We start from the raw sequence: 56355 nt of genomic DNA on the forward strand, positions 1-56355 counted from the left end.
GCCCCGCTCCCGCCCGGTCGTTCGACACCGTGCTGCACGCCGCGGCGTCCCCCGCCGACGCGACCACGGTCGTGACCGCGCCGACCCCGGTGCCGCGGTGTGGTGGCGGGGGCGATGCGTGCCTCCCGACCGAGCTGCTGGAACAGCCCGTGCCCGGAGCCGCCGCACCGGAGCCGCGCCGTGCACTCGGCGCGACCGCCGGGGCGGGGCTCGGTGCCGTCGCCGGCATCGCGACGATCGGTCTGGCCGCCTGGTGGTTCACCGCGCCGTCGACCGTGCACGGCGTCGGCGTAGTGCTCGGACTGCTCGCGCTGGTGGTCTCGATCGTGGCGCTGCGCGACCGGACAGCCACGTGGCAGCGGCCGGTCGCGCTGCTCGGCGCCGTGCTCGGTGGTGTCGGCACCGTCGTGCTGCTGTGGGCGGTCGCCGCGGCGCTGCTGCCGCTCGCGGGGGTGACACTGTCGGACGTCACCGGAACCGGCGTGACCCCGACGCTCGCCCCGTAGCGCCGCGACCGCTCAGACGCCGGCGTCTCGGTGCGACGCCCCGGGGACGTCGAGACGCCCCCGAAAGCCGCGGCGTATCGATGACTCTGCGGCGTCGATGGAACACGCCGGCGTCTCGCAGCACGCACCGGGGGCGACACACCGGCGTCTGAGCGCTGGCGGACGCAGGTCGCAACCGCTCAGACGGCGCGGACGACCCCGCGCGACAGGATCGCGTTCGTCAGGGCGTCGATCGGCTCCCGCTGCACCGTCGGGTTCGCGATGAGGACGTAGTCGACCGCGGGCAGGTCGGGCAGCCCGAGCCGCTGCGACACCTTCACCAGGTCCGCCGGGATGAGCGAGTGCGGGAACACCGCGACGCCGATGCCCGCGCGCACCGCGGCCAGCACCCCGTTCACGTCGCGGGTGTTGCAGGTGATCCGCCAGGTGCGGCCGGCGGCCTCGAGCGCGTCGATCGCCATCTGCCGGCTGATGCTCGGCGCCTGGTACGCGATGAGCGGCACGGGTTCGCCGGGTTCCAGGGCGATGCCGTCCTGCGCCATCCACACCATCTGGTCGGTGGCGACCCGGGTGCCCTCGGCCGACTCCCCCGCCGTCTGCTTGATGAACACCAGGTCGAGCTGACCGGCGTGCACCCGCCGGAGCAGCGGCGACGACTGGTTCACCGTGAGCTCGAGGTTCACCTGCGGGTGCAGCCGCCGGAAGTCCCGCAGGATCCGGGGCAGCTGGGTGATGGCGAGGTCGTCCGCAGCGCCGAACCGGAGCCGTCCGCGGGTGGCCGCGCCGGAGAAGTAGGCGTCGGCGGTGGCGTGTGCGGCGAGGATCGTCCGCGCGAACCCCGCCATCGCGTCCCCGTTGTCGGTGAGCGCGACGCCACGGGTGTCCCGGGCGACCAGGGTGCGTGCCACCGCGGTCTCCAGACGCCGGACGTGCTGCGACACCGTCGGCTGGCTGATGCCGAGCCGGGTGCCGGCCTGCGTGAAGCTGCCGGTCTCCGCCACGGCAAGGAACGTCTGCAACAGGACCGGATCGAGCACAGGGCACCTCGTTCGTTCGCGCGGGCGTTCGAGCTGTCGTTCGAGCAGCCATCCATGCGGGCATTCGCGCGGTCATTCGACATCGCAATGGACTGATAGCCACCATAGGGGTATCGAATGGCTCGGCACCACGTAGTTTCGTTGGGGTACCAGATCCACACCGACGTCCGGAGAACCCCGCACCGTGAGCGCGTCACCGACGACCCTCCCCCCGCCCACCGAACCGCTCCCGATCCAGACCACGCGACCGCCGTGGCGCCACACGCTCGTCGCCCTGTCCGTGCCGAACTTCCGGCTGTTCACGGCGACGAACCTGGTCGCGATGACCGCCGGCTGGATGCAGCGCATCGCCCAGGACTGGCTCGTGCTGCAGCTGACCGGCTCGGTCGCGCAGGTCGGCATCACGGTCGCCTGCCAGTTCGCGCCGATGCTGCTGTTCGGGCTGCTCGGCGGCGTGCTGGTCGACCGGTTCTCGAAGCGCGCGCTCATGATGATCACGCAGGGCGTCTTCGCCGTGCTGTCCGCTCTGCTCGCCGTGCTGACGCTCGCCGGCGTCGTCGAGGCGTGGCACATCTGGGTGATCGCGTTCCTGGTGGGCATGGTCACCGTGATCGACAACCCGGCCCGGCAGGTGTTCGTCACCGAGATCGTCGGGCACAAGCACCTGCGGAACGCCATCAGCGTGAACTCGTCGGTGTTCCAGCTCGGCGGCATGATCGGTCCGGCACTGTCGGGGGCCCTGCTCGTCGCGGTCGGTGCCGGCTGGTCGTTCGGCGTGAACGCGATCGCCTGCGTGGCCGTCGTCGTGACGCTCGGGTTCCTGAAGGTCTCCGAACTGCACCGCACACCCCCGGCGCCGCGGGGCAAGGGGCAGCTCGTGGAGGGCCTCCGCTACGCCGTCAACAAGCCGACGATCATCGTGCCGGTGATCCTCGTGGCGTTCTTCTCGGTGTTCGCGTTGACGATGCCGGTGCTGCTGTCCGCCTTCGCGTCACAGGTGTACGACGTCGGCGCCGGTGGCTACGGGGTGTTCAACTCCGCCGTCGCGATCGGCGCCCTGGTCGGCGCGCTGCTGTCCACCCGGCGGGCCGTCGTGCGGCTCCGCACCATCGTCGGCGGGGTGTTCTGGACGGGCGTGCTGCTCGTGGTGTCGGGGTCGATCCCCGCGATCGCGCCGTTCACCGTCGCGCTCGTGGCCGTGGGGATGTCGCAGCTGCTGTTCCAGACCGCGTCGAACTCGCTCGTGCAGCTGTCGTCGAACGTGGCGATCCGCGGCCGGGTGATGTCGCTCTACGTCCTGGTGCTGCTCGGTGGACAGGCGATCGGCGGCCCGCTGATGGGCCAGGTCGTCGACCGCTTCGGTGCGCACGTGGGGATGATGGTCGCCGGTGGCGTGCCGGCTGCGGCCGCCGCGGTGATCGCGCTCGTGCTCGCCCGCCGAGGGGGCCTGCACCTGGCGGTGCGGATGCGACACCACCTGCCGGTGCCGGCGATCGTCGCGCACTGACGCGGGACTTCGCGGTGACCACCCGCCGGCCTGGAGGCCCGTGGCGGCCCCGCCCCGCGCCTCCCGTCCGCCCCTTGGTCGCGCCAGGCCGTACGCAAAACACCGGTGTTCACGCTCGACGCCGCGGAATCCCGCGGTGTGTTGCGCGAACACCGGTGTCCCGCGAGGGGCAGTGCCTCAGTAGGCGACGCCGAAGCGCGTCTGGTGGTGCGCCGGGGTGACGATCTCGTCGACGAACGCGATCGCGTAGTCGGCGCCGGAGATGTCCGAGTTGCCCTCGGCGTCGGCGAGCAGGACCTCGTCCGAGGCGCGGTAGGTGCCGCGGCGCTCGCCCGGGTTGTAGCTGCCGAAGGCCGCGGCGGGGCTCACGTAGAACCAGTCGACCTGGGTGTCCGAGGCGCGGAGGGCGTCGAGGATCTGCGCGTGGCTCTTCGCCTCGCCCTTGAAGGCGTCCGGGAAGCCGTCGGTGTCGAAGAGGCGGGGGCCGTCCTCGGACACGCGCATCGAGCCGGCACCGCCGACGATGCCGAGCCGCGCGCCAGCCGCGGCGGCGGCGTCGACGAAGTGCTGGAACTTGTCCTTCAGCTCGCTGCCGTCGGCCTGCGCGGCGTGGAGCGAGACGACGACGACGTCGGCACCCTTGGTGACCTCGGACACGAAGTCGGCGTCGAACGCGTCGCCCTGCGCCAGGGTGAGGCCCTCGGCCGGCTCGAGCTTGCTCGTGTCGCGGGCGACCGCGGTGACGGTGAGGCCGCGGGAGAGGGCCTCGTGGGTGATGGCGGAGCCGGCGTAGCCGGTGCCTCCGAAGACGACGATGTTGGTCATGGTGTTCCCTTCGTGGACGTGCTGGGCGTCGGTGACGTTGACAGTCACCGTACAAGAGTTACTCTCTTTGAGTAAGTAGGCACCTGGCGGTGCGTTTCGGAGGACACCATGTCAGCACTCGAGTACAGCCCCTACGCGGCGGACTGCCCCAGTCGGCAGCTGCTCGACCGCATCGGCGACCGCTGGAGCGTGCTGACGATCGGCGTCCTCGCCGACGGTCCCGCACGGTACTCGGCGGTGGCGGCCCGGGTGCAGGGGGTCTCGCAGAAGATGCTCACCCAGACCCTGCGGGCACTCGAACGCGACGGCATGGTCACGCGCACGGTGTTCCCCGAGATCCCGCCGCACGTGGAGTACGAGCTGACCGATCTCGGACGGTCCCTGCGCACGGTCCTCGTGCCGCTGGAGGACTGGGCGACCTCGCACATGCCCGACGTCGCGGTGGCGCGCGAGGGGTACGACGCGCGCTGAGCTCCGGCGCGCGCTGCGCTCCGGCGCGCTCGGAATCCCCGACGGTGACGAGTGGTTGCCTGGGGACATGCGATCGATCGTCTACACGAAGCCCGGTGCCAGCAACGTCCTCGAACTCGTCGAGCGGGAGATCCCGGAACCCGGCGCGGGCGAGGTCCGCGTCCGCGTCGTCGTCTCCGGCGTCAACCCGACCGACTGGAAGGCCCGCGCCGGCGGCACCTACGGCGACGGCCTGCCCTTCCCCGAGATCACGCCGAACCAGGACGGCGCCGGTGTGGTCGACGCCGTGGGCCCCGGTGTCGAGGGACTGGCCGTCGGTGACCGCGTCTGGCTGTTCATGGCGGCGGCGTCACGGCCGACCGGCACCGCGCAGGAGTACACCGTCGTCCCCGAGTCCCGCGTCGTCACGCTGCCCGACGGCATCTCGTTCGACGTCGGCGCCGCGCTCGGGGTCCCCGCGATGACGGCGCACCGAGCCCTCACCACCCACGAGGACGGCCCCGCCCGACTCGGCCCCGATGCCCTGGACGGCTTCACCGTGCTCGTCGCCGGCGGTGCCGGCGCCGTGGGGCACGCCGCGATCCAGCTCGCCCGCTGGGCCGGAGCGACCGTCATCACGACGATCAGCTCGGACGCGAAGGCAGCGCTGGCGACGGCGGCCGGCGCGCACCACATCGTCAACTACCGCGAGGAGGACGCCGCCGAGCGCATCCGGTCGATCGCGCCCGACGGCGTCGACATCGTCGTCGAGGTCTCGATCCCGCAGAACGCCACACTCGTCGCCGACGTGCTGGCGAACCACGGCGTCGTGTCGATCTACGCGAACAACGGCGGGGACGAGGCGAGCCTGCCGATCCGGCCGAACATGACCGTGAACGCCCGCTACCAGTTCCTGCTGCTCTACACGATCGGTGACGAGGCGCTGTCCGCTGCGGCCGAGGACGTCACCGAGGCGCTGCACGACGGCGTACTGCCGGTCGGCGAGGACGCCGGACTGCCGCTCACCCGGTTCGCGCTCGAGGAGACCGCCCGGGCGCACGACGCGGTCGAGCAGGACACGGTCGGCAAGGTGCTCATCGACGTGACCGAGGCGCCGTAGCCGCGACACCGGATCCCACTCCGGGTCCGGCTCCGGCTCGGCGGACGACGAACGGCTCCCACGCATGCGTGGGAGCCGTTCGTGGTGGACGGTGCGGGAGGGGTCAGCGACCCAGACGCGCAGCGATGGCAGCGGTGACCCGGATCCGGGCTGCTGCGCGCTCGCGCTCGATGTTGGCGGCGATGACGTCGAGGTCTTCGTAGTCGGCGTCGGTGGTGGTGTCGTTCCAGTTCGGTGAGGAGATCCGGGCACGCCCGAACGACGGCGGAGCAGGGTTCACGGTCGTCATGGGGGCATCGTACGTCGAGCGTCCGACAGAGCGTGTGAGCATCACGGGCCTTTCCTTGGATTGCGGTCGCGCTCGGGGAACGAGTAGGTCAGCGAGAACGCGACGGCCATGAACGACGCCATCATCGCGATGTTCTTGGCGTCGAGTTCGGTGAAGGCGTCGGGGACCGGGGAGTCGACGGTGAGCATGCCGAACGAGTACTGGTCGGACCGGATCACCACCGACACGTACGAGGAGTACCGCGGTTCGAAGCCCGGCACGTCCTGGTCGACGTCGACGTCGGCGGAGCGGTCGCCGACGATCCGGGGTGATCCCCCGACCAACACCCACTCGAGGTTGCGGTCGCCGTAGGGCGTGCCCGCGCGGAAGACACCGGCGGTGTCGCCGGCGCCGGCGTGACCGATCGGCTCGAGCGCCCGCAGATCGGTGGACAGCTGGTAGACGTTGGCGCGGACGTCGGGCACCTTCGGCAGCAGGTAGAACGCCAAGGCCACGGCCACACGGTCGGCGACGACGGAGAGCTCGCCGTGGCGCTCGGACCGGCGCAGTTCGGTGAACCGGACGAGCCGGGTGGCGATCTGACCGAACGCGTACCGGACGGCCGTCGACTGCTCGAGCTCCGCCGCGGTGGCGTTGTCCTCGGCCACCGAGCGCGCGGCGTCGCTGCGCCGGGTCCGGACCACCTGCACCGTCACCGCGGCGACGAGCACGACGAGCCCGAACGCGACGAGCGAGAGTCGGACCGCCGGGGCGACGAACAGGTTGGGCAGCTGGAACGCGGCGGTGGGCGCAGCAGCCACCACGATCGGCCACACGACCGTGCCGACCCGTCCTGAACGCTGATGCCCCATGACGACGACGCTAGGTCACGCCACCGACTCGGACGGAGTTGTCCACAGGTCGGTTCTCCACAGGATCCGACGGCCTCCACCAGCCCGTCGCACGCAGCTGGTAAGCAGGACCCATGACCGACGTCAGCACGCCCGTTCCCGGATCCAGAGCCCTCGTCCTCGGTGGCGGAGGTGTCGCCGGCATCGCCTGGGAAGTCGGCGTCCTCGTCGCCCTGCAGGAAGCCGGCGTCGACCTCGACGCCGCCGACCTGGTCGTCGGCACGAGCGCCGGCAGCGTCGTCGGCGCCTTCGTCCGGAACGGTGCCGTCCAGCAGGCCCACGACCAGCAGCACAGCCCGGCCCCCACGACCTACGAAGAGCCGGCACCGATCGACGTCGAAGCCGTGCAGCAGCACATCGGCGCAGCACTGCAGGGCGCGACCGACGAAGAGGACGCCCGCGCTCGACTCGGCCAGGCCGCCCAGCAGGTCGTCGGCGGGCAGACCGACGACGAGCGCATCGTGACCTTCGGCGAGACGCTCCCGTCCACCGAGTGGCCGGAGAAGCCCCTCGCCGTCACCGCGGTCGACGCCACCGACGGCACCTTCCGCCTGCTGACCGCAGCGGACGGCGTCCCGCTCCCCCGCGCGGTCGCCGCCAGCTGCTCGGTGCCCTTCGTGTGGACCCCCGTCAGCATCGACGGCCGCCCCTACGTCGACGGCGGTGTCCGCTCCGGCACCAACGCCGACGCCGCCGCCGGGTACGAGCGGGTCCTCGTCATCGCCTGCGGACCCGAAGGGCCGTCTCCGTGCGGACCCTGGCTCGACGTCGCGGTCGAGGCCCTGCGCGCCGGTGGCTCGTCGGTCGAGGTCGTCGTGGCCGACAGCGCGTCCCAGCAGGCCTTCGGCACGAACTCGCTCTCGCTCGCCACCCAGGCGCCGTCGGCCGAGGCCGGCCACGCCCAGGGCACCGCGGTCGCCGAGCAGATCGCCGCCTTCTGGGCCGAGGACCTGGCGAGCGTGCACGCATGAGCGCCCCGTTCTCCGACCTCGACCAGTACATCGCGCTCCCCCGCGTCGACGGCATCGACGTCAGTCCGGACGGCACTCGCGTCGCCCTGACGGTCAGTGCACTCGATCCGGACGGCACCGGTTCCCGCCGGTCCATCTGGCAGGTGCCCACGTCGTCGACCGACGACAGCGGGTCCGCTGCGCGCCCGGTCCGCCTCACCCGTTCCGCCAAGGGCGAGGGCGGCATCGCCTTCACCCGCACCGGCGACCTGCTCTTCGTCTCCGCCCGGCCAGACGCGGACGCTAGCGACCTCGAGGCGGCACAGCTCTGGGTGCTGCCCGCCGCGGGTGGCGAGGCCCGCCCGCTCACCCGTCTCGCCGGGGGTGTCGGTGGCGTCCTGGCCACCGCGTCGTCGTCGGACGTCGTCGCGCTGACCGCCGACCTGCTGCCGGGGGCCGGTTCCGACCCGTCGACGGTGCTCGAGGCCGACGCCGGGCTCCGGAAGACCCGCAAGGACAAGCACGTCCGCGCGATCCTGCACGAGACCTACCCGGTGCGGTACTGGGACCACGACCTGGGTCCGGCCCAGACCCATGTCCTGACGCTCGACACGGCCGGCGGCGCGGACGAAGTCGCTCAGCCCGTGGACCGCACGCCGTCCCCCGGCCGCTCCCTCGACCACGTCAGCGGAGCGCTCACCCCCGACGGATCGGTCCTGCTGGCAGCCGTGGGCGTCCGGGAGGCCCGTGGACACCGCTCGACGCTCGTCACCATCGACCTGTCCAGCGGCCACCGCACGGTGCTGTTCGACGACGCCGCCGTCGACCACGAGATGCCGGCGCTCAGCCACGACGGTCGGACGATCGCCTGGGTCCGCACCGTCCGCTCCACCCCGGCCGGTGCGAACCAGCAGGAGGTCTGGACGGCCGGCATCGACGGCTCCGACGCCCGCCGCATCGCGGCCGACTGGGACCGTTGGCCGAGCGAGCTCGTGTTCGAGCACGGCGACGGGGCGCTCCTGGCGGTGGCCGACCAGGACGGCCGCGCGCCGGTCTTCCGCATCCCGCTCGACGGCGGCGCCGTCGAGCAGCTGACGCACGACGACTGGGCGTACTCGAGCCTGCGCGTGGCGGAGGCGACGGGCGTGGTCGTGGCGCTCCGGGCCTCCTGGGCGGCGCCGCTGCACCCCGTGCGGATCGCGACGGACGGTACGGTGACCGCGCTGGCGACGCCGGCGCCCCTGCCGGACGTGCCCGCCCACCTGGAAGAGGTCGAGACGACCGCTGCCGACGGTGCCCGTGTGCGCGGCTGGCTGGTCGTGCCCGAAGGCGACGGGCCGCACCCGCTCGTCCTGTGGATCCACGGTGGGCCGCTCAACTCCTGGAACCAGTGGTCGTGGCGGTGGAACCCGATGCTGCTCGCGGCACGCGGGTACGCCGTGCTGCTGCCGGACCCCGCGCTGTCGACCGGTTACGGGCTCGACTTCGTGAACCGCGGCTGGAACGCCTGGGGGCAGGCGCCGTACACCGACCTGATGGCGATCACCGACGTGGTCGAGGCCCGAGCCGACATCGACGCCTCCCGCACCGCGGCGATGGGCGGGTCGTTCGGCGGGTACATGGCGAACTGGGTCGCCGGGCACACCGACCGGTTCCGGGCGATCGTCACCCACGCCAGCCTGTGGGCGCTCGACCAGTTCAACGGCACGACGGACTCGTCGCAGTACTGGTCGTCGATCTTCGACGCCGACGGGATCGCGGCGAACGACCCGCACCGGTTCGTGGGCGACATCACGTCACCGATGCTCGTCATCCACGGCGACAAGGACTACCGGGTGCCGATCGGCGAGGGGCTGCGGCTGTGGTCCGAGCTCGCGGAGCACCACGCGGCGCCGGACGGCTCGATGCCGCACCGGTTCCTGTACTTCCCGGACGAGAACCACTGGGTGCTCTCCCCGCAGCACGCCGTGGTCTGGTACGAGACGGTGTTCGCGTTCCTCGGGCAGCACGTGCTCGACCAGGAGTGGGAGCGACCCGAGCTGCTCGGCTGAGCGACACGTCCGGACGGAAGGAGCAGCCGCCGACGATCCCTGCCCGCCCCGCGGCCACGGCTCAGAGGGCTTCGAGCACGTCGAGCGCCCGCTCGACCCCGTGCTCTCCCTGCATCCGCCGCCCCACGTCGGCGGCACGGTCGCGGCGGGTCAGGGCATCGCGCATCGCGGGTTCGAGCGTGCCCACCGACACGCGACGCAGCGGAACCGGAGCGGCGGCCACGCCCTGTCGGTGCAGCTGCGCGGCCCAGAACGGCTGGTCCGCGGTGACGGGCACGACGACCGCGGGCACGCCGGCGCGGGCAACGGCGTGCGCGGTACCGGCCCCGCCGTGGTGCAGGGCGAGCGTCGCGCCCGGCAGCACCGCGTCGAACGGCGTCGACCCCACCGCCAGCACGTCGGGGCCACGGAGCGCAGCCGGCAGCGCGAGGCCGCCCGCCCCGGTGACGAGCAGCACCCGGAGGCCGTGGGAACGGGCAGCCGTGACGATCGCAGACCCTCGAGCCGCTGCGTCCCGCGCCGTCCCCGTCGCCATGGACCCGAACGAGGCGACGATGAAGCGACCGGCCCGCAGGAAGTCGCCGACCTCGGGGTCGAGTGACGCCGACGGTGTCGCCTCGTACCAGGCCCCCGTCTGGTGCACCCGCTCGGGCCAGTCGTCGGGCCGCGGGAGCAACGCGGGACTCACAGCCATGAGCGTCGCACGCGACGGCGACCGCCGCGCGGGACGACGGCCGCCCGGCAACTCGGCGGCGGCGCGCACCACGTCGGCGTCGAAGAGACGGGCGACGGCGCGGGGGACGGCGTAGGTGGACCGGTTGCGCGGGCCGAGGTCTCGGGTCGCCGTCGGGCCTCCGGCGGCGGGGAAGCGCTCGCTCGGGGTCGCCACGGGTGCGAACTCCACCAGCACGCGGGGGACGCCGAGCGCGTCCGCCACCATCGGAGCGCTCAGGATCAGCGGGTGGTGAACCACCACGCCGGGGCCGAAGTCGACGCTCTCCCGCACCGCGGCCGCGAGCATCCGGCGCATCGCAGGACGCACCTCGGTGCGCAGGTGGTGCGCGAGCACTCGAGGGGTGCGCCGGACAGGGAACAGCACCCGGTGCGCGTCCAGGCCGAGGCGCACGGTGTCGACACCGTCAGGCGCGACCGCGTCGTCCGGCAGCGCCAGCCGCACCTGGTGTCCGCGGGACAGGGCACGTCGTGCCAGTGCGGCGAAGGGCTCGACGTCGCCGCGGGTGCCGGCGGTGAGCAGCATCATGCGCATCCGACCAGTGTGGCGGGGAAGCCGGCGCCCGGCGTCACCGTCGGCCGGGTACGCTCGGGCCCGTGACTGACGGACTCGAGCGGATCCCGCGAACCGCGCTGTCCGGGATCGGACCGGCCGTGCGCCGGCTCCTGCTCATCTCGCGACCGGTGCTGTGGATCAACACCATCGGCTCCGGGCTCGTTGCCGTGTGGCTCACCGGCGCGCTGTTCGACGTGCGGGCGTTGCCGCTCATCCTGTGGCTCACCCTGCCGTTCAACCTGCTCATCTACGGCGTCAACGACATCTACGACCAGGACACCGACGCGGCCAACCCCCGCAAGGGGTCGATCGAGGGTGCCAGGATCCGACAGTCCGAGGTGCGGCTGATCGCCTGGGCCGTCGCGGTCGTGAACGTCCCGTTCCTCGTCTACTTCTCCATCGCACTGCCGCCGCTCGCGAACGCGGTGATCCTGCTCTACGCGGGTGTCTTCGTCTTCTACTCCGCACCGCCGCTGCGGTTCAAGGCGCGGCCGTTCCTCGACTCGCTGAGCAACGCCGCGTACGCGCTGCCGCTGGTCATCGTCCCCGCGGCGCTCTCGGTCACCCCGGTGTGGCCGGCTGCCCTCGGCCTGATGGCGTGGAGCGTGGCCAAGCACGCCTTCGACGCGGTGCAGGACATCGAGGAGGACCGCCGTGCGGGCATCACCACCACCGCGGTCCGGCTCGGCGCGCGCGGGACGGCATGGTGGAGCGGGTCCTGGTGGATCGCCTCGACGGCACTCTTCGCCGTGGTGAGCGTGCCCGTGGCCGCAGTCAACCTGCTCATCGCCGGCATCCTGGTGGTGTCCTTGCTTCGTGATCCGACGCCGGAGACCGGTCACCGCCTGTACCGTCTGTCGGTCGCCTTCCCGTACATCGCGGGGTCGTTCGTCGGGGTGCTCCTCATGGTGTCGATCGTGTTGGGAGGCCGCTCGTGAGCCGCATCGTCGTGGTCGGGGGCGGGATCGGCGGCCTGACCGCCGCCGCGCTGCTCGCACGTGCTGGCCATCGGGTCACCCTGCTCGAATCCTCCGCAGAGCTCGGCGGCAAGAGCCGGCGCATCCACCTGGGTGCGGACCGGATCGACACCGGCCCGTCGTTGATGACGTTCCCCGCCGTGTGGGACGAGTTGCTGCGGCGACTCGGCGACGGCGCGGACGCGGGCGCACCCGAGCGCACTCGCGATGCCGGTCACCTCGACCTGGTGCGGATGCCCGAGGTCGGTCGCTACTACCACGACGGCGAGGAGACCTCGCTGCCGGTGGCGCCCGACCACCCGTGGTACCCCGCCTGGCGCCGGTTCTCGGACCTGCACGCACCCCTCGCCGACGACGTGACCGAGCTGCTGCTCGCCGACCCCCTCGACCGCGCGGCCCTCCCGGCGCTCCGTCGGCTCCTGGCCGTCTACGGTTCGCGACTCACGACGCGCGCCTACCTGGACGGCTTGCCGTGGCTGCCGGACGGGCTGCGCGAGATCATCGCGATCCACACCCTCAACGCGGGCGTCTCGCCGGCACGCACCCCGGCCCTCTACGCGAGCATGCCGGCGATCATGGCGGAGACCGGTGCCTGGGTGCCGCGCGGCGGGATCTACGAGATCGTGCTCGCGCTGGCCCGGCTGGCCGAGGCCGCCGGAGCCGAGGTGCGCACCGGCGAGGCCGTCACCCGCATCGAGCGCGGGTGGGTCACCACCGAGGTCGGGCGGTACCCGGCCGACCTCGTCGTCAGCGCCGTGGACGCCGACCGGCTCACCACACTGACGGGCCCGTCGCGGATCCCACCGCTCCCCCGTCTGCGTCCGCGCACCCTCTCCTGCTCGGCCGTCGCGGTGTACGGCGTCCTCCGCCAGGAGTTGCCGGCGGACCTCGCGGCGCACAGCGTGGTGCTCCCGACGAAGCCGGCGGCACTGCACCGCAGCCTGGAGGCCGGCGACGAGCCGGCGGACACCATGGTGTTCGTCAACCAGTACCGCGCGGGCGAGGTGTACCCGAACGGGCGCAGCACCGCAGGGATCCTGCTCACCGCGCCCGCCGACGGCGGTCACTACACGGCGGAGCACCCCTTCGTGCGGCGCGAGGTCGACCGTGTCTCCCGCGCGATGGGACTCGACGGGCCCCTCACCGACCTGCTCGACGAGCAGGTCGTGCTCGATCCGCAGTACTACGGCGAGGGCGGCGAACCACACGGGGCGCTCTACGGAGCGGCACGCCCGCCGTGGCTGAGCGGGCCGTTCCACCGTCCCTCGTACAACGACCCCTGGCGGCCCTGGCTGTGGCGGGTCGGTGCGTCGGTCCACCCCGGCGGCGGCGTCCCGGCGGTGGTGGGTGGCGCGATGATCGCGGTGAACCGGCTGCTCAAGTCGACACCGGCCTGACACGAACGAGCGAACCAGCGAACCAGCGAACCAGCGAACCAGCGAACCAGCGAACCGGCGAACCGCTCCACACCAGCCGGGCAGTTACACGAACGCGGCCTGCCCGGTGATCGCCCGGCCGACGATCAGGGTGTTGACCTCGCGCGTGCCCTCGTACGAGTAGATCGCCTCGGCATCGGAGAAGAACCGAGCGACGCCCTTGTCGAGCACGATGCCGTTGCCGCCCTGCACCTCGCGGCACCAGGCGACGGTCTCGCGCATCTTCGAAGTGGCGAACGCCTTGGCCATCGCGGAGTGCTCGTCGCCACCGACCCCGGCGTCCTGCATGGCCGAGGCCTGCGTGCAGAGTGCGATCGAGGCCGTGATGTTCGACAGCGACTTGACGAGCAGGTCCTGCACGAGCTGGTGCGCGGCGATCGGCTTGCCGAACTGGACCCGCTCGCGGGCGTAGGCCAGGGCGGCCTCGTACGCGCCGATCGCGATGCCGACCGCCTGCCAGGCGACCTCGGTGCGGGTCAGTCGGAGCACCTCGGCGGTCGAGCGGAACGACGTGGCGTTCTGCAGCCGACGCGACTCGGGGACACGGACGTCCCGCATGACGATGTCGGCGTTCTGCACGCCGCGCAGCGCGATCTTGTCCTCGATCTTCGTCGCGGTGAAGCCCGCGGTGTCGGTGGTGACGAGGAAGCCCTTGACCTGGCCGTCGGCGACGTCCTTCGCCCAGATCACGACGACGTCGGCGAAGGTGGCGTTGCCGATCCAGCGCTTCTCGCCGTCGAGCACCCACTCGTCGCCCTCGCGCCGCGCGGTGGTGCGCAGGCCCTTGGCGGAGTCGCTGCCGGAGTACGGCTCGGTGAGTCCGAAGGCCCCGATGAGCTCGCCGGCGGCCATCCGTGGCAGCCACTCCCGCTGCTGCTCGTCACTGCCGGCGACCGCGATGGAGTTCATCGCCAGGCCGGACTGCACACCGATGAAGGTGGCGACGCTGGCGTCGACCCGGCCGAGCTCGAGCGCTGTCCACCCGCGGTAGACGGCCGAGTTCTCGAACCGGCGCACCATCGGCACGCCCGGCCCGTACATGCCGAGCTCGGCGAGCGGCGCGATGACCTGCATCGGGAACTCGGCACGCGCCCAGTACTCGTCGGCGATCGGCCGGACCTCCTGCTCGAGGTACTGCCGGAGCTGCCCGAGCGACGCACGCTCCTGCTCGGTGAGCTGCTGCTGGAAGCCGTAGAAGTCCGATTCGAGCAGGGCCGTGGCGGGCATGGTCGTTGACATGGGAACCACGATGCATCATTCTCGAAAACGTTGCAAGAGAGGATCGCGTGTACACATCAGACTCTGCGCTGCGCGCCTTCCGGGAGGCCCGTCACACCTTCATCGCCGGGTCGCGGATCGACATGGGGGCGTTGGCTGCCGCACTCGGCGTCGATCGCACGTCACTGTTCCGCTGGGTCGGCAACCGTGACCGGTTGCTGTCCGAGATCTTGTGGTCCCTCGCCGTCCCGACGCTCGACGGGGCAACCCACGCCGCCGACGAGATCGGAGCGACCGGGGCAGCCCGGCTCGTCGTCGTGCTCGACCGGTTCACCGCGGACCTGATCGACGCCCCGTACTTCCGTGCGTTCCTGACCCGCGAACCGGCTCGGGCGATGCGTCTGCTGACCACCTCGGAGAGCGACGTGCAGAGCCGGTTCGTCGCCCGGGTCACCGCACTCATCGAGCAGCAGGAGTCGTCCGGTACGTTCGATCCGGCACCGTTGTCGGCTGAGGAGCTCGCACGGCTGCTCGTCCGGATCTCCGAGTCGTTCACCTACGCCGAGTTCATCTCCGGTGAGACCCCTGATCCCGACCGGGCACGTGCGGCGTTCGAGTACGTCCTGCGGCCCGACGCGGTGCACGCCACACCCGCACCACCGATCGGAGACCGATGACCATCGACGAGTACCCGTTCCGCCGCTCCTACCCCACCAGGTGGAACGACAACGACATGTTCGGGCACGTCAACAACACGATCTACTACTCGGCGATGGACAACGCGTCGACGTACTGGTTCCGCGAGTTCGCCGGGCTCGACCCGTTCTCGTCGGAGTGGATCGCCGTGCTGGTGTCGTCGAGCTGCCGGTTCGTCGAGTCCGCCGTCTGGCCGGACGTCATCGAGGTCGGGATGCGCTCGAAGCACCTCGGCACCACGAGCCTGTCGTGGGAGTTCGGCCTGTTCCGGCAGTCCGACGGGGCGCTGCTCGCCACGGGTGAGTTCGTGCACGTCATCATCGACCGTGAAGGTGCCCGTCGTCCGATCCCGCTGCCCGCCGAACTCCGCGAGCTCGTCACGGGTTCGATGGTCGCGCAGCAGCCCGCCGTCGCCGACTGAGGACCTCAGCCCTTCAGCGCAGCCAGCTCGAGGTTGATGTCGTCGGGGTCCTGCACGGACAGGATCACCATGCCGGCGTCGCCGAGGTCGGTGACCTCGCCGTGCTCGACCCCTGCGGCGTCGAGGCGTGCAGCCGCCTGGTGCAGCTCGTCGACCGACCCCACGACGAAGCTCACGTGGTCGAGGCCGACGGTGTCAGGGTCGAACGTCTGCCCCGCCGGGGCGACCGGACGGAGCCCGAACACCTGGTCGCCGAGCCGGAACACGGAGCCGCCGTAGAAGCGCTCACGGTCCTCGCGCACGCCGGGCTCGTCGACCTGGTCGCTGAAGTCGATCGCCGGGTCGGTGCCGAGCAGCTGCTGGTAGAACGCCTTGCTGCGGTGGATGTCGGTCACGGTGACACGGACGTGGGCCAGGGCGGTCGGGCGTGCGAACGGCTCGGTCATGGTGGAGCTCCTCAGGGTTGCGCGCCGTGGTTGCGACGCGCACCCGAGGCAACCCTCGGTGCCTCCGAAGCACCCGAGGCCGTGCGGCGACCGGACAGCCGCGCGCACGACGTTCCGCACGCCGCACAACCACAGCGCCCCCGAACCACGCGATCGCGCGGTTCGGGGGCACTTCGGTCGTGCAAGCGGCGCTGGACCCGAACGCCAGCGCCGCGGTCCGGGGTCAGATCAGGTCGTCGGTCAGGTGGTTCGGCGTGCCGAAGCGGTGCGCCGTGATCGACACCGCCTGCTCGCGGACGAACGGCAGGATCTCGAGCCGCCCGGCCTCGGTCACCGGGCCGCCGTACACCGCGACGTCCGGACGACCACCGACGGCGGAGTACAGCGCCGAGGTGTCCCCACCGATGAGCCGCACGCGGGTCGAGGGACCAGAAGCGACCGAGCTCGCGAAGGCCCCGTCGGACACCGTCTGCGACAGCGAGCGCACGATCGGCAGCGACCGGATCGCCGAGGCGACGGACGACGGCAGCGTCGCGGCCGTGGAGACCTCGATCGTCGTGCCAGCCCGGAGTGCGGCTGCGACGACGCGGACGAGCTCGATCACCGAGGCGTCAGCGTCCGCGTCGGCGACCGCGGCCAGCCGCACCTGCACCGACGGGAACGGCAGGTACCGGGCGATGTTCCGCTCGGCGGAGAGCGCCGAGACGTCGGTCGCGGTGCCGAACAGCGTCGACCAGGCCTGCTCGTCGGACGCCAGCGCACGGTCGAGCATCGGCGAAGCGACCTCGGCAGCCCGGGCGAACGCCGAGACCGGACCCGACACGGCGACACCGGACGCAGCAACCGCCGGCGCCGGCGTCCACGACCCGAGCCCGAGCAGGTAGTTCAGCCCACCCGCCTTCGTGCCGGCGCCGACCGCCGACTTCTTCCACCCGCCGAACGGCTGACGCCGGACGATGGCGCCCGTGATGCCGCGGTTGACGTAGAGGTTGCCCGCCTGGATCCGCGACAGCCACGTGCCGATCTCGGCCGGGTCGAGCGAGTGCAGTCCCGAGGTCAGGCCGTAGTCGACCTCGTTCACGATGTCGATCGCCTCGTCGAGGGAGTCGGCGGTCATCATGCCGAGGATCGGGCCGAAGTACTCGGTGCGGTGGAACTCCGAGCCACGGCGGACGCCCTGTCGGACGCCCGGGCTCCAGAGCTTGCCGGTCTCGTCGAGCTGCTTCGGCTCGACGGCCCAGGACTCCCCCGCCCCGAGCGTCGTCAGGCCGTCGAGCAGCTTGCCCGATGCCGGCTCGATGACCGGGCCCATCTGGGTCGCCGCGTCGGTCGGGTAGCCGACGGTGAGCGACGACACCGCGTCGAGCAGCTGGTTCCGGAAGCGCTTGGACTTGGCGACCGAGCCGACCATGACCACGAGCGACGCTGCCGAGCACTTCTGACCGGCGTGCCCGAACGCGGACGCGACGACGTCCTTCACGGCGAGGTCGAGGTCGGACGACGGCGTGACGATCACGGCGTTCTTGCCCGAGGTCTCGGCGAGCAGCGGCAGGTCCGGCCGGAACGAGCGGAAGAGCTCGGCCGTCTCGTACGCACCGGTGAGGATGACCTGGTCGACCATCGGCGACGCGATGAGCTGCTGCCCGAGGTCGTCCTCGGACACCTGCAGGAACGCGAGCACGTCGGCCGGTGCCCCGTGGGCGTCGAGCGCGGTCTCGATGATCGAGGCGAGCACGGCGCCGGAGCGTTCGGCGGGCGGCGCGGGCTTCAGGACGACGGCCGACCCGGCGGCCAGTGCGGCGAGGGTGGACCCGGCGGGGATCGCGACGGGGAAGTTCCACGGCGGCGCGACGAGGGTCAGCGCTGCGGGCGTGAAGGTCGCACCGTCGACGTCGTCGAGCGAGGACGCCAGGGTGCCGTAGAAGTGCGCGAAGTCGATCGCCTCGGACACCTCGGGGTCGGCCTGGTCGATGGTCTTGCCGGTCTCCGACGCCATGACCTCGATGAGGGCGGCACGGTTCGCCTCGAGTGCGTCGCCGACGGCGTGCAGCACCGCGCCACGCGCACCACCGGACCAGGTCCCCCAGACCGCACCGGCGGCCTTGGCGCGACCGAGCGCGGAGTCGAGCGCCGTGGCGGAGCCGACCCGGGCCTCCTGGACGGCACGGACGCCGAGCGTCGACGAGGTGACCCGTGCGGTGATGGCGTCGCCCCAGGCACGGACGGCGCCGACCGAGGGGTCGCTGTCCGGGGTGTTCTCGAAGTGGCCGGGGCCGGGGCGGCCGACGGCGGCGTACCGGTCGGCGACCCGGTGTGATGCCGGCGCTTCGAGCCCCTCGGGCGTCGCGAGCGGCACCAGGGAGGCGCGGAAGCGCTCCTCTTCGCGGGCGAACAGCGGCGGCGACGACACGAGCGAGAAGACGGCGGACATGAAGTTGTCCTGCGACGCGCCTTCTTCGAGACGACGGATCAGGTAGGCGATCGCCACGTCGAACTCGCCCGGGTGGACGACCGGCGTGTAGAGCAGGAGCGAACCGACGGTGTTCTTCACGGCCGATGCCTGCCCCTGCGCCATGCCGAGCAGCATCTCGAACTCGATGCCGTCCCGCACGCCGCGCTCACCGGCGAGCAGCCAGGCGTGGGCGACGTCGAACAGGTTGTGCCCGGCGACACCGACGCGGACGTTGTCGACGCGCGATGGGGTGAGCGCCCAGTCGAGCACCCGCTTGTAGTTGGTGTCCGAGTCCTGCTTGGTGTGCCAGGTGGCGAGCGGCCAACCGTGCACCGAGGCCTCGACCTGCTCCATCGGCAGGTTCGCGCCCTTCACCAGCCGGACCTTGATGCCGGCACCGCCGCGGGCACGGCGGGCGGCGGACCACTCCTGCAGCTCCTGCATCGCGGCGAGCGCGTCGGGCAGGTACGCCTGCAGCACGATGCCGGCTTCGAGGCCCAGGAACTCGGGCTCGTCGAGGAGCTTCGTGAAGACCGCGATGGTGAGGTCGAGGTCCTTGTACTCCTCCATGTCGAGGTTGATGAACTTGGCGGGGCTGGCGGCTGCGGCGCGCTGGAAGAGCGGTCGGAGCTGCTCGACGATGTCGTCGACGGCGTGGTCGAACGCCCACGGGGAGTGCGGGTGCACGGTGGACGACACCTTGATCGAGACGTAGTCGACGTCGTCGCGGGCCAGGAGCTTGTGGGTGCCCTCGAGCCGGCGGGCGGCTTCGCGTTCGCCGAGCACGGCCTCGCCGAGCAGGTTGACGTTGAGGCGGACGCCGTCGCGCTTGATGCCGGCGATGGCCGGGCCGAGCTTGGAGTCGGTGGCGTCGACGATCAGGTGGCCGACCATGTTCCGGAGGACGCGGCGGGCGATGGGGACGACGACGTTCGGCAGGACCGGGGCCATGCCGCCGCCGAGCCGGACGAGTCCGCGGAGCGCGGCGGGCAGGAACCCGGGGGCGTCCGGGGCGATCTGGCGGAGCTTGCGGGCGGCGACGGCGAGGTCTTCCGGTCGCACGACGCCGTCGACGAACCCGACGGCGAAGTCGAGGCCGGCGGGGTCGGCGAGCACCCCGGCGAGCTGCTTCGCGGAGCCGTCGACGGGGTACGACTCGGCCTCGGCGAGCCACTGTCGGACGAGCGCGACGGACTGGTCCGCCAGGGCGTCGTGGTCGATGGCGGAGTCCTCGTGCAGCGTCGTCATGGGTTCAGTGTGGAGGTCCGGGATGCGGTAGCGGAAGTGAGCGTTCCTGATGGATACCGTTCAGTTGCGCTACCGTTCCGGTCGCGCTCCGGCTAGCGTCGGACCATGCTCGACGTCCGCCGTCTCGTGCTCCTCCGTGAGCTGTCCATCCGTGGCACGATCGCGGCCGTCGCCGAGGCGGTGAACTTCACCCCGTCGGCGGTCTCGCAGCAGCTCAGCGCCCTGGAGCGGGAGGCCGGTGTGCAGCTGTTCCGCAAGGCCGGCCGACGGCTGCAGCTCACCCCGCAGGCCGAGGTGCTGGTCACCGCGGCGGGCCAGGTGCTCGACGTCCTCGAGCACGCGCAGTCCCAGGTCGAGGAGACCCTGTCGTCCGTGCAGGGCCGGGTGCGGGTTGCCGTGTTCCAGTCCGCGGCCCTGGCCCTGATGCCGAGCGCCCTGCACGAGATGGCGACGGAGCACCCCGACGTCCGGGTCGAGATGGTGCAGCGGGAGCCGGAGACCGCACTGAACGAGACGTGGGCTCGTGACTTCGACATGGTGATCGCCGAGCAGTACCCGGCACATGCCGCACCGCACCTGCCCGGGCTCGACCGATCGGACCTGACGACCGACGCGGTGCGGCTCGCCCTGCCCCCGCTCGACACCGCACTGCGCCCGGTGTCGTCGCTCGAGGACGCGCGCACCATGCCCTGGGTGATGGAGCCCCGCGGCACCGCGTCGCGGCACTTCGCCGAGCAGGTCTGTCGGCGCTGGGGTTTCGAGCCAGACGTCCGGTACGAGACCGCCGACCTGCAGACGCAGATCCGCCTGGTCGAGTCCGGCAACGCGGTGAGCCTGATGCCGGACCTGATGTGGACCGGCCGGACGACGACCTGTCGACTGCTCGAGCTGCCGGAGGGTCCGCGACGGACGATCTTCACGGTGGTCCGCGCCGCTGGCGCGTCGTCGCCAGCGGTGCGTGCTCTCCGCGCCGCGCTCGAACGTGCCGCGTCCGTCGTCGGAGCGTGACACGGCGGTCTGGAGGCGCGGCTCGGGTCGGCACGACGGCTGCGGAGCTCCGTTGCCGTCGTGATCATTCTGTGATCGAGCGATCGTCAGGACTGGCCAGCGGGCGACATTCCCTGAGTAGAGGACGCTGATCCGGCGTCCCGTCCAGGCATCCGAGGGGGATCCCGTGAACCAGTCCTGCAAGTACACCTTCCGCCGCAGCGCGGCGATCGGAGCGGCGATCGCGATCGTCACCGCTTCGTCGGCGTTCGGCATCGGGGCGAGCGCCGCCTCCGCAGCGACCGACGAGACCGCTGCGCCGAGCACCACCGCGACGTCGGCTCCGCAGGGCACGACCGCCGCGGGCACCGCGCCGACGCCCCCCGCCGCCGCAGAACAGGCTGCCCCCGAGGCATCGACACCCGTCACCTGGGCGGAGCCGTCGAGCAAGGACGCGCCGATCGTCCTCACCGTGACCGCCGGCCAGCCGTTCTCGCACACCTTCACCGCCCAGGGCGGCGACGGCCCGTTGGAGTACCTGTTCAACCCGTTGAACTTCGACCCGACCAACGACGTCAACGGCTGGTCCTGGAACGAGCAGACCGGTGTCCTGAGCGCCACCCCGAAGAGCACGTTCGACGGACCCGCACTGTTCCAGGTCACCGCGACCGACCTGCACCAGACCGCCGTGCAGTACGTCCAGGTCGACATCGAGCCCGGCGCCCCGGTGGGTGTCACGTTCGGCGTCGACAGCTCGGACTCCGACGTCAGCTGGCAGGTCGACGCCGACGGGACGATCCGGGAGTACGCGCCGGGTGGCACCGGTGACACCGTGGTGTCGGAGGTCCCCGCCACGGTCGGCTCCTCGATGACCCTCGCGGGGCTGGCCGTCGACGCGCTGGGCAACCGCACCACCCCGGGCGACGAGTACCCGCGCTCGACCGTCACGAGCACCACCGCGTCCGACGGCGTGGTCTGGGACCCGAACTGGTCGGCGAACACGGTGACGTTCTCGGAGCCGGGCACCCGCACACTGACGGTGTCCGAGGGCGGCGTCTCGACCTCGTTCACGGTCCGCGTCCCCGAGGCCCCCGCTGCCGTCGCCGGCATCACCATCGGGGTGCTCCCCGCGGACGGGACCTCCGGCGACCGGTGGGGCGTCGATGGCGACGTGATCACCTACTACCCGGCGGACGGCGACCCGCAGCAGGTCGACGCGATCCCGGCCCGACAGGGTGACCGGGTGCAGATCCGCGCCCTGGCCGTGGACGCCGACGGGCAGCCGGTCGGCGACCACACCGACCTCACCTTCACGAGCGACGTGGCCAGTGACCGCACCGAGTACGACCCCGAGGCTGTGGCCACGTGGGTGACCTTCGAGCACGCGTCGCCGCACACGATCACCGTCGCGTCCGGAGACGTGACGAGCACCATCCGCTTCGAGGTGCAGCCGACGGCGACGACCACGGTCACGACCACCCACACGCCGACCGCGTCGGGCACCCTCGCGTACACCGGTGCCGACGAGTCCGGCCCGCTCGCGTGGGCCCTCGGTCTCCTGGCATCGGGCGCCGGCCTGCTCGTCTGGCGCCTGCGTCGCCGACTCGGCTGAGGCACGTCACGGCAACCGCCTGACGGACCGGAGGTGCGCGGCGAGACCGCCCCGCACCTCCGGCCCGTCGTCGCGCGTTTCTGTGAAAAACCCCAGATGAGAGCCGGTAGTACCGAGACGAAACCGTGATCTCCGGCAGGGGTCGGAACGGGTCCGTGAACCGTAACGTCAGCACAGAGGAGCGCGCGGGCACCGCGTGCTCACCACCAGACTCCCGAGGGGGAACCATGCACCAGTCCACCAAGCCGCCCGTCCGCCGCGCGGCGACGATCGGCATCGTCGTCGCGGCGACCGCCATCGGCTCGGTCATCGGCGTCAGCGCGCCCGCGACGGCGGCGACGCCGACGCGGACGACGACACCGACGAGCACCACGGCGACCGCGACACCGGGTGCCAGCCTGACGCACGCCGCCAGCCCCGCCGCGAAGGCCACGGACAGCGCCACCCCGGCGGCAGCACCGGGTGACGGCAGCGACCTCGCGTTCACCGAGCCGTCGACCCAGGCCGCCCCGATCGCCCTCACCGCGACGGTCGGCACGCCGTTCAGTCACACGTTCACCACCACGGGCGGCAACGGCACCGTCGGGTACGCCATCCAGGACGCCCCGTCGGCGGACTACACGGTGAACGTCGAGACCGGCGTGCTGAGCGGCACGCCGACGACCGCCGGCACATTCGACTTCGAGGTCGTGGCGCTCAGCGGCTCGACACAGGTGACCGAGTACGTCCGCCTGACCGTCTCGCCGTCGCCGGTCGTCTTCACCGAGCCCTCGACGAAGGCGAAGCCGCTCGCCCTCACCGCCACCGCCGGCGCGACGTTCACGCACACGTTCCGCACCACGGGCGGCACGGGTTCGCTGGCGTACGCGATCCAGGACGCACCCTCGTCCGACCTGACCGTCAACGTCGAGACCGGGGTGCTCACCAGCACCGTGACCACCGCTGGCACGTACGACTTCGAGGTCGTCGCCCTCCGCGGCACCGCGACCGCCACGGAGTACGTGCGCCTGACCGTCCTGCCGGCCGCACCCGTCGGGGTCCGGGCGATCGTCGACACCGGCACACCCGGCGCAACGGTCTGGTCGGTCGCACCCGGTGGCGTCATCAGCGCGTTCTCCGGCGGGGGCGACCCCCTCGGCACCGTCACTTCGATCCCCGTCCAGCAGGGCGGCTCGCTGGTGGTGTCCGGCCTCGCCGTCGACCGGTTCGGCAACCCGACCGCGCCGGCTTCCGTGAGCACCGGGTTCGGCGCGACGGTGACGAGCTCGGTCGCGTCGGACAAGATCGCCGCCGATCCCCGGGGCGACGCCTCGAAGGTGACGTTCCCGCACGCCTCGGACCACCGTCTCACCATCACCCAGGGCGGCGCCTCGACCACGTTCGTCGTCGCCGTCCGTCCCGTCGCCACGGCCGCGGTCGCGACCACCACGAGCGGCACCCCCGGCACCCTCGCCTACACCGGCGCCGACGAGACCACGCCGTTGGCGTGGGCGCTCGGCCTGCTCGCCGCCGGCGGCGGCCTGCTGGTCCACCGTCTGCGGCGCCGTCGCGCCTGAGACGCGACCGACGAACGGACGGGAGGCCCGGTGCCAGCTGGCACCGGGCCTCCCGTCCGTCCTTCCGCACCTCCGCAGCCGCGCCGCGGCTGCGGAAGTCAGGCGGTTTCCCGCACACACCCCCAACCCGGGTCACATTCCGGTGAATCGTCACAGCCCCAGGACCTGATCCCGCTACGATCCGAGAACGCCGACATTCTCGGCAAATTCACATGATCCGGGCCAGTGGCCTGGACCGATTCCCTGGGGGAACCCGTGCACCGCAGCACCTCCACAGTCCGTCGCGCCTGCGCCGTCGGCACCACCGTCGCCCTGGTCGGCCTGACCACCGGCCTCGGCATCATGACCGCGACGGCCGCCAACGCCGAGACGCTCGACACCACGCAGCCGATCTCGGCCGTCGAGACCCCGGCCCCGGCCGAGGGCAGCGAGACGTCCACGCCGACGGATCCGCCCGCCGACACCACGCCCGAGACCCCGGCTCCCGCCGAGGAGACCCCGGCTGCACCGGCCCCGGAGGCCACCGACGAGCCCGTCGCTCCGGAGACCACCGCGCCGACGGCCACCGAGGCGCCGACGCCGACCGAGACCCCGAAGCCGGACGTCACCGCCGAGGCCGCCGACGCCACCGTCGCCATCGAGGGCGCGGCGAAGGTCGGCACCCGACTCGTCGCCGTCGTCACCGGCTTCGACGACGAGGCAGGCTACAAGTACTCGTGGACCGACCAGGACGGCAACGTCCTGTCGAAGGCCGCGAGCTACGTCGTCGACCCCACCGACGTCCGCAAGACCATCACGGTCGCCGTGACGGGCACGCTGCCCGGCGCGACCGAGACGTCGACCGTCACCTCGGCCGCGACCGCGGCCGTGACGCAGACCCCGGCGTTCCTCGGCGCGGACGGCCAGCCCACCAAGGCCGGCGCGACGCAGGACAACCCGCTCGCGCTGAGCACCGTCGCCGGTGACGCCTTCTCGCACACCTTCCGTGCGCAGGGCTTCCCGGAGCCGAAGTACAGCCTCACCTGGTTCTCCGAAGAGGACGCCGACTACGCCGAGGAGTTCCCCGAGGACGAGTCGTCCCCCGAGGAACAGCTCCCCTTCGACCTGACCTTCGACGCCTCGACCGGTGAACTCAGCGGGACCGCCACCTTCGCGATGGACTACGACTTCGCCGTCACCGCGACCAGCGGCACCGAGTCCGTCACGCAGTACGTGTCGATGACCGTCGAGGCCGCAGCCCCGATCGGCGTCATGGTCTACACGACCGACCGCGCTGGCCTCTTCGATGACAGCGACCAGGAACGGACGAGCTGGATCATCGAGCCCGACGGCAGCGTCTTCACGCTCGGTGAGGACGACTTCCAGATCGGCGGCCGTCCGACCATCGAGCAGGGTGGCACGCTCGTGGTCCAGGGCGGTCTCGTGGACCGCTTCGGCAACCCCGAGGGCGGCTTCGACAGCGAGACGCGCGAGCTGCCGACGGTGACGTCGGACATCGCCAGCGACGTCATCGCGCCCGACCCCGAGCTCGGTGACTTCGGCATCGTCGGCGTCACGTTCCCGCACGCGTCGATCCACAACCTGACCGTCGCCGCCGGCGACTTCAGCACGTCGTTCGCCGTCGACGTCCGGCCGACCGTCGCCGCCGGCATCGCCGACCCGACCCCCGTCGCACCCGCAGCGGCCCCGGTCGCACCGGTCAACACCGGCGGCCAGCTCGCCTACACCGGCTCGGACACCACCGACGCACTGCCGTGGGCCCTCGGCCTGCTGGTCGCCGGTGCCGGCCTGATCGGCGCCCGCTTCGCGCGCCGTCGTCGCGCCCAGCGCTGACACCCGGAGACGTCTCCCGTCCGTCGCGTGCCCGCGCGGCGGACGGGAGGCCCGCCACGGCCCCGCCTGCTCCCCACCGGAGCAGCGGGGCCGTTCCCGCATCAGCACCCGGGTGGGTCCGCGCCGGTAGCGTTGGCGACATGCCCACGCTGCTGCACATCGACTCCTCGGCCGACCTCTCCCACTCCCGCTCGCGCGCGCTGACCGCAGCCTTCGCCGATGCCTGGCGCGCCCGCGGTCCGGAGTACACGGTCGTCCGGCGCGACCTGCACGTCGACCAGCTCCCCCACCTGGAGAGCTCCGCGCTGCACTGGGCCGCCGCCGACCGCACCGCCGACGAGACCGTCGCGCCCGAAGCCGACGCACTGCGGCAGGAGGCCATCGACGAGCTCCTGGCCGCCGACGTCGTCGTGGTCGGTGCGCCGCTGTACAACTACACGGTGCCCTCGACCCTGAAGGCCTGGATCGACCGCATCCACGTGCCCGGCATCCTGACCGGCGGCGTGCAGCCCCTGGCCGGGCGACCCGTCGTGACCGTGGTGAGCCGTGGCGCGACCTACGACGCCGGCACCCCGACCGAGGGCTGGGACCACGGCTCCCCCGTCCTGCACATCGTGCTCGGCACCGCGCTCGGCATGAAGCTGTACCCGATCACTGTCAGCGCCACCCTGGCCGACCGGCTGCCGGACCTCGCCGCCCTGGCCGAGCACGCCGCCGCCGAGTTCGCCGACGCGAAGACGACGATCGAACGCCTCGCGACGACGCTCGGCTGACCCGCGCGGCCGCGGACGGCTGAGGTCAGGCGGGCCGCACCTCGTCGGCCCGCCCGAGCAGGTCTGCGTGGAAGGCCGTCTGCGTCAGTGCGCTCGCGAGCAGGAACCCGGTCATCGACTCGATCCCGCCGCTGAACGGCACCCGGGCGGCGACCTCGAACAGGGTCGGTCGGTCCAGTGCGTCGAGGGCCGCGGCGACGTGGCGGGAGCGTTCCTCCCGGTGCCGGGCCAGGGTCCGCGCACGGGTGACGACGTCGCGGAACCGGTACTCGTGCCCCGGGCAGACCTCGAGCTCGGCGTACGGGTCGAGCCGGGCCAAGGACGCCAGGTAGTCCCCGAGCGGGTTGGTGCTGGTCCGTCCACCGAGCCCGATGCCGGAGTTGATCCGCGGCAGCACGTGGTCGCCGGAGAACAGCAGCCCGTCGGCCTCGTCGAGGAAGCACACGTGCCCGCCCGTGTGCCCCGGGGTCCAGAGCGTGCGGATCGTCCGACCGGGGATCGGCAGCAGGTCGCCGTCCTCCAGCGACACGTCGGCGTACGGCGCCTCGATCCGGCCCATCCCGATACGGCGGCCGCTGCCCCACGCCTCGACGACCCCGGCCCGCAGGTGTTCGGGCAGCCCCCACGTCGCGATGTCCGCGTCGTTCCGCTCGGCGTCGGCGCGCTCCAGTTCGAGCGCTCCGACCTCGAGACCGTGCATCGCCACACTGGCGCCCGTCGCCCGGCGGATCGCAGCTGCGGCGCCCAGGTGGTCGGCGTGCAGGTGCGTCACGGCGACGAGCGACACGTCGTCCAGGTCCCGTCCGATCGCGGCGAGCCCGTCCCGCAGCTCGTCGAGACGGCCGTCGGCCGACCACCCGGGGTCGATCACCGCGAGCGAGCCGTCCGCCCCCTCGACGACGTAGACCAGGGTGGCGTCGGGCACCCCGAACCGGAACGGCACCGCGAGGGTCCAGATGCCCGGCCGGACCTGCTCGACGGGCGGCAGGACACCGTCGCGGAGCGCGGCGGCCTGCACGGGGCTGATCGGTTCCGGGGCAGGCGCTGCCGGCGGGGGCACAGTCGTCACGCTCGCCACCATACCGACGCGTGTCTGGCCGGCGATGGCCCTGCTCCCGACGCATGGTGAGCAGAAAGGGTCGGGTGCGGGCCGTGGACCCGACCATTCCTGCTCACCGAACGCACGCGCCGGGCGGAGCACGGGCCTCCAGGCAGACGGCGCAGGCTGCGCAGCACCGCGCCGACAGCGCCGACGACGCGCGCGAGTAGACAGGACGCATGGAGATCGCACCGATGCTCGCCAAGGCCGTCGCCACCGTGCCCGACCCGGACAGCACGAAGGGCGGGCTGCGGTACGAGCCGAAGTGGGACGGCTTCCGCGGCATCGTGACCATCGACGGCGACGACGTCGAGATCGGCAGCCGCGGCGCCAAGCCGCTCACCCGGTACTTCCCCGAACTCGTCGAGGCGTTCCGCGCGCAGTTCGGCGGACGCGACCACCCGGTCGTCCTCGACGGCGAGGTGATCCTGCGGTCCGGCGAGCCCGGTGCCGAGCGGCTCGACTGGGAGGCCCTGTCGCAGCGCATCCACCCGGCGGCCTCACGGATCGCCAAGCTCAGCGTCGAGACCCCGGCGCAGTTCGTGGCGTTCGACCTGCTGGCGGTCGACGGGCAGGAACTGCTCGACCTGCCGTTCGACGAGCGCCGCAAGCGCCTGGAACAGCTCGGCGACGCGATGACCGCCCCGCTCTTCGTCACCCGCACCACGCTCGACGTCGAGCAGGCCCGCGAATGGCTCACCACCTTCGAGGGCGCCGGGCTCGACGGTGTCGTCGCGAAGCCCCGCGCGCGGCCGTACGAACCGAACAAGCGCACCATGCTCAAGATCAAGCACCACCGCACCGCCGACGTCGTCGCCATCGGCTACCGCGTGCACAAGAGCGGCTCCGGTGTCGGGTCGCTGCTGGTCGGCCTGTACGACGCAGACGGCGAGCTCCGCCAGGTGGGCGGCGTCTCCGCCTTCACGGACAAGCGACGGGCCGCGTTGGTCGAAGAACTCGAGCCCGTCGTGCTCCGCGATGCGGACGGGAGGCCCGTGACCGGTGACGGGGAACGGTCGCGGTTCTCGTCGGGTCGCGACACGTCGTTCGTCCGGCTGGCGCCGGAACTGGTGCTCGAGGTCCGGTACGACCAGATGGAGGGCGACCGGTTCCGGCACACCGTGCAGTTCGAGCGGTGGCGGCCCGACCGTGACGCGACGTCGTGCGGGTTCGAGCAGCTCGAGGTGCCGAGTGCGTACGACCTGCACGACGTGCTGTCCTGAGGCGTTCGCCACCGCCCCTGTGCGCTCCTCCGGGTCGTGGAACGCACTGCGGTGTCCGTTTGTCGCTGTTCGGTCACGTTTCCGGATGAGTAGTTAGTCGAACTAGCGAAGTCGTGTGAGGATGTTCCCAGCAGCACGAGGCGTCCATTCCGGAGCCCCGGAGGCCTGGATCGAATGGGGATCGACATGAGCACCAGCACGCTTGTCCGCCACCCTCAGCGGAGCCCCTTCACCGAAGTCCGAGAAGCACGGCGTCAGCGCGTCCTGCAGCTCAGCGCGGTCATCAGTGCCATCGCCGGCGTCACCGCCACGGCGCTCGCACTCGTCACGATCGGACTCGGCGCGTGATCATCGACGGCATCACCGACGCGCACCGCGGCACCTGGTCGCGACTGACCCGCCTGCACACCGCGAGCGTCGGGCTGCCGACGCACACCACCCGCGTCGAGGACCCGGACCGCCAGCGGGACGTCTCCTCCGCAGCCTGAGGTTCGGCTCGGCTGGGCCCGTCTGCTCGACCGCTGGGCCTCAGCTCGGCTTCTTCGCCCGTGAGGGCTGCACGCGCGGCGGTTCCCCCGGCATCTTCGGGAAGTCCGGCGGGAACGGCAGCTCCCCCTCGCCGTTCGCCAGGTCACGCTCCCACCACTCCAGCAGCGGTGCGATGCTGCCCGGCTGCTCCCGCATCGACTCCCACGGGTCGCCGGTGGTCTGCAGCCGCTCCGGAACCGTCCGGATCGTGAAGCTCGTCGGGTCAGCGGTCGGCAGTTCGTCCCACGTGATCGGCGTCGACACCGAGGCGTGCGCCAAGGCCCGGGGGCTGTAGGCACCGGCCATCGTGCGGTCGCGGTTCGCCTGGTTGAAGTCGACGAAGATCCGCTGTCCCCGTTCCTCCTTCCACCACGCGGTCGTCACCTGGTCGGGCATCCGGCGTTCGAGTTCACGCGCTGCGGCGATCACCGCGTGCCGCACGTCGAGGAACTCGTGCTCGGGGTGGATCGGCGCGAACACGTGCAGGCCACGGTTGCCGCTCGTCTTGATCCACGTGATCAGCCCGGCCTCGTCGAGGACCTTCCGGAGCTCCTCGGCCACGGGCACCGTGTCACCGAAGCCGGTGCCGGGCTGCGGGTCAAGGTCGATGCGGAGCTGGTCCGGGTGGTCGCTGTCCTCGGCGCGTGAGGCCCACGGGTGGAACACCACCGTGTTCATCTGGGCGGCCCACACCGCCACGGCCGGCTCGTCGATCACGAGCTGCGGGTGCGACCGGGCACTCGGGTAGGTCACCGTCACCGAACGGACGTAGTCGGGGGCTCCCTTCGGCGGGTTCTTCGAGAAGAACTGCTCGCCGTCGACACCACCGGGGAACCGCTGCAGCGAGATCGGCCGGTCGCCGTTCGCCCGGACGAAGGCATCGCCCACCGTCACGAGGTACCCCGCCAGGTCGAGCTTCGTGATCCCCGCCTCGGGCCAGAGCACCCGCGAGGGGCTGCTGATCCGGACCTCGCGGTCGCCGTCAGGCCCGGGCACACGCACCGTCGTCGCTTCGCTCGCCATGCAGCGGACCGTACACGCGTGCCCGCCACGCGCCCGCAGCCCGGTGTGCGTGTGCCTCCGCGCTCCCGCTGGACACCGGTGTTCCCGGGTCGAACACGCGCACGCCGGTGTTCAGCGCACGAACACCGGTGTCTTGCGGGCAGCACTCACATGACGTTCCAGTGCAGGTGACCGTTCGCGTCAGGACCCTTGCCACCGCAGGTGTACGAGTTGCCGTTCGCCGCCTGCGCGACGACACCGGCCTGCGCATCGGCGCAGAACGCCCCGGGCGTGATGAAGTCCTGCGACTGCGCGGGCGCCTGCTCGACGGGCGCGGGAGCAGGAGCAGGAGCAGCTGGCGCAGGCGCGGGAGCCGCGGGGGCCGGAGCAGGCTCGACGTACGACCCGACCGCGGTCACCTCGGGCACCGGTGCCGTCGACACGGTCCTGGACACCTGGACTCGGTCCGTCTCGACGCCGTCGGTGGTGGTCACGCGGTACGTGCGGGTGAGCACGCCGTCGACACCCGCCGTCTGCAGCCGCGTCTGGCCCTTCGCCAGGGTCGGATCGTCGATGGTGGTCTTCCGGAAGTGGATCGGGAAGTCCTTCGAGACCTCCGACACCTCGACGACCGGGGTCGGCGTCGGGGTCGGCGTCGCGCTGGGTGTCGGGGTCGTGGCGACATCGGCGACGGCTCGCGGAGCAGCCGTGTCCTGGCTGGCACTGGTCACGGCGGCACCGACCACAGCACCGGCGGTGCCCACGCCTCCGACCCAGATCACCGCTGCGATCGCGACGACGACCGAAGCCTTCGCCTTCGTCGGTAGTGCTGACCAGCGCATCCTGCGACATCCCCTCGTGTTCGGTACGACGATCCAGGGTGCCTCGTTCTCCGTCGACCGCTGCACCCCCACTCCGGGGCAGCCGCGCTGTGAGGATGAACCGTGCGCCGGGCAGGATGGGGCAGGTGAACGCGTACCTCGGCATCGACCTCGCGTGGGGACTCGGCTCGGATCGGAAGGCCGCGAACGAGACCGGGCTGGTCGCGATGGACTCCGACGGCACGATCACCGACGCCGGGTGGGCCCGCGGGGTCGACGCCGTCACCGACTGGATCGCCGCGCACCTCGGGCAACGGTCCCTCATCGCGGTGGACGCCTCGCTCGTCGTGACGAACCCGACGGGGATCCGCGAGTCCGAACGACAGGTCGGGCAGCGCTACGGCCGGTGGAAGGTCGCGGCCAACCCGACGAACCAGGCATCTGCGGCGAGCGCCGGCTCAGCGCTGCTCGACCGGCTGACCGCACTCGGCGTTGGGTACGTCTCCGACACGGACGCCATGCGGGCACGGACCGGTCCGGCGATGTTCGAGTGCTACCCGTACACGACGCTGGTGGGGGTGGAGGAGCTCGGGTACGAGGTCGAACGCCCCCGCTACAAGCGACTCGACCTGCGGATCCCCGCCGCCGAGGCCCGTGCCCGTCGCGCCGAGGCCTTCGACGAACTGGTCCGGCGGCTGCGCGAGACCCCGCTCGACCCGCCGCTGCTGCTCGACTCCCACCCGCTGACGCAGCGGCTCGCCGATCCGTCGGTGCTGCACGGTCCGACGCACAAGCACCGCGAGGACCTGCTCGACGGGGCGCTGTGCGCGTGGACGGCGTCGTTCTGGGAGCGACACGGCGACGAGCGCGTGCAGATCCTGGGAGGTGATCCTCCCCACCGACACGGCCCGGACGCCGCTGGCGCGTCGCCCGGGAACCGGCGGCGTGGGCCCACCCTCCCCACCGACACGCCAGACGAGGCGGGCCGCCGGCCCGTCGTGGTGGCGCCCGCACGCCCGTCGCAGCGGGGGCCGCGCGGCTAGGGTTGAGCAGTGAGCTCGACGACCGAACCCCTGCACATCGGGCTGGTGTCGCTGCACACCTCCCCCGGAGACGAACCCGGTTCGGGCGAGGTCGGCGGCATGAACGTCGTCGTCCGGCACCAGGCCGAGGCGCTGGCCGACCTGGGCCACCACGTGGACATCATCACGCGCCGGTCCGCCCCGACGCAGCCGGACTCGGTCTCGCTGGTGCCGGGCGTGTGTCTGCGGTTCCTGTCCGCGGGACCGGCCCAGCCGGTGCCGAAGGGCGAGCACGACGCGTTCATCGAGCCGTTCCGCCACGAGCTCGAGCAGCTCGGGCAGTTCGACGTCCTGCACTCGCACCACTGGTTCTCCGGAGCGGCCGCTCTGCCCGTCGCCCGCGAGCGCGGCATCCCCCACGTGCAGTCCTTCCACTCCATCGCTGCCGACCCGGCGACCCCGCTGTCCGAGGGCGAGCGCCCCGAGTCCGCCGGTCGCATCGCGGGCGAAGAACTGCTGGCCCGCGAGTCCGACGCCGTCGTCGTGGTGTCCGAGGCCGAAGCGTCGACCGTGCGCTCGCGGCTCGGTGGCGACGACGCCCGCATCTGGATCGTGCCGCCGGGGGTCGACGGTTCCGTCTTCCGTCCCGCTGCGGTCGGTGCGCGCCGCGCCGCCTCGCCCTACGTGGTCGCGGCGGCGCGCGTGCAGCCGCTCAAGGGCCTGGACCTGGCGATCGAGGCGATCGCCGACATCAGCCTGGAGGCCCGCCCCACCCTGGTCATCGCGGGCGACGTCTCGAGTGAGGCGGGCGACTACGTGGACGAACTGCGTCGGCTCGCCGACGCGCGTGGCATCGCCGACCACGTCACCTTCATCGGGCCGCAGTCCCGTGCCGACCTGGCGTTCCTGTTCCGTGGCGCGGCAGCCGTGCTCGTGCCGTCCCACTCCGAGACGTACGGCCTCGTCGCGCTCGAGGGGTCCGCTTCCGGGGTGCCGGTCGTGGCCGCCGCCGCCGGGGGGCTTCGTGAGGCCGTGGTCGACGGGGAGACGGGTGTCGTGCTCGAGTCCCGCGACCCGCAGGACTGGGCGAACGAGATCGAGCGGATCCTGACGGATGCGCCCTACGCCGCCGGGCTCGCTGCTGCGGGCCGGGAGCACGCGGAGCGGCTCAGCTGGGAGCGGTCGGCCGCGGGGCTCGAGGACGTCTACCGCCGGGTGCTCGGACGCTCGTGAGCAGGTCGGGGGCCCCGGACACGGGCGATCGGTTCGCGGCGTTCTGGGCCGCGATCGACGCCGTGCCCGTGGGGTCCGACGCCGAGGCGCTCTACGACGTCGGATCGGCCGAGGGGCGGCTGCGTCGGGCGAACCTGACGCGGTACCTGGAGCAGTCCGGGCCGGGTGCCGACACGCTGCTCGTGGCCGAGGCCCCGGGGTGGCGCGGCATGACGAACACGGGTGTGCCGTTCACGAGCATGCGTGAACTCGGGTCCGAGTACCTCGTGCCGCCGGACCCGACCGCCCCGTGGGAAGCGTCGTCCCGCGTCGTGCACGCAGCGCTCGAGGGGTGGCACGGCGCGCTCCCCGTCGCGTGGGCGATCTTCCCGCACCATCCGTTCGTGGCGCCGGACCGGCTGACGAACCGCACGCCCCGTCCCGCCGAGGTCCGGTCGGGAGCCCCCGTGGCCCTGGCACTGCTGCAGGCACTCGGCGGCGCAGACAAGGTCCGGGTGGTCGCCGTCGGTCGGAAGGCGCAGGGAGCGCTCGCGCTGGCCGGCATCGAGGCGGTCGCCGTACGGCACCCGGCGCAGGGTGGCGCGAAGCAGTTCACCGAGCAGGTGCGGGCGCTCGAGCGCTAGCCGTCGGCCCGTCCCGGTCGGGTGCCGGTCGGGTGCCGGTCGCGTCCCGCTCAGGCGGAGCGGACCTCGACACCCTTCGTCGCCAACCGCTCGGCGACGTGGGCGGGCAACGGTGCGGCGGCGTACACGGTGCGGAGCTCCGGCAGGTCGAGCAGGTCGTCCCAGTTCTGCGGGTCGAAGCGGTCGTCCGAGCCGTCCCAGCCGGGGTGGACGTCCTGCAGGACCTCGAGGTCGGAGTCCACCGTGATCTCCGTGACGAGCGACAGGTGTGACGGCAGCAGGTCGAGGTCGTCGTAGTACTCGCGCGCCCGGTCGTCCTGCCCGTCGACGTCGAGGTCCTCGTCGGTCTCGTCCTCGGCGTCCGGGTCGTAGGGGTCGAGGACGTCGAGGTCGTAGCAGAGGACATCGAGCACCAGGAGCTTCGCGTTGAAGTCCGCGAACTCGATGGGCTCCTCGGTGGTGTTCGACTGCTGGTCCATGGCCCGGAGCGTATCCGTCGCCGCGGGACCGTGTTGCGATCGCGAGAAACCTTCCTGTGGGACTGGACAGCAAGGTGTTCCGCGCGCAAGGGTGACGCATGGCCACCACCAAGACGGACCGCCCACAGCAGGAGCAGCACGAGCTCCGCCGGGTCATCGGTCCCAAGCTCCTGCTGCTGTTCATCGTCGGCGACATCCTCGGTACGGGTGTCTACGCGCTCACCGGTCAGGTCGCGGCCGAGGTCGGTGGGGCAGCGTGGCTCCCGTTCCTCATCGCGTTCGCGGTCGCTCTGCTGACGGCGTTCTCGTACCTCGAGCTCGTGACGAAGTACCCGCAGACCGCCGGCGCCGCGCTCTACGTGCACAAGGCGTTCGGCATCCACTTCGTCACGTTCATCGTGACGTTCATCGTGATGTGTTCCGGGATCACGTCGGCGTCGACGGCGTCGCGGGCGTTCGCGGCGAACCTCGGCGCGGGGTTCGGCATCGAACTACCGAACGGCGTGGTGATGCTCATCGCGATGGGCTTCATGCTCGCGGTGATGTTCATCAACTTCCGCGGGGTGAGCGAGAGCGTCAAGACGAACGTCGTGCTGACGCTGGTCGAGCTGTCCGGTCTCGTCATGGTGATCCTGATCGGGTTCTGGGCGATCGCGGGCGGCAACGCGGACTTCTCGCGGGTCGTGATGTTCGAGACGCCGGAGGACAAGTCCCTGCTGCTGTCGATCAGCACCGCGACGTCGTTGGCGTTCTTCGCGATGGTCGGGTTCGAGGACTCGGTCAACATGGCCGAGGAGACGAAGGACCCCTCGCGCATCTTCCCGAAGATCATGCTCACCGGCCTCGGCATCACCGCCGTGATCTACGTGCTCGTGTCGATCTGCGCCGTCGCCGTGGTGCCGATCGGTGAGCTCGCCGGCAACGAGACGCCGCTGGTGACCGTGGTGCAGACCGCGGCGCCGGACTTCCCCATCGCCGACCTGCTGCCGTTCATCTCGATGTTCGCCGTCGCCAACACGGCCCTGATCAACATGATGATGGCGTCGCGTCTGCTCTACGGCATGAGCAAGCAGGGCGTGCTGCCCGGCTTCCTGTCCCGCATCTCCCCCGCCCGTCGCACCCCGTCGACCGCGATCGTCTTCACCACGCTCATCTCGCTCCTGCTGATCGGGTGGGTATCGCTCGACCCCGACTCCCCCATCGTCGTCGTCCTCGGCGGCACCACCTCGCTGTTGCTGCTGACGGTGTTCGCCGTCGTCAACGTGACCGTGCTCGTGCTGCGCCGCGACAAGGTCGACCACAAGCACTTCCGTGCCGGTGTGGTCATCCCGATCATCGGCATCGTCACGTGCCTGTGGCTCGTCATGCCGTTCTCGTCCGGTCGTGACCCGCAGCAGTACCAGATCGCCGGCGCCCTGCTGGCCCTGGGCGTGCTGCTCTGGGTCCTGACGTGGTTCACCCACGGACGGAAGCAGGCCGAGAAGGCCCCGACCGGACTCGTCACGGAACCGACGAAGGTGCAGCGCCCGCCGCACGACCAGCGCGACGCCTGATGGACGCGACGAGCGTCATCTGGACCGTCGTCATCGCCGTGATCGCCGCGCTGTCGCTGTCCGCCGGAGGCTGGCGCCTGCGTCGGGCTCGGGGTCGGGGTCGAGGGGACGGCCGACGCGACCGCTGACCGCCGCGCACGGATGACCGTGACGGTTCTGGTTCACGAAGCCCTACGCTTCGCGAACCAGAACCGTCACTCGTTGTTGGGGATGCACCTTCCCCGCGGCGAGCAACCGGCGGCGGACCGCGGACTCCGAACTCCGAACCGCGAACCGCGAACCCAACCCCGAACGTGCGACCACGGCGGGCCGCCGCAGGCTTCCCAGGAGGCGCCCGTACGCTCGTGCTGCTCTTCCTGCTCCGTCCGCCCAGCACTCGCCCAGCCCGTCGAGAGGTCCCGTCATGCGCCGTGTCGGCATCACCCTGGCCTCGGTGTTCGGCGCCGGGATCGTGGCGGTCGGCATCGGCGTGGTCGTCCTGGTGGTGATCGCGGTCAACTCGCTCGCCGGGGTCGCCAAGTCGAGCGCCGCGACACCGGAGCCCGCGTGTCCGGCCGTCGCCTCGAAGACGATCGGGGGCATGGTCGTGCCGGCGGGACCCGTCGCCGGCTTCTGCCAGGACCGCCTGGTGAACGCCGCGCACGTGATCGAAGCCGCCCAGGCACTCGGGATCGGCCCGCACACGCAGGCCGTCGGTGTGATGACCGCGATCGGTGAGTCGAGCCTGGTCAACCTGGACCACGGCGACGCCGCCGGCCCGGACAGCCGCGGACTGTTCCAGCAGCGCGACAACGGCGCCTGGGGCACGTACGAGCAGCGGATGGACCCGTACACGGCCGCGACGATGTTCTACACGAAGCTCGTGAAGGTACCCGGCTGGAAGACGATGACGCCGACGCAGATGGCACACGCGGTGCAGATCAACTCGGACCCGGACCACTACGCGAAGTCGTGGCCCGAGGCGAAGGTGATCGTCGAGGAGCTCACCGGCCAGACCGTGCCGGACACCGCTCCCCAGGGCTGACCCGTCACGAGGCCACCGCCTGCGTTTCCTCGTCGAACTCGACGATGGCCGCTCCGCCGGAGTGCACGACGACCTGCGCGCGGAGCCGGACGGACTGCTCGTCGAGGGCGCACGCGCAGGCGTCGACCCACTCCCAGTCCACCGGGTAGAGGCGATCGGCGCCGGGGCGTTCCCACGCGAGCACGACGTCGGCGGCACCGAGCTGCGCGACGATGTCGGCGATCAGGGCGGCGAAGTCGTCGACGTGTTCGTCCGGCGAGTACGGCAGGTCGGCGATCGGCAGCAGGAACGGGATCGACATCCCACGGTCGTCGAGGAACAGCACCCAGCACTGCCGGCGCAGCGGGCGTTCGACGACGGCTTCGACGAGTGCGACGACGTCGTCGTCGGTGCGGACGGGTTCACGGGTCAGGCGGTCGAGCATCTCGGTGTCAGGCATGGCCCCAGCGTGGCGGCCCAGCATCCACCCCCGGGGCGACGACCAGCTTCTGTGGAGAGACGCTCGACGAGCCCGGCCTGTGAAGGAAGAACCGCTCAGATGCCGTGCGTGACCGAGCTGTCGACGAGCAACAGCGAGGCGAAGAACACCGCGACGATCGCTGCCATACCGACGAGCACCACCGGCCAGGTCAACCGTCGGCGCACGAGCCGCAGCACGCACACCACGATCGTCGCGACGAGCACCACCGCCACGATGATCGGCCCCAAGACGACCACGGAGTCACCCAGTGTCTCGTTGCAGGTGTTGCCCGGTGCCGCACACGACACGAACGCCAGCGACATGAGCTTGATCCCCCACCCCGCTGCCAACGCACCCACCGTGAGCACCACGAGCAGGGCGGCGGAGGCGACCACGTCCGCGACGCGAGCGCGTCCTGCCAGGGGGTGCCGGGCCTCCCGACCGAAGCGCGCCGGGCCGGACCCGAGCGGATCGGGACCCGACGCAGGACCCGACCCCGGGCCCACGCCGGGGGCCGGCCCGGTCTGCCGCGCGGGCGCGCCCATCAGGAGCGCCGGCCGCGCGTCGACCAGAGGGCGAGCGCGATGAGGACGGGCTGGCCGAACAGGCGACCGAAGCGCTTCTCGTCGCTGTCCAGGCCGAAGGCGTCGCGACGGTTGACCCACTGCGACAGGTTGCCGGGGAAGATCACCGTGAAGAACAGGGCAGCGACCGAGCCGACGAAGCGACGCGCCGACTTCGGCGCGAGCACCAGGGCCGAGCCGAGCGTGATCTCCGCGACCCCGGACGCGAGCACCGTCGTGTCGTCGTCGAGCGGCACGAAGTCGGGCACCTGCGCCGTGAACTCCTTGCGCGCGAAGGTGAGGTGGCTCGTGCCCGCGACGACGAGGGCCAGGCCGAGCAGGACGCGGAAGAAGGAACGCATGCCTCCATGGTGCCCGTTCCCACGGCCGGATGCCCGCGCTGCGCGACCCGGACGTACCCGAAGCGAGGTTCACTCGCTACCATGCCGTCCATGGGAGCAGTCGCTCGGGACCACGAACCGCCGGCAGCTCCGGCGACCTTCGCGGTGCTGCTCGGACCGGTCGCGTTCTACCTGGGCATCATCGTGCCCGCGCAGTCCACCATCCGCCACGTCCTGCTCGCTGCCGTGTTCGGGCTGGTCTGCGTGCTGAGCGGCTGGCGGGCGATCCGGATCGCCGGCCGTCGCCGAGCCGTGCAGGTGTGGTCGTGGATCGGCATCGTCATCGGCACCGTCGGACTCGTCATGCTCGTCTGGCAGGTGCTCGTGATCGTGAGCGGCGGCACGTTCCCGCCGCCGTTCTGGTCGCCGTACGCCAACCGCTGACGCGGTCCGGCCGGGAGGCCCGGGTCGGGTCCGCCCCGCCGTCCACGAAACGGGTCGGTCCGGGTCAGGGCCGCCCCACCTGACGACGCCGGGTCACCAGCCGAGCGTGCCGGGCGCGCCCTTGAACGGGCCGACGATGTCCGCCGTGATCCAGCCGCCGTAGAAGTCGCCGTCCTGCGCCTGGACGCGTTCGCCGCCGACCTCGCACGAGTCCATCGCCGACGGGTAGATGGCGACGCGTTCCCGCAGCGACTCGTAGCCGGGGACCGGTGTCGGGTAGTTCCAGGCGGCACGGCTCGCGACCGTGCCATCGCCGCCGACGACGTCGAAGTAGCGCGCCAGGCCCTTGAACTCGCACATGCTCGATCCCGACGCCTTGACGAGCGCGCCCTCGGCCAGATCGGACATCGGCAGGTAGTAGACCGGCGGGTGCGAGGTCTCGAGCACGCGGACGGCGTCGGTCGTGTCGGCGACGACCGTGCCGCCCAGACGGACGACGACGCGGGCGGTGACCCGCTCGACGGCGGGTGGGCGGGGGTAGTCCCAGACGGATTCCTGGCCGGGGCCGGGCTCGGTCCTCTTCGGGTGACGCATGCTCCAGGTGTACGCCCGGAGCCTGCGGTGCAGCCGCGTGCGTGCGCGGAATCGTCTCCGGGTGCACCATGGGCGGGTGACGACGACGACACGCACCCTGTTCCGACGGAAGCCCATCGAGACGATCGATGACGAGGCCGGGGGCGAGGGCGGCCTGAAACGGCACCTCGGCCTGTGGCAGCTCACCGCGATCGGCATCGGCGGCATCATCGGCGCCGGCATCTTCACCCTCGCCGGCACCGTCGCGAACGGCGTCGCCGGCCCCGCGGTGCTGATCAGCTTCCTGGTCGCCGGGGTCGCGAGCGCCGCCGCCGCCCTGTCCTACGCCGAGTTCGCCGGGCTCATCCCGAAGGCCGGCAGTGCGTACACGTACGGCTACGCGGTGCTCGGCGAGATCGTCGGGTGGTTCATCGGCTGGGACCTGCTGCTCGAGTACACGGCGATCGTGGCGGTGGTCGCGATCGGGATCTCCGGCTACGTCGGGTTCCTGGTCGGCCAGTTCGGCATCGACCTGCCCGCGTGGATGCTCGGCGCACCGGGTACCGGTGACGGCCACGTCATCGACGTCTTCGCGATCGCGCTGTGCCTGCTCACCGCGTTCGTGCTCACCCGCGGCATCCGCAGCGCCGCCCGGTTCGAGTTCGTCGCCGTCGGCATCAAGGTGGCGCTCGTCGTGCTCATCGTCGTGCTCGGGGTGTTCCACATCAACAGCGCGAACTACTCCCCGTACTTCCCGTTCGGGTTCGGCGGCGTGATGACCGGCGCCGCGACCGTGTTCTTCGCCGTGTTCGGCTACGACGCCATGTCCACGGCGGCCGAGGAGTCCACCGACGCCCGCAAGCACATGCCGAAGGCGATCCTGCTGTCCCTCGGCATCTCGATGGTGCTGTACGTCCTGGCGACGCTCGTGCTCACCGGGATGCAGAAGTACACCGACATCGACCCGGCATCGGGCTTCTCGTCGGCGTTCGCGTCGGTCGGGCTCGGCGGTGTCGCCAACGTCATCGCGATCGGTGCCATCGTCGGCATCGTCACGGTGCTGGTGACGTTCATGCTCGGTGCCTCGCGCGTCTGGTTCTCGATGAGCCGCGACGGTCTGATGCCGAAGTGGTTCGCGAAGACCGACCCGAAGCGGCACGTGCCGACACGGGTGACCTGGATCCTCGGCATCGCGTCGGCGATCCTGGCCGGGGTGCTGCCGATCGGTGTCGTCGCGGAGCTCACGAACATCGGCATCCTGCTCGCGTTCGTCGTGGTCTGCTCGGCCGTGGTGGTGCTGCGCTACCGGCAGCCCGACCTGGACCGCCAGTTCCGGCTGCCGTTCATGCCGGTCATCCCGATCATCGGCGTCATCGCGTCGCTGTGGCTCGTCACGTTCCTGCAGTGGGAGACGTGGGTGCGGTTCGCGATCTGGTTCGCGATCGGGCTCGGTGTGTACTTCGGGTACTCGCGGAAGCACAGCAAGCTGGCCGAGCCGGCGAAGCGCTGACCCGGCCGCTCAGCGCCGCAACGTCTCCCGCGGGTACTCCCCGAACCTGGCCGCGTACACCGACGCGAACCGCCCCATGTGCGCGAAGCCCCAGCGCCGCGCGACGTCCGCCACCGATGTCGCATGCGGCTCGAGGACCCGCAGTTCCTCGTGCACGCGCCCGAGCCGCACCTCGCGCAGGTACGTCATCGGCGAGCGCTCGAACGCCCGCTGGAACGACTCCTGGATCCCGCGGATGCTGAGCCCCGCGGCCTGTGCGACGTCGGCGACGGTCAGCGGCTCGTGGGCGTGTGCCTGGATGAACTCCACCGCGGCACGGAGTCGTCCGTCGCTGCGGGTGCCGTACCCGGAGGGGAACCGCTCGGCCTGCAGCGGGTACATCCGGAACAGGGCGCGGGCGACGTCGCGCTGCGCTTCGTGCCAGGCGAGCGACTCCTCGCCCTCCTCGCGCAACGCGTGGAGGGCACCCGACACGGCGGTGCGCCAGAGTGCGACGGCGGACGGGTCCGGGACGGCGGTCGTGTCGAACGCCACGGTGCCGTCGACCAGGTGGTTCTCGGCAGCGACGTCGAGCACCAGGTCTCGGCGCAGGTGCACCAGGCGCTGGTCCCAGTCCTTGTACTCCATCTCGAACCGGCGCTCGACAGGGAACATCGTCGGGACGCCGGGCTGCATGCGGACCTCGTCGTGGCCGACGTCGACGCGGGCTTCGCCGCGTTCGAGCCACTGCACGACGACCTCGCCCTCGGTGGCGACGTCGCCCCGCAGGTACCCGTGCATCTGGGAACGGCGGATGCTGAGCCGTTCGTCACCGACGCCGACGTACTTGAACCAGTAGTCCTGGTCGAGGGCCCGGGAGTACCAGGCCTTTCCCGCGTACATGCCGGCGAGTGAGCTGATGGCGGAGTCGGTGTCCTGCCCGGCCACGGCGACGAGTGAACGCGGCGGCGTGGGACGCGCAGCGGGGTCGGAGCCCGGAGCGGGCGACTTCGACTCGGTCGTGTCGGTCATGGGGCCACCTCTCTCTCCTGGAAGCAGAGCGGTGTGATCACGTGCGGTGGTGCCGACCTGCCCCCTCACGCTAAGGAGCGGCGGGTGGTCCTACAACCAGGTTGCGTTCCGTGGCCTAACGGCCGGTCCAGCGCACCCACCCGTGCACCTGGGCGGCGGCGCTCTCGAACGACGAGTGCCCACCGGTCAACGAGTGGTCCGGTGAATCGACCGTGTACGTGTCGGTCCGGGTGATGTCGCACACGACTTCCGAGCCGAGCCACCCGTTCCAGTGGTCGGCTGAGTCGCGTACCCACCGCAGTCGGTCCGGCATGCGTTTCCAATCGGTTCCGTGGACCGCAGTCGTCGCGCTCCGGTGTCGACGCTAGCCCTGCCCGATGTGGGGCGCCCAGGGTGGCGGCGCGGATCGTCGGTGGCGACTGGCACGATGGACCCGTGCCTGCAGCCCCGATGATCGACGCCGTCGACGTCATCCGATTCGTCGGGCCGCAGACCTTCGGCCGTGCACGCGACGTCGTCCGCGCCGGACTGGTCGACGACGCCACCTGGCACGACGACGACGGCACGGTCACCGCGGTCGTGTCCGGCACCGCCGACGACCCGTACGAACTGCGCGTCGACACCACCCCGGCGCGCGGCGACTTCGTCCGCCCGGTCCGCAGCAGCTGCAGCTGCCCGCTCGGCGGCGACTGCAAGCACGTCGCGGCTGCACTCCTCACCATCAACGCCCGCGCCCTCGCCGCGAACGCCGGCCCACGTCCGGACGCGCCGGCTCCGCCGCCCTCTGACTGGAGGCACGACCTCGCCCGCCTCGCCGGTGACGACGAGCAGGCGCCCACCCCGCAGGGCACGCGGATGGGGCTGCAGTTCGAGTTGCGTGACGCGGTCCCCGCCAAGCTCGCCTCGCGAGCCCGTGCCGCGGGCCGTGCGCTGCCGACGGCGTCCCGCAGCGTGCGGCTCGGCGTCCGCCCGGTGACCCGAAGCGACGCCGGCAACTGGGTGCGTGGGCAGCTGACCTGGGGCACGCTCCCCTACTCGCAGAACCGGCTCGGCGTCGGTGCCGAGCAGCACGCCTGGTTCCTGCAGCTCGCCGCCCTGCACCGTGCCGGGCAGCTCGCCGGGTTGCCGGGTGAGAGCGACTGGCTGCACCTCGACGACTTCCGGAGTCCCCTGCTCTGGCCGCTCCTGCAGCAGGCCGCGACGCTCGACATCGCGTTCGTCACCGGCAAGCGCGAGGGCGGCGCGGTGCTCGGCACGCAGGCCCAGGTGCTGCTCGACGTCGGCCGGCACGACGACGCCGTGGTGATCGGCGCGAGTGCGGTGCTCGACGGCCGACCCGTGGTGCCCGGTGCGGCGCGGATGATCGGTGACCACGGCGTCTACGTGTTCCGCGAGAGCCCGGAGTTCACGGTCGCCGTCGCCCCGACCCCCGCGCCGGTGCCCGAGGACCAGCGCCGCATGCTCGTCGAGGGCACCCGCATCACCGTGCCGACGGCCGAGGTCGACGAGTTCCTGGCGGACTGGTCGCCCCGGTTGCGCGGTGCCCTCGGGCTGGTCAGCTCGGACGGCTCGGTGGAGCTGCCCGAGCGCACCCCGCCCGAACTCGTGCTCACCGCGACCTTCGAGCCGGCCCGGGCGCCGCGCACCGACGACCGCGTGCACCTGCACTGGCGCTGGCACGTCGACGGCCGGAAGGACCCGGTGTCCCTGCACGGTCCGCTCCCCGACCTGTCCGGGCTCCGTGCCGCCGACGATCCGGCCGGCACCGACGAAACTCCCGTCTCGGACCCGGCCGCGGCGGTGGAGCCGGCCACGGCGGCGACGGCAGCCGACGACGCGACGCGGGCCGGGCCTCCTGTCCGCAGTGCCGGACCGGGTGGCGGACTGGACTGGTTCCAGGACGGCACCATCGACGGCGCCGACGTCGCGGTGTTCGCGAACGAGTTCCTGCCCGAGCTGCCGTCGCTCGGCGTCCGCACCGTCGTGCAGGGCGAGCGGCTCGACTACGAGCGGCTGAGCGGGCGACCGCACATCCGCGTCACGACGATGCCGTCGGACAAGCACGACTGGTTCGACCTCGGCATCATCGTCAGCGTCAACGGCAAGCAGATCCCGTTCACGCCGCTGCTCACCGCGCTCGCGGGTCGGCAGCGACGCCTGAAGCTCGTCGACAACTCGTACCTGTCCCTGGCCGACCCCGCGTTCGACCGGCTCAAGGAACTCATCGACGAGGCCCGCGACCTGGACGAGTGGGAGCCCGACCAGCCGATCGCCGTGACGCCGCTGCACGCCGGGCTGTGGACCGAGTTCGACCTGCTGGCCGACGAGACCTCGCACGACGAACGCTGGCAGGCGATCACCGCGGGGCTGCTCGGGGCGACTCCCCCGGGTGACGTCCCGGTGCCGGACACCGTGCACGCCGACCTGCGGCCCTACCAGCACGCCGGGTACGCGTGGCTGTCGTTCCTGGTGACGCACGGCATCGGCGGGGTGCTCGCCGACGACATGGGTCTCGGCAAGACGCTGCAGGTGCTCGCGATGGTCGCCGCCCGTCGTGCCGCGGAGCCCGACGCTCCCCCGTTCCTGGTCGTCGCACCGACCTCGGTCGTCGGCAACTGGGCGGCCGAGGCCGCGAAGTTCGTGCCGTCGCTGCGGGTCGCGACGGTGACCTCGACGTCGCTGAAGGACCCCGGGCTCGTCGCACGGACCGCCGCCGCGTCGGACGTCGTCGTCACGTCCTACGCGCTGCTCCGGCTCGATGCCGACGCCTGGACCGACCTGCCGTGGTCGGCGCTGGTGCTCGACGAGGCCCAGTTCGTGAAGAACCCGCAGTCGCAGACCCACCGTGTCGCCTCGGAGCTGCAGGCACCGGTGAAGTTCGCGATCACCGGCACCCCGCTCGAGAACGGGCTGACCGACCTGTGGGCACTGTTCCACATCGTCGCGCCGGGGCTGCTGTCGACCTGGACCCGGTTCGGCGACGACTACGTGAAGCCCCTCGCCTCACCCGAGCTCCGGGGCGAAGCCCGTCAGGAACTCACCGGGCGGCTCCGTCGACGGATCCGGCCGCTCATGCTCCGCCGCACCAAGGAAGCCGTCGCGTCCGACCTGCCCCCGAAGCAAGAACAAGTGGTCCGGGTCACGCTCGACCCCGCGCACCGTGCGCTGTACGAGCGCACGCTCAACCGGGAGCGGCTGAAGGTCCTCGACCTGATCGACGACCTTTCCAAGAACCGGATGATCGTGTTCCGGTCGCTGACGCTGCTGCGGATGCTCGCGCTGTCGCCGGCGCTGGTGTCCGCCGGAGCGTCCGGGTCGGCGTCGGCGGACTCTGACGTCACGTCCGGCTCGGCCCCGATCCCCTCGGCCAAGCTCGACCTGCTGCTCGACGAACTCGAACAGCTCGCGGCAGAGGGGCGACGCGCCCTGGTGTTCAGCCAGTTCACCTCGTTCCTGCGGATGGTGTCCGACGCCCTCGACGCCCGCGGCATCGGCTACGAGTACCTCGACGGCTCCACCCGCAAGCGCGCCGAGGTCATCGAACGCTTCCGGCAGGGCACCGCCCCGGCGTTCCTCATCTCGTTGAAGGCCGGCGGCTTCGGACTCACCCTGACCGAGGCGGACACCGTGTTCGTGCTCGACCCGTGGTGGAACCCCGCCGCCGAGTCCCAGGCCGTCGACCGCACGCACCGCATCGGCCAGACCCGGTCGGTGAGCGTCCAGCGGTTCATCGCCGAGGACACCATCGAGGAGAAGGTCCTCGCCCTCGCCGCCCGCAAGGCCGAGCTGTTCGCCACGATGATCGACGACGACGCCTTGTTCGCCGAGGACCTGACCGCCGACGACATCCGTTCCCTGCTGACCTGACCCGCCGCCTGCCGGCTCCCCCGCTGTTCGCCCGCCGCCGCGCTGCCCGCTGCCGCGCTGCCCCGCTGCCCCGCTGCCCGATCCGCACCGTGCGAGATCCGCCAACCCGTGCGAGATTGCCCGCCCCGTGCCACGCCACAACCCCGCACCGAACAACCCCGACCGCACACACCGACCAACCCCGCACCGTGCTCACCACACTGCCGCGCTGCCGCGCCAGATCCGCACCGTGCGAAATCCACCAACCCGTGCGAGATTGTTCGCCCCGTGCCACGCCACAACCCCGCACCGAACAACCCCGGCCGCACACACCGACCAACCCCGCACCGTGCCGCGCGCGCCGCCCCGGTATGTCGGTCACGCACGAGATGATCGTCCCTGTCCCGCCAGACCCGCACCACCGCACCACCGCACCACCGCACCACGTTCCGCCCCGCACCACGTTCCGCCCGCACCACCTGGAGTCCCACCGCATGACGTCCCGCCGACGCCGCAGCCGCATCACCCTGACCTCCGTCCTCGTCGTCCTGGCCCTCGCCGTCGGTGGGTACGCCCTCGACGCCACCGGGGCCCTCGGCCCGGACGCCGACGCGGCCGGCACGACCGACGCGGGCGGCACGACCGCTGCGGGCGGCACGACCGCTGCGGGCGGCACGACCGCTGCGGGCGGCCCCACAGCCGTGGAGACGACCACGATCGGACCGCAGGACGCGTCGTCAGGGGCGAGCCCGGCCTCCAGTCCGACCGTCAGCCGCGGAACCGACGCCGACGCGGTCCGCGCACGCACCCAGCTCGCCGACCTGCCCGTCAAGGGCAAGGCGGCGGCCACCGGCTACGACCGCACCGGCGACTTCGGCAGCGCCTGGCTCGACGTCGACCACAACGGGTGTGACACGCGGAACGACGTCCTCGCCCGCGATCTGGCCGGCATCACCCGCGAGGGTCGCTGCAAGGTCCTCACCGGCACCCTCGTCTCGCCGTACACCGGTGCGCGGGTGGACTTCGTCCGCGGCAACACGACCTCGACGCTCGTGCAGATCGACCACGTCGTCGCGCTCGAGAACGCCTGGCGCACCGGAGCCCAGCGCCTCACCGAGACCGAGCGGCAGGCACTGGCGAACGACCCGGTGAACCTGTTCGCCGTCGACGGCCGGTCCAACTCGCAGAAGGGCTCCGGCGACGCGGCGACCTGGCTCCCCGCGAACAAGGCGTTCCGCTGCACCTACATCGAGCACCAGGTCACGGTGAAGACGAAGTACCACCTGTGGGTGGCCCCGGCGGAGCGGGACGCGATGGAACGCGTGCTCGACGCCTGCTGACGCCGGGCGGCCCGGCGCCGCTGAGTGTCAGCCTGGAGGCCCGGACCACCTCCGCCCCGCGTGGCAGGCTGCGGACATGGCTGAGCAACTCACAGTGCCGCAGGCGTTCGCGCTCCTCCAGGTCGAGCCCGGCGGCCGCAAGTCCCTCGACGGGCAGACGCTGGACACCGGCCTCGCGGGCGCGGTCCTCGCAGACCTCGCACTCCGCGGCGTCGTCTCGCTGCAGGACGGCCTGGTCACCGTCGTGAACGGCGCCGCCACGGGAGACCCGGTGCTCGACGGCGTCGTCGGGTCGATCGCGGCATCGGGTGCGCCGCGCAAGGCGAAGTGGTGGGTGAGCCGGCTCGGCAAGCAGCGGCTGCGCGATGACGTGTTCGCCGGCCTCGTCGCCAGGGGCATCATCAGCGTCGAGCAGGGCAAGGTGCTCGGCCTCTTCCCCACCACGAAGCACCCGGAGCGCGACGGAGCCCCGGAGGCACTGCTGCGATCGGGCATCGCGGACGTGCTGGCTCGGCGGGCGGGCCCGACACCGTTCTCCGCTGCGGTCATCGGGCTGCTCGACGCGACGAACACGCTCCGCAAGCAGTTCGGCGCGGTCGACAAGGGCCTGGTCGAGGAGATCACCTCGGGCACCTGGGCGAGCCCCGCGGTGCAGGCCGTGCTCGAGCAGATCCGAGCCGCGGCGATGATCGTCATCATGGCGGCGACCACCGCGACGGCAACCACGGTCATCACGAGCTGAGGTCGGCCGCGGGCACCCGCTGGGCACCCACTGACGAGGCCGTTGCGCGACAGGTGTAGTCTACTTTTATCGATGCGGATGCATTGATCGGACTCGCTGCTCCACCGCGGACCCCGAGCCCTTCACCGTCGAAGACCTCAGGAGGCCTCCCCCATGCCCGAAACCACCACCAGCACCACCCGCTTCACCGACCGCGTCGTCCTCATCACCGGCGGCGGCTCCGGCCTCGGCCGTGCGACCGCCGTCCGCCTGGCCGCCGAGGGCGCTGCGCTCTCCCTGGTCGACGTCTCCGAGCAGGGTCTCGAGGCGACGAAGACCGCCGTCCTCGACGCCACCCCGGACGCGCAGGTCCTGACGACCGTCGCCGACGTCTCCGATGAAGCCCAGGTCGACGCCTACGTCACCGCCACGACCGAGCGCTTCGGCCGCATCGACGGCTTCTTCAACAACGCCGGCATCGAGGGCAAGCAGAACCCGACCGAGTCCTTCACCGCCGCCGAGTTCGACAAGGTCGTGTCGATCAACCTGCGTGGCGTGTTCCTCGGGCTCGAGAAGGTCCTCAAGGTCATGCGCGAGCAGGGCTCCGGCATGGTCGTGAACACCGCGAGCGTCGGCGGCATCCGCGGCATCGGCAACCAGTCCGGGTACGCCGCCGCCAAGCACGGCGTCGTCGGACTCACCCGCAACTCGGCCGTCGAGTACGGCCGCTACGGCATCCGCATCAACGCCATCGCCCCCGGGGCCATCTGGACGCCCATGGTCGAGAACTCGATGAAGCAGCTCGACGCGGAGAACCCCCGCAAGGCGGCCGAGGAGTTCATCCAGGTCAACCCGACGAAGCGCTACGGCGAGGCCCCCGAGATCGCCGCCGTGGTCGCGTTCCTGCTCTCCGACGACGCGTCCTACGTCAACGCGACGGTCGTCCCGATCGACGGCGGGCAGTCGGCCGCGTACTGAGTCCGTCACCTCCGACACCCGGCGCACGTCCGCGTGCGCTGGGCGTCGACCTGGAGGCGCGGCTCGGCCCCGCCGTGTCCCCCGGGCGTGACAGCATGGTCGGCGTGAGCAACGACGAGACGAACGGATCAGCCTTCGGCCGAGGCGTCGACAAGACCCCGCCGACCGCTGCCGCCGAACTGCGACGGAGGATGGCCGCCTCTCCGGCGGGCTTCCTGCGCAGCGCGGCGTGGGTGCCCTGGAAGCCGGCGGGCAGTCCGGAAGCCGGCAGCGTCGCCCACGTCATGATCCGTGACAAGCCGTTCGTGCCGGTCTTCACCGACCCCGGCGAACTCGCCGCCGGCCTGCCCGAGGCCGAGGGTCGCCCGGTGCCGATGTCCGAACTCGTGTCGGCGCTGCCCGAGGAGTTCGGCATCGTGGTCGACCCGACGAGTGCCGAGGCGGCGAACTTCCTGCACGCCGACGTCCTCGCGCAGATGCGGGTGCAGATGCAGAGCGGTGTCCCGACGAGCGACGACTGACCCGCACGCTCCCACCGTCCGCGGCGGGCGAGTGCGGAGCGTTTTCCGCTGTGTGACGGTTCTGGTTCACGATCCGCGGGGTTCATGAACCGAAACCGTCAAGCGGGCGTCAGGAACCCGACGCCGCCCCGACCACCGCAAGCGTCAGCGCGAGGGCGATCGCCACCGCCGCAGCCGTCCCGAGCGCGACGAGCCACCCGAGCGGCCGCTTCCGACGGACCTTCGCCGCGAGCACTCCGCCTGCAGTGCACACGACGACGAGGACGATCGCCTCGACCACTGCGGTCCGCATGCCCATCGACCGGTTGCAGACGCGCGTCGAGGACTCCCAGTCACACCCGTACTGCGACACCGTCCCGAGGACCCAACCGAACAGCACCGCGAAGCCGCTGAGCATCGCGATGACCACGAACAGGGCGATGGTGACGACCAGGTCGACCGTCGACGCCGTGTTCGCCTTCGGCGCCACGACCGAGCCCGGCACTGGTGCTGCTGTCGGCTGTGGTCCTTGCGCTCCTGCAGACATCGTCCCCCGCTCCCCTGGCCCCCTCGGCCTTCTGCAGCCTAGAGGATCCGCCCCGTCGCCTCGATCAGCGGCCCCGTTCGACGAGCTCGATGAAGCGGGACAACAGGGACAGACCGGCGATCGACGGGGGCAGGCCCGTGGTGAGCGCCGGCGAGTGCACGAGGTACGCCGCCCACTTCGCCCGCGAGATCGCCACGTTCAGCCGGTTGGGCATGAGCAGGAAGTCGAGCCCGCGCGGGATGTCCGCCGCACTCGACGCCGCCAGGGACACGATCGACACGACGGCCTCGCGGCCCTGGAACAGGTCGACCGTCCCGACCTGGGTCCCGGTGAAGCCCGCGCGGTCCAGCTCCTGCCGGATCAGGGCTCCCTGCGCGTTGTACGGCGCCGCCACGATGACGTCCTCGTCGGTCAGGGCACGCGTGTCGGAACCGTCCGTCCAGGTGCGACCGACGACGTCACCGACGAGTGCGACGACGCGGGCGGCCTCCTCGGCCGACGACGTCGTGTTGCCCGCGTGGAAGACCGGCACGGGGTGCACACCGGCGTCGACACCGTCGAGGTGACGACCGGAGACCATCGAGGCCAGCTGCCCGTCGTAGGACAGGGCCGAGACGGACTCAGTCAGCGCGGGCTCCATGCGGCGGGTGCGGGCCAGGAAGTAGCCGAACTCCGGCGGCAGGACGTGCTGGCCGTCGGCGAGCCAGCCGAGCGCGGACTCGTCGACGGGCTCGGGGTGCGAACCCTGCGACACCTGCGGGAGCTGCTGGGGGTCCCCGAGCAGCAGGAGCCGGGTCGCCGCGACCGACGAGGCGATGGTCGGCGCGAGGGAGAACTGTCCGGCCTCGTCGATCACGAGCAGGTCGAGGGAACGACGCTCGATCGTCGACTCGTTCGCGAACGTCCACGCCGTGCCACCGACGACACCGCCGGTGCCCGATGCTTCGCACGACGACAGGAACGCGGCGACCGCGGCACCGTTCTTGACGGGCGTCCACGCGGCGGCGTCGAGGTCGTCCTCGGTCGCGCCGGACTTCGGCACCTTCACGACCCGGTCCGCGGGGACGCCGGCGTTCACCACGGACGACAGGAAGTTCTCCGACGTCGCGTGGGACTGCCCGACGACGCCGACCCGCCAGCCGTACTCGCGGACGAGCCGTGCGACGACGTTCGACCCGACGTAGGTCTTGCCCGTGCCGGGAGGCCCCTGGATCGCCAGGTACGAGCGGTCGAGGCCGAGCAGGGTCGACACCACGGCCGACACCGTGTCGTCGCCCTGCACCGGGACGATCGGGCCACGCGGGGGCACCCGACGCAGCAGGTCGAGCGCCGGGTCGGGCAGCATCGCCGGCAGCTCGTCGAGCACGGCCTGCCCCCACCACGCGATCGCCTCGGGCTGGGGCTTCGCGCGCGGCGGCGCCGACGGGGCGAGGGCCACCGGGAACTCGTGGTGCGGTTCGCCACCGACGGGCAGGCCCTCCTTCACCAGGACCTCGACGGCATCGCCGTTGTCCCACGCGTCCACGATCACGGCGCGCGACGACGCGCCCTTCGACCCGGGGCCCGGAGAAGCGACCGATGGCGGAAGCGGGTCGTCGTAAACAAGGTGGGGCGTGCCTCCAGGCCGGAGCCGCGAACCGGGCGCGAGCGTCCCCGACAACCGGAGTTCCCGCGACTGCGAGCGGGCACGCGGCAGCGTGTCCCAGTCACGCTCGACGGACGCCCGCTCCACGACCAGGACGTCACGCGTGTCGGCCCAGTCGTCGACCGGGTTCCGCAGGCGGTCGAAGTGGTCCTGCCAGAAGGTCTTCGCCTCGCGGCGGTGGTAGTCGATCGCGGCTGCGGCGAGCGCCAACGCGGTCTGGTCAGGGGTGCGGTCGAGGGCGTCGACGTCCTCGAGCTGCGCGGCCAGGGCGACGTACACCGGATTGGGTTCGCGCTCGACGGGGATCGGAGGGACCTCGAGCTCGAGTGCCGGGTCGGCCGCGTCCGGGTCGTCGGTGCGCAGCGAGCGGAGCCAGTCGCGCAGGCGCAGGGTCGAGCGGCAGTCGTAGGCGTTGTAGTCGGCGACCTGGTCGAGCATCCGCTGCCCTTCGACGGCGTCGCCGTTCCGGAGTTCCTCGATCGCTTCGACGTAGGCGGTGATGCTGTCGGCGGCGTTCGTGACGTCGCTCTCGCGCAGGTCATCGCCCATGTAGAGCGGCTCGAGCTTCTTGATCGAGTAGCTGTGGCTGCCGACGACCAGGGCCTTGCGGACGATCGGGTACAGGTCGACCAGGACGCCGGCGCGCAGCAGTTCGTCGACGGCCTCTTCGCCGACCCCGTGCCGGGCCGCCAGGGACAGCAGGTGCGTCCGTTCGTACGCCGCGTAGTGGTAGATGTGCATGCCCGGGTACTGCTGCCGCCGGGCCTCGATGAACGCGAGGAACTGCTCCAGCGCAACCCGCTCGTCGCGGATCGTGTGCGCCCAGAACGCGGTGAACTCGGCGCGGTCGTCGACCAGGCCGAACAGGTAGTCGAGGCCCCAGTGCACGCCGTCCTCGGTGTGCAGGGGGTCGCCCTCGAAGTCGAAGAACACGTCGCCCGGGTCGGGTGCGGGGATCGCGTCGAGCGCGCGGGCATCGAGGACGTCGAAGCGCGGCGTCACAGGCTGGTCCGGCCGGTCGGCACCGTTCCGTCGGGCGGTCTCCGTCTCGATCTGGAGGCTCGCCTGACGTACCAGCCGATCCTGCGTCGCGCGGGACAAGCCCGGTACTGCCCGGGTGCGGACCGCCAGGTCGTCGATCGTCCGCACCTCGTGCTTGATGAGCTTCGCCCGCTGGTCCAGGCGCATGCCCGCGACGAGCACGAGGTCGCGGTGCTCGGCCACCTGGGTCGAGCAGACGGCGCAGCGCCCGCAGCTGGAGTACCGCGGGTCGCCCCACTGCAGTGGCTCGTCGGCAGCGATGCGCTCGGCGATGACCCGTTGCAGCTCGGCGCGCTGCGTGCGGTACACCGGCGCGATGTCGGCGAGGTCGTGCGTCGTGGTCGTCCGGTCGCCGAGCACCAGGTGCACCTGCTGTCCGGTCGGGATGCCGTGCGCTTGCATCTGCTCGGCGTACGCGGCGAGCTGCAACAGGGCGCTGATCTTGGCGTGGCGGGCGAGCTTGGTGTCGTAGACCTCGTACTCGCCGCGTTCGTTGCGGATGATGAAGTCCGCGAAGCCGATGAACCCGGGGGCGTCGGCTGTCGGCGCCGCGTGGAACGTCGGCTGGTACAGCACGTCGGCACCGTCGGCGAAGGCCTGTCGTGCTTCGGCTGCGGCGCGTGCGTAGTCCGGCTGGGCAGGGCGGTCGAACTCGACGACGGCGCGGGTCTGCTTGAGGATGTCGAGGTAGTCGAGCTCGTGCTGGTCCCCCAGCCGTGCGGTGCGCTCGAGCATGTCGTCGTGCACGTCCGGCAGGGCGTCACCGCGACCGAGCTTGGCGTCGAGCCGGCGCAGGAACGCCCACTCGCAGGCCGACCACGTGCTCAGGTCACTCGGGCTGAGCAGCACGTGCCCGTCGACGCCGATCTGCATGCGCTCCCCCTCGTCCTCTGGTGCGCTGAAAGCCTAGGGGCGAGCGCCGACACCGCTCGCTCGGGCGGTCAGCCGGCGACCGGCACGAACCGCGGGCCGTCGTACCCGTTGCGGGTGACGTGCGCGGTGAAGTCGGCGAGCGGTCGGACCCAGTGCCCGCGTTCGCCGTACAGCGCCTGGTAGACGACCACCGGCTCCTCGGTCTCCACGTCACGAGCGACCAGGACCACCTCGTAGTCGTTCCCCTTGAAGTGCCGGTACCGCCCGGGTGTCACGTCGATAGTCACAACCTCGATCGTAGGCATGTGAGCCGTCCGCCGCCGACGCTGGAAAGGTGCGCTGTTCACGCCGCAGGTGTCCCCACCCCGGCGGGCGGCTCGTCTGACGGCTGAACGACGCGACGGCCGCGCCGAACCGCCAGACCGCCGGACCGCCGGACCGCCCGGCACCGTCACGAACGGACACGTGCTTCCGTGCGGACAGCACCACGACGTACGGTCGCACCATGACCGTCATCGTGGCCGTCGCCGTGCTGGCGGGGGTTCTCGCCCTCGCCACCGTCCTCGGGCTGCTCCTGCGCTCCAGGACCGGCCGCGCGAAGCCCAGCCCGACCGCGCCCGACGGCACCGCCAGCACCGTCGACGGCCTCGCCTCCGCCGATGCGTTCGGCAGCCGCGCCACCCTCGTCCAGTTCTCCACGCCGACGTGTGCTCGCTGCCCGGCCACGCGCCGGTTGCTCGACGCCGTCGCAGACCACCACGAGGGCGTTCGACGCATCGAGATCGACCTCGCCGAGCACCCCGGCCTGGCGAGCCGTTTCAACGTCCTGCAGACCCCCACGGTCCTGCTCGTCGACGGTTCCCGGACCGTTCGCACCCGCTTCGGAGGCCCACCCCACCCGAGCTCGCCGCAGCCCTCGACACCGTCCTGAACACCGCCAGCGCAGGCAGTACGGGCACCACAGACACGACCGGCACCCAGGAGCCCCGATGACCACCACGAACGACCCCACACGCGGCATCGACCCCCGCTCCCCACGCTTCGGCGCCGCCATCACCACGGTGCTGCTCGCCGCGACGATCGTCCTCACGCTGATCCCCGCGACGTGGGTCGCCGGCAGCGTGCTGCTCGCGGTCATCGTCGTGCTGTTCGCCGTCGGCGGCGTCGCCGGCATCCGCCGTCACCCCTACGGCGCACTCTTCCGCCGCGTCGTCCGCCCGAGCCTGGGCCCGCCCGCCGAACTCGAGGCCCCGGAACCCCCGACCTTCGCCCAGCAGGTCGGCCTGTTCGTGACCGCGGTCGCCCTGCTCCTCGCCCTGCTCGGCGTGCCGTACGCCGCCCCGATCGGTGCGGCGGTCGCCCTGGTCGCCGCGTTCCTCAACGCCGTCTTCGACGTCTGCATCGGCTGCCTGCTCTACGTGTGGCTGGTCCGCGCGGGCATCTTCCGTCCGCGGCGCGGCGTCGCCTGACGGCGTCCGGCCTGGAGGCCCGACTCACCTCCGCTCCACCGCCCGCGCTGCCGATGTGGTCGCCTCCAGAGCGGTGAGCCGGCCCCACGAGAACGACCAGCCCGACGGCGGAGGCTCCCCCCACGGCAGCCTCCGACGCCGGTCCGGTCAGACGGCGAGCGCCTGCTCACTGAGCGCGACGATGTCATCGGCGCGCAGGTTCGGCCAGCCGTGCAGCAGCTCCCGCCACTCGGCCGGCAGCGACGACGCTCCGTACAGCGCACCCGCGAGGCCACCGGCGATCGCGGCGACCGTGTCGGTGTCGTTGCCGGTGCGGACTGCGCGGATCAGGGCGTCATCGAGCGAGGAGCTGTGCTTGACCGCGGCGTAGGCGGCCTGCAGGGCGGACACCACCCACCCGTTCGACTCCGTGAAGTCCACCGGCTGCGAGTGCTCGGCCGTGACGATCCGTTCCACCCACAGTCGTCGACGGTCCAGGTCGAGCAGGTCGATCCCACGCAGGAGGTCGAGCTCGCCGGTCAGGACCGCGTGCCGGATCGCCGCGCACCAGAGCACGCACGCGTCCCCCGCGTCCGACTCGTAGTGCGTCAGGTCACTGATCACGCGAGCCGCAGCCGCGAGCCGTTCCTCTTCGCCGACGTCACCGCGCAGGAAGGCGAGCACCAGCGGTGCGGTCCGCATGAGCGATCCGTTGCCGGCGGAGCGGCCCTTGGAGTCGTGCTCCCGCCGGGCCGCAGCCCGCGCGACGGAGGCGGTCCGCGCCTCCAGACCGCTCAGGACGTTGCGCGTCTGGATGCCGACGTCGGGCGCGTCGACCGACCACGCTGCCCAGGCGGCCACCAGGCCGTCGAGGGCCGACTCCGATGCCGGGTCGCCGCGGGCGACCGTGCGGAGGATCGGCACGGCCATGCTCGTGTCGTCGGTCCACTCCCCCGGCGCCCAGCCGAAGGAGCCGCCACCGGTCATCGTGATCGGGGTCGGCTCGGGCACTGCCGGACGGAACTCGTACCCGGCGCCGAGGGCATCGCCGGCGGCGGAGCCCAGGACGGCACCGACGGCTCGGTCGTGGATCTGCGGGTTGGTCATGTGGACCTCCGGATCGGGTTTACGCGGGATTGCGTAAAAGCGATCCTGCACCACTCGCCACGTTTGCGCAAGTGTGCGTAAACTCGCGGGCATGACCGACGAGTACCGCGACGCGAGCGGCCGGCGCCTGACGGACTACCCGCGGCCCTCCGTCGCCGTGGACACCGCCGTGTTGACCGTCCCCCCGGGCGGACCGCTGTCCGTCGTGCAGGTCCGCGATGCCACCGAGGGC

The 56355-nt window shown here is 71.8% G+C and carries 56 protein-coding genes (1 of these 56 only partly in view); 34 read left to right on the forward strand and 22 right to left on the reverse strand.

Annotated features, from left to right (window positions below; all coding sequences use genetic code 11):
- Positions 1-506 (forward strand): hypothetical protein (locus BOSE127_RS05830; protein WP_201300435.1); only part of this gene is annotated, 506 nt, incomplete at its 5' end.
- A gap of 179 nt (positions 507-685) precedes the next feature.
- Here the strand turns inward: BOSE127_RS05830 and BOSE127_RS05835 are convergent.
- A complete protein-coding gene (locus BOSE127_RS05835) occupies positions 686-1543 on the reverse strand; it encodes a LysR substrate-binding domain-containing protein (protein WP_017886578.1) in 858 nt (285 codons plus the stop codon).
- A 184-nt stretch (positions 1544-1727) separates the two neighbouring features.
- Here BOSE127_RS05835 and BOSE127_RS05840 point away from each other — a divergent pair, with 184 nt between their 5' ends.
- Positions 1728-3050, forward strand: coding sequence for an MFS transporter (locus BOSE127_RS05840; RefSeq protein ID WP_159556515.1), 1323 nt, complete (start codon positions 1728-1730; stop codon positions 3048-3050).
- Positions 3051-3227: 177 nt separating this feature from the next.
- Here BOSE127_RS05840 and BOSE127_RS05845 read toward each other — a convergent pair whose 3' ends face one another.
- Complete coding sequence (locus tag BOSE127_RS05845) at positions 3228-3875, reverse strand: NAD(P)-dependent oxidoreductase (RefSeq protein WP_159556517.1); 648 nt, start codon at positions 3873-3875, stop codon at positions 3228-3230.
- Positions 3876-3983: 108 nt separating this feature from the next.
- Between BOSE127_RS05845 and BOSE127_RS05850 the strand changes: the two genes are divergently transcribed.
- Together BOSE127_RS05850 and BOSE127_RS05855 are read left to right on the forward strand one after the other, a co-directional pair.
- Positions 3984-4346 carry a winged helix-turn-helix transcriptional regulator gene (locus BOSE127_RS05850; protein ID WP_017886575.1) on the forward strand — a complete coding sequence of 121 codons (363 nt, stop codon included), beginning with the start codon at positions 3984-3986 and terminating at the stop codon, positions 4344-4346.
- A gap of 67 nt (positions 4347-4413) precedes the next feature.
- Positions 4414-5445: an NADPH:quinone reductase gene (locus BOSE127_RS05855; protein ID WP_159556519.1), complete on the forward strand. Its 1032-nt coding sequence runs from the start codon at positions 4414-4416 to the stop codon at positions 5443-5445.
- A 103-nt stretch (positions 5446-5548) separates the two neighbouring features.
- On the opposite strand, the gene BOSE127_RS05860 is transcribed toward BOSE127_RS05855, so the two are convergent.
- Together BOSE127_RS05860 and BOSE127_RS05865 are read right to left on the reverse strand one after the other, a co-directional pair.
- Positions 5549-5734 (reverse strand): hypothetical protein, encoded by a 186-nt coding sequence (locus BOSE127_RS05860; protein ID WP_017886573.1) that lies wholly within the window; start codon positions 5732-5734, stop codon positions 5549-5551.
- Positions 5735-5775: 41 nt separating this feature from the next.
- Positions 5776-6585 (reverse strand): GAF domain-containing protein, encoded by an 810-nt coding sequence (locus BOSE127_RS05865; protein ID WP_140447925.1) that lies wholly within the window; start codon positions 6583-6585, stop codon positions 5776-5778.
- A 113-nt stretch (positions 6586-6698) separates the two neighbouring features.
- Here BOSE127_RS05865 and BOSE127_RS05870 point away from each other — a divergent pair, with 113 nt between their 5' ends.
- Both BOSE127_RS05870 and BOSE127_RS05875 read left to right on the forward strand, forming a co-directional pair.
- Positions 6699-7595: a patatin-like phospholipase family protein gene (locus tag BOSE127_RS05870; RefSeq protein ID WP_159556521.1), complete on the forward strand. Its 897-nt coding sequence runs from the start codon at positions 6699-6701 to the stop codon at positions 7593-7595.
- Positions 7592-9625: a S9 family peptidase gene (locus tag BOSE127_RS05875; protein ID WP_159556523.1), complete on the forward strand. Its 2034-nt coding sequence runs from the start codon at positions 7592-7594 to the stop codon at positions 9623-9625. Before BOSE127_RS05870 ends, BOSE127_RS05875 begins: the two co-directional genes overlap by 4 nt.
- Positions 9626-9686: 61 nt before the next feature.
- Here BOSE127_RS05875 and BOSE127_RS05880 read toward each other — a convergent pair whose 3' ends face one another.
- Positions 9687-10892 (reverse strand): glycosyltransferase, encoded by a 1206-nt coding sequence (locus BOSE127_RS05880; RefSeq protein WP_159556525.1) that lies wholly within the window; start codon positions 10890-10892, stop codon positions 9687-9689.
- Between the two features lie 62 nt (positions 10893-10954).
- Here BOSE127_RS05880 and BOSE127_RS05885 point away from each other — a divergent pair, with 62 nt between their 5' ends.
- A complete protein-coding gene (locus BOSE127_RS05885; protein WP_017886568.1) occupies positions 10955-11851 on the forward strand; it encodes a UbiA family prenyltransferase in 897 nt (298 codons plus the stop codon).
- Positions 11848-13287 carry a phytoene desaturase family protein gene (locus BOSE127_RS05890; RefSeq protein WP_071251583.1) on the forward strand — a complete coding sequence of 480 codons (1440 nt, stop codon included), beginning with the start codon at positions 11848-11850 and terminating at the stop codon, positions 13285-13287. Before BOSE127_RS05885 ends, BOSE127_RS05890 begins: the two co-directional genes overlap by 4 nt.
- Positions 13288-13371: 84 nt before the next feature.
- On the opposite strand, the gene BOSE127_RS05895 is transcribed toward BOSE127_RS05890, so the two are convergent.
- Positions 13372-14565 (reverse strand): acyl-CoA dehydrogenase family protein, encoded by a 1194-nt coding sequence (locus BOSE127_RS05895; protein WP_371831442.1) that lies wholly within the window; start codon positions 14563-14565, stop codon positions 13372-13374.
- Between the two features lie 47 nt (positions 14566-14612).
- Here BOSE127_RS05895 and BOSE127_RS05900 point away from each other — a divergent pair, with 47 nt between their 5' ends.
- Together BOSE127_RS05900 and BOSE127_RS05905 are read left to right on the forward strand one after the other, a co-directional pair.
- Positions 14613-15221: a QsdR family transcriptional regulator gene (locus BOSE127_RS05900; protein WP_017886565.1), complete on the forward strand. Its 609-nt coding sequence runs from the start codon at positions 14613-14615 to the stop codon at positions 15219-15221.
- Positions 15218-15661 (forward strand): acyl-CoA thioesterase, encoded by a 444-nt coding sequence (locus BOSE127_RS05905; protein WP_017886564.1) that lies wholly within the window; start codon positions 15218-15220, stop codon positions 15659-15661. Before BOSE127_RS05900 ends, BOSE127_RS05905 begins: the two co-directional genes overlap by 4 nt.
- A 5-nt stretch (positions 15662-15666) precedes the next feature.
- Here BOSE127_RS05905 and BOSE127_RS05910 read toward each other — a convergent pair whose 3' ends face one another.
- Together BOSE127_RS05910 and BOSE127_RS05915 are read right to left on the reverse strand one after the other, a co-directional pair.
- Positions 15667-16107 carry a VOC family protein gene (locus tag BOSE127_RS05910; protein WP_017886563.1) on the reverse strand — a complete coding sequence of 147 codons (441 nt, stop codon included), beginning with the start codon at positions 16105-16107 and terminating at the stop codon, positions 15667-15669.
- Positions 16108-16330: 223 nt separating this feature from the next.
- Positions 16331-19807: a proline dehydrogenase family protein gene (locus tag BOSE127_RS05915; protein WP_159556527.1), complete on the reverse strand. Its 3477-nt coding sequence runs from the start codon at positions 19805-19807 to the stop codon at positions 16331-16333.
- Between the two features lie 105 nt (positions 19808-19912).
- On the opposite strand from BOSE127_RS05915, the gene BOSE127_RS05920 reads away from it, so the two are divergent.
- The 5 genes from BOSE127_RS05920 to BOSE127_RS05940 all read left to right on the forward strand — a co-directional run bounded on the left by BOSE127_RS05920 (position 19913) and on the right by BOSE127_RS05940 (position 26568).
- Complete coding sequence (locus BOSE127_RS05920; protein WP_017886561.1) at positions 19913-20815, forward strand: LysR substrate-binding domain-containing protein; 903 nt, start codon at positions 19913-19915, stop codon at positions 20813-20815.
- A 166-nt stretch (positions 20816-20981) separates the two neighbouring features.
- The gene (locus BOSE127_RS05925) at positions 20982-22406 is read left to right on the forward strand and encodes a hypothetical protein (RefSeq protein ID WP_159556529.1); all 1425 of its coding nucleotides are present in this window, start codon (positions 20982-20984) and stop codon (positions 22404-22406) included.
- A 227-nt stretch (positions 22407-22633) separates the two neighbouring features.
- The gene (locus tag BOSE127_RS05930; RefSeq protein ID WP_159556531.1) at positions 22634-23962 is read left to right on the forward strand and encodes a hypothetical protein; all 1329 of its coding nucleotides are present in this window, start codon (positions 22634-22636) and stop codon (positions 23960-23962) included.
- Between the two features lie 255 nt (positions 23963-24217).
- The gene (locus BOSE127_RS05935; protein WP_017886559.1) at positions 24218-25795 is read left to right on the forward strand and encodes a hypothetical protein; all 1578 of its coding nucleotides are present in this window, start codon (positions 24218-24220) and stop codon (positions 25793-25795) included.
- A 140-nt stretch (positions 25796-25935) separates the two neighbouring features.
- Positions 25936-26568 (forward strand): FMN-dependent NADH-azoreductase, encoded by a 633-nt coding sequence (locus BOSE127_RS05940; RefSeq protein ID WP_159556533.1) that lies wholly within the window; start codon positions 25936-25938, stop codon positions 26566-26568.
- A gap of 25 nt (positions 26569-26593) precedes the next feature.
- Here BOSE127_RS05940 and BOSE127_RS05945 read toward each other — a convergent pair whose 3' ends face one another.
- Positions 26594-27637: an MBL fold metallo-hydrolase gene (locus BOSE127_RS05945; RefSeq protein ID WP_159556536.1), complete on the reverse strand. Its 1044-nt coding sequence runs from the start codon at positions 27635-27637 to the stop codon at positions 26594-26596.
- Between the two features lie 209 nt (positions 27638-27846).
- Between BOSE127_RS05945 and BOSE127_RS05950 the strand changes: the two genes are divergently transcribed.
- From BOSE127_RS05950 to BOSE127_RS05960, 3 genes are all read left to right on the forward strand, one after another.
- A complete protein-coding gene (locus tag BOSE127_RS05950) occupies positions 27847-28890 on the forward strand; it encodes an ATP-dependent DNA ligase (protein ID WP_159556538.1) in 1044 nt (347 codons plus the stop codon).
- A gap of 186 nt (positions 28891-29076) precedes the next feature.
- Positions 29077-29238, forward strand: a complete 162-nt coding sequence (locus BOSE127_RS05955) for a hypothetical protein (RefSeq protein ID WP_156155271.1) — start codon at positions 29077-29079, stop codon at positions 29236-29238.
- Positions 29235-29378, forward strand: a complete 144-nt coding sequence (locus BOSE127_RS05960; RefSeq protein ID WP_159556540.1) for a hypothetical protein — start codon at positions 29235-29237, stop codon at positions 29376-29378. Before BOSE127_RS05955 ends, BOSE127_RS05960 begins: the two co-directional genes overlap by 4 nt.
- A gap of 40 nt (positions 29379-29418) precedes the next feature.
- On the opposite strand, the gene ligD is transcribed toward BOSE127_RS05960, so the two are convergent.
- Both ligD and BOSE127_RS05970 read right to left on the reverse strand, forming a co-directional pair.
- The gene (gene ligD, locus BOSE127_RS05965) at positions 29419-30441 is read right to left on the reverse strand and encodes a non-homologous end-joining DNA ligase (protein ID WP_159556542.1); all 1023 of its coding nucleotides are present in this window, start codon (positions 30439-30441) and stop codon (positions 29419-29421) included.
- Positions 30442-30587: 146 nt separating this feature from the next.
- Entirely contained in the window at positions 30588-31262 is a 675-nt protein-coding gene (locus BOSE127_RS05970) for a G5 domain-containing protein (RefSeq protein ID WP_159556544.1), read from the reverse strand.
- Positions 31263-31387: 125 nt separating this feature from the next.
- Between BOSE127_RS05970 and BOSE127_RS05975 the strand changes: the two genes are divergently transcribed.
- The 3 genes from BOSE127_RS05975 to BOSE127_RS05985 are packed head-to-tail and all read left to right on the forward strand — an operon-like array spanning position 31388 to position 34119.
- The gene (locus BOSE127_RS05975) at positions 31388-32284 is read left to right on the forward strand and encodes a DUF429 domain-containing protein (protein ID WP_017886552.1); all 897 of its coding nucleotides are present in this window, start codon (positions 31388-31390) and stop codon (positions 32282-32284) included.
- Between the two features lie 9 nt (positions 32285-32293).
- On the forward strand, positions 32294-33496 hold the full coding sequence (locus tag BOSE127_RS05980) for a glycosyltransferase (protein WP_017886551.1): 1203 nt from the start codon (positions 32294-32296) through the stop codon (positions 33494-33496).
- Positions 33493-34119, forward strand: coding sequence for a uracil-DNA glycosylase (locus tag BOSE127_RS05985; protein ID WP_159556546.1), 627 nt, complete (start codon positions 33493-33495; stop codon positions 34117-34119). Before BOSE127_RS05980 ends, BOSE127_RS05985 begins: the two co-directional genes overlap by 4 nt.
- A 50-nt stretch (positions 34120-34169) precedes the next feature.
- On the opposite strand, the gene BOSE127_RS05990 is transcribed toward BOSE127_RS05985, so the two are convergent.
- Complete coding sequence (locus tag BOSE127_RS05990; protein WP_052481637.1) at positions 34170-34598, reverse strand: DUF6892 domain-containing protein; 429 nt, start codon at positions 34596-34598, stop codon at positions 34170-34172.
- A gap of 98 nt (positions 34599-34696) precedes the next feature.
- Between BOSE127_RS05990 and BOSE127_RS05995 the strand changes: the two genes are divergently transcribed.
- From BOSE127_RS05995 to BOSE127_RS06000, 3 genes are all read left to right on the forward strand, one after another.
- On the forward strand, positions 34697-36151 hold the full coding sequence (locus BOSE127_RS05995) for an APC family permease (protein ID WP_017886548.1): 1455 nt from the start codon (positions 34697-34699) through the stop codon (positions 36149-36151).
- Positions 36151-36279 (forward strand): hypothetical protein, encoded by a 129-nt coding sequence (locus BOSE127_RS17430; protein WP_259575432.1) that lies wholly within the window; start codon positions 36151-36153, stop codon positions 36277-36279. The genes BOSE127_RS05995 and BOSE127_RS17430 overlap by 1 nt, the downstream gene beginning before the upstream one ends.
- Positions 36280-36554: 275 nt before the next feature.
- On the forward strand, positions 36555-37175 hold the full coding sequence (locus BOSE127_RS06000; RefSeq protein WP_017886546.1) for a hypothetical protein: 621 nt from the start codon (positions 36555-36557) through the stop codon (positions 37173-37175).
- A 4-nt stretch (positions 37176-37179) separates the two neighbouring features.
- Here the strand turns inward: BOSE127_RS06000 and BOSE127_RS06005 are convergent, their stop codons facing one another.
- From BOSE127_RS06005 to BOSE127_RS06015, 3 genes are all read right to left on the reverse strand, one after another.
- Entirely contained in the window at positions 37180-37614 is a 435-nt protein-coding gene (locus tag BOSE127_RS06005) for a hypothetical protein (protein ID WP_017886545.1), read from the reverse strand.
- 95 nt (positions 37615-37709) lie between these two features.
- Positions 37710-38207 carry a DUF6264 family protein gene (locus BOSE127_RS17325; protein ID WP_228500578.1) on the reverse strand — a complete coding sequence of 166 codons (498 nt, stop codon included), beginning with the start codon at positions 38205-38207 and terminating at the stop codon, positions 37710-37712.
- Positions 38180-38560 (reverse strand): DoxX family protein, encoded by a 381-nt coding sequence (locus BOSE127_RS06015; protein WP_056068184.1) that lies wholly within the window; start codon positions 38558-38560, stop codon positions 38180-38182. Before BOSE127_RS06015 ends, BOSE127_RS17325 begins: the two co-directional genes overlap by 28 nt.
- Positions 38561-38650: 90 nt before the next feature.
- On the opposite strand from BOSE127_RS06015, the gene BOSE127_RS06020 reads away from it, so the two are divergent.
- Positions 38651-38983: a hypothetical protein gene (locus tag BOSE127_RS06020; protein WP_159556548.1), complete on the forward strand. Its 333-nt coding sequence runs from the start codon at positions 38651-38653 to the stop codon at positions 38981-38983.
- A 93-nt stretch (positions 38984-39076) separates the two neighbouring features.
- Here the strand turns inward: BOSE127_RS06020 and BOSE127_RS06025 are convergent, their stop codons facing one another.
- Positions 39077-39577 (reverse strand): DUF427 domain-containing protein, encoded by a 501-nt coding sequence (locus tag BOSE127_RS06025; RefSeq protein ID WP_042537405.1) that lies wholly within the window; start codon positions 39575-39577, stop codon positions 39077-39079.
- A 76-nt stretch (positions 39578-39653) separates the two neighbouring features.
- Between BOSE127_RS06025 and BOSE127_RS06030 the strand changes: the two genes are divergently transcribed.
- Positions 39654-41066, forward strand: a complete 1413-nt coding sequence (locus tag BOSE127_RS06030) for an amino acid permease (RefSeq protein WP_017886540.1) — start codon at positions 39654-39656, stop codon at positions 41064-41066.
- 9 nt (positions 41067-41075) lie between these two features.
- On the opposite strand, the gene BOSE127_RS06035 is transcribed toward BOSE127_RS06030, so the two are convergent.
- Both BOSE127_RS06035 and BOSE127_RS17435 read right to left on the reverse strand, forming a co-directional pair.
- Positions 41076-42077, reverse strand: coding sequence for an AraC family transcriptional regulator (locus tag BOSE127_RS06035; protein WP_159556552.1), 1002 nt, complete (start codon positions 42075-42077; stop codon positions 41076-41078).
- A gap of 115 nt (positions 42078-42192) precedes the next feature.
- On the reverse strand, positions 42193-42321 hold the full coding sequence (locus BOSE127_RS17435; RefSeq protein WP_258375068.1) for a hypothetical protein: 129 nt from the start codon (positions 42319-42321) through the stop codon (positions 42193-42195).
- Between the two features lie 191 nt (positions 42322-42512).
- On the opposite strand from BOSE127_RS17435, the gene BOSE127_RS06040 reads away from it, so the two are divergent.
- From BOSE127_RS06040 to BOSE127_RS06060, 5 genes are all read left to right on the forward strand, one after another.
- Entirely contained in the window at positions 42513-45944 is a 3432-nt protein-coding gene (locus BOSE127_RS06040) for a DEAD/DEAH box helicase (RefSeq protein ID WP_159556554.1), read from the forward strand.
- Between the two features lie 473 nt (positions 45945-46417).
- Entirely contained in the window at positions 46418-47263 is an 846-nt protein-coding gene (locus BOSE127_RS06045; RefSeq protein WP_236559511.1) for an HNH endonuclease family protein, read from the forward strand.
- 76 nt (positions 47264-47339) lie between these two features.
- A complete protein-coding gene (locus BOSE127_RS06050; protein ID WP_083389366.1) occupies positions 47340-48005 on the forward strand; it encodes a GOLPH3/VPS74 family protein in 666 nt (221 codons plus the stop codon).
- A 153-nt stretch (positions 48006-48158) separates the two neighbouring features.
- On the forward strand, positions 48159-48962 hold the full coding sequence (locus BOSE127_RS06055) for a glucose 1-dehydrogenase (RefSeq protein ID WP_042537417.1): 804 nt from the start codon (positions 48159-48161) through the stop codon (positions 48960-48962).
- Between the two features lie 104 nt (positions 48963-49066).
- Entirely contained in the window at positions 49067-49483 is a 417-nt protein-coding gene (locus tag BOSE127_RS06060) for an SseB family protein (RefSeq protein ID WP_159556558.1), read from the forward strand.
- A gap of 109 nt (positions 49484-49592) precedes the next feature.
- On the opposite strand, the gene BOSE127_RS06065 is transcribed toward BOSE127_RS06060, so the two are convergent.
- The 3 genes from BOSE127_RS06065 to BOSE127_RS06075 form a co-directional block, all read right to left on the reverse strand.
- Entirely contained in the window at positions 49593-49967 is a 375-nt protein-coding gene (locus BOSE127_RS06065; protein ID WP_159556560.1) for a hypothetical protein, read from the reverse strand.
- 106 nt (positions 49968-50073) lie between these two features.
- Positions 50074-53568, reverse strand: a complete 3495-nt coding sequence (locus tag BOSE127_RS06070) for a TM0106 family RecB-like putative nuclease (RefSeq protein WP_159556562.1) — start codon at positions 53566-53568, stop codon at positions 50074-50076.
- Positions 53569-53636: 68 nt separating this feature from the next.
- Positions 53637-53855, reverse strand: a complete 219-nt coding sequence (locus tag BOSE127_RS06075; RefSeq protein ID WP_231564030.1) for a DUF1653 domain-containing protein — start codon at positions 53853-53855, stop codon at positions 53637-53639.
- 218 nt (positions 53856-54073) lie between these two features.
- On the opposite strand from BOSE127_RS06075, the gene BOSE127_RS06080 reads away from it, so the two are divergent.
- Positions 54074-54499: a thioredoxin family protein gene (locus tag BOSE127_RS06080; RefSeq protein ID WP_159556564.1), complete on the forward strand. Its 426-nt coding sequence runs from the start codon at positions 54074-54076 to the stop codon at positions 54497-54499.
- A gap of 58 nt (positions 54500-54557) precedes the next feature.
- Positions 54558-55037, forward strand: a complete 480-nt coding sequence (locus tag BOSE127_RS06085) for a DUF4395 domain-containing protein (protein ID WP_159556566.1) — start codon at positions 54558-54560, stop codon at positions 55035-55037.
- A gap of 147 nt (positions 55038-55184) precedes the next feature.
- Here the strand turns inward: BOSE127_RS06085 and BOSE127_RS06090 are convergent, their stop codons facing one another.
- Positions 55185-56123, reverse strand: a complete 939-nt coding sequence (locus BOSE127_RS06090) for an ADP-ribosylglycohydrolase family protein (protein WP_201300436.1) — start codon at positions 56121-56123, stop codon at positions 55185-55187.
- Between the two features lie 91 nt (positions 56124-56214).
- Between BOSE127_RS06090 and BOSE127_RS06095 the strand changes: the two genes are divergently transcribed.
- Positions 56215-56355 carry the start of an NUDIX hydrolase gene (locus tag BOSE127_RS06095; protein ID WP_071251815.1) on the forward strand. It continues 504 nt past the right edge of the window, so 141 of the gene's 645 nt are visible here — the first part of the coding sequence; it begins with the start codon at positions 56215-56217; its stop codon lies off the right edge, out of view.

It is taken from the genome of Curtobacterium sp. 8I-2 (genome assembly GCF_902506155.1).
Classification (GTDB): Bacteria; Actinomycetota; Actinomycetes; order Actinomycetales; family Microbacteriaceae; genus Curtobacterium; species Curtobacterium poinsettiae.

Coding starts and splice junctions, on each gene's coding strand:
- BOSE127_RS05930 (WP_159556531.1), top strand. CDS start 22,634: ATGCACCAGTCCACCAAGCCGCCCGTCCGCCGCGCGGCGACGATCGGC.
- BOSE127_RS05865 (WP_140447925.1), bottom strand. CDS start 6,585: ATGGGGCATCAGCGTTCAGGACGGGTCGGCACGGTCGTGTGGCCGATC.
- BOSE127_RS06080 (WP_159556564.1), top strand. CDS start 54,074: ATGACCGTCATCGTGGCCGTCGCCGTGCTGGCGGGGGTTCTCGCCCTC.
- BOSE127_RS05870 (WP_159556521.1), top strand. CDS start 6,699: ATGACCGACGTCAGCACGCCCGTTCCCGGATCCAGAGCCCTCGTCCTC.
- BOSE127_RS05915 (WP_159556527.1), bottom strand. CDS start 19,807: ATGACGACGCTGCACGAGGACTCCGCCATCGACCACGACGCCCTGGCG.
- BOSE127_RS06070 (WP_159556562.1), bottom strand. CDS start 53,568: ATGCAGATCGGCGTCGACGGGCACGTGCTGCTCAGCCCGAGTGACCTG.
- BOSE127_RS05860 (WP_017886573.1), bottom strand. CDS start 5,734: ATGACGACCGTGAACCCTGCTCCGCCGTCGTTCGGGCGTGCCCGGATC.
- BOSE127_RS05875 (WP_159556523.1), top strand. CDS start 7,592: ATGAGCGCCCCGTTCTCCGACCTCGACCAGTACATCGCGCTCCCCCGC.
- BOSE127_RS05910 (WP_017886563.1), bottom strand. CDS start 16,107: ATGACCGAGCCGTTCGCACGCCCGACCGCCCTGGCCCACGTCCGTGTC.
- BOSE127_RS06020 (WP_159556548.1), top strand. CDS start 38,651: ATGGGAGCAGTCGCTCGGGACCACGAACCGCCGGCAGCTCCGGCGACC.
- BOSE127_RS05850 (WP_017886575.1), top strand. CDS start 3,984: ATGTCAGCACTCGAGTACAGCCCCTACGCGGCGGACTGCCCCAGTCGG.
- BOSE127_RS06045 (WP_236559511.1), top strand. CDS start 46,418: ATGACGTCCCGCCGACGCCGCAGCCGCATCACCCTGACCTCCGTCCTC.
- BOSE127_RS17430 (WP_259575432.1), top strand. CDS start 36,151: ATGGACGCGACGAGCGTCATCTGGACCGTCGTCATCGCCGTGATCGCC.
- BOSE127_RS05905 (WP_017886564.1), top strand. CDS start 15,218: ATGACCATCGACGAGTACCCGTTCCGCCGCTCCTACCCCACCAGGTGG.
- BOSE127_RS06035 (WP_159556552.1), bottom strand. CDS start 42,077: ATGACCGACACGACCGAGTCGAAGTCGCCCGCTCCGGGCTCCGACCCC.
- BOSE127_RS06085 (WP_159556566.1), top strand. CDS start 54,558: ATGACCACCACGAACGACCCCACACGCGGCATCGACCCCCGCTCCCCA.
- BOSE127_RS05990 (WP_052481637.1), bottom strand. CDS start 34,598: ATGGACCAGCAGTCGAACACCACCGAGGAGCCCATCGAGTTCGCGGAC.
- BOSE127_RS06025 (WP_042537405.1), bottom strand. CDS start 39,577: ATGCGTCACCCGAAGAGGACCGAGCCCGGCCCCGGCCAGGAATCCGTC.
- BOSE127_RS06055 (WP_042537417.1), top strand. CDS start 48,159: ATGCCCGAAACCACCACCAGCACCACCCGCTTCACCGACCGCGTCGTC.
- BOSE127_RS05955 (WP_156155271.1), top strand. CDS start 29,077: ATGAGCACCAGCACGCTTGTCCGCCACCCTCAGCGGAGCCCCTTCACC.
- BOSE127_RS05845 (WP_159556517.1), bottom strand. CDS start 3,875: ATGACCAACATCGTCGTCTTCGGAGGCACCGGCTACGCCGGCTCCGCC.
- BOSE127_RS05895 (WP_371831442.1), bottom strand. CDS start 14,565: ATGTCAACGACCATGCCCGCCACGGCCCTGCTCGAATCGGACTTCTAC.
- BOSE127_RS05970 (WP_159556544.1), bottom strand. CDS start 31,262: ATGCGCTGGTCAGCACTACCGACGAAGGCGAAGGCTTCGGTCGTCGTC.
- BOSE127_RS05995 (WP_017886548.1), top strand. CDS start 34,697: ATGGCCACCACCAAGACGGACCGCCCACAGCAGGAGCAGCACGAGCTC.
- BOSE127_RS06000 (WP_017886546.1), top strand. CDS start 36,555: ATGCGCCGTGTCGGCATCACCCTGGCCTCGGTGTTCGGCGCCGGGATC.
- ligD (WP_159556542.1), bottom strand. CDS start 30,441: ATGGCGAGCGAAGCGACGACGGTGCGTGTGCCCGGGCCTGACGGCGAC.
- BOSE127_RS05855 (WP_159556519.1), top strand. CDS start 4,414: ATGCGATCGATCGTCTACACGAAGCCCGGTGCCAGCAACGTCCTCGAA.
- BOSE127_RS05920 (WP_017886561.1), top strand. CDS start 19,913: ATGCTCGACGTCCGCCGTCTCGTGCTCCTCCGTGAGCTGTCCATCCGT.
- BOSE127_RS06015 (WP_056068184.1), bottom strand. CDS start 38,560: ATGCGTTCCTTCTTCCGCGTCCTGCTCGGCCTGGCCCTCGTCGTCGCG.
- BOSE127_RS05880 (WP_159556525.1), bottom strand. CDS start 10,892: ATGCGCATGATGCTGCTCACCGCCGGCACCCGCGGCGACGTCGAGCCC.
- BOSE127_RS06050 (WP_083389366.1), top strand. CDS start 47,340: ATGGCTGAGCAACTCACAGTGCCGCAGGCGTTCGCGCTCCTCCAGGTC.
- BOSE127_RS05950 (WP_159556538.1), top strand. CDS start 27,847: ATGGAGATCGCACCGATGCTCGCCAAGGCCGTCGCCACCGTGCCCGAC.
- BOSE127_RS05940 (WP_159556533.1), top strand. CDS start 25,936: ATGCCCACGCTGCTGCACATCGACTCCTCGGCCGACCTCTCCCACTCC.
- BOSE127_RS06090 (WP_201300436.1), bottom strand. CDS start 56,123: ATGACCAACCCGCAGATCCACGACCGAGCCGTCGGTGCCGTCCTGGGC.
- BOSE127_RS06005 (WP_017886545.1), bottom strand. CDS start 37,614: ATGCCTGACACCGAGATGCTCGACCGCCTGACCCGTGAACCCGTCCGC.